The sequence below is a fragment of the Paenibacillus polymyxa genome, assembly GCF_018614975.1.
Lineage (GTDB): Bacteria > Bacillota > Bacilli > Paenibacillales > Paenibacillaceae > Paenibacillus > Paenibacillus polymyxa_E.
Map to the genome: position 1 here is coordinate 1 of NZ_JAGGNR010000051.1, position 57671 is coordinate 57671.

Genomic DNA, 57671 nt, shown 5'->3' on the forward strand with positions numbered 1-57671 from the left:
CTTGACAGGGAGCGGTTCAAAGACACCCTCCAGGTGTCTTTTTTTGTATTGACGTTCTGATCCTGACGTTTTAGACTATTGCTAATAAATTATACCATTATGAATAACAAAAATAACAAAATTCATTAGATAAAGTGATGAGATCCGTTGCGCTCTCTATTTGCTAGCCCATTCCGGTCCCCAAAGGAGAACCCATTCATGAAGATCATTGCCGACAAACCATATATCTTTCAGGAAGGTCAGCCTTTGCAAATTGCATTCCGGGAAGCTGGCCGTCGTCAAATAATGATGAAGAAGGGACCGTAGGAGCGCTGATGAAGCGTTCAGTCGGTCCTTTATGTCATGGAGCAGGCTGTGTGCAGTTCGAGTGATTTCGGAAGCTTATTACGCTGAAATAATCTAAGGATGAAGTGAAAGGAGCGACACTTATGGAAAGACAGCCTGTATTGGAAGTCATTGCTGTGGATGTGGAAGATGCCAAGGCAGCTGAGGAGGGAGGGGCCGATCGGATTGAGCTGGTGTCTGCGATGTCCGAAGGAGGACTTACCCCCAGTTATGGTGTCATGGAGCAAGTGATGTCCCAAGTCTCCATCCCGGTGTATGTCATGATCCGTCCACATAGCCGCTCGTTCCGCTATAGCGCAGATGACATCCACGCCATGACCCGGGATGTACGTGTGGCGAGGGAACTTGGAGCCGCTGGCATCGTAATCGGCGCCCTCACCGGAGAGGGTGAAGTGGATCTCTCATCCATGCAATCATGTATGGCCGAAGCTCAGGGTCTGGGCGTCACGTTTCATCGTGCAATTGATGTGAGCACAAGCCTGACTGAGGTGCTCAAATCAATTAACACATTGGGGAACGTGGAGCGTGTGCTTACATCGGGAGGGAAACAGACAGCACCTGAAGGGACGCTAGAACTGAAACAGCTTCAGGAACTGGGGCAAACCTTGAATATCGCTGTCATGGCAGGGTCGGGGGTCACCATAGAGGGAATTCAAACGCTAGTGAGGCAGACGGGTATCACAGAGATACATATGGGATCAGGCGTGAGGTACGAAGGTAGCTTCGAACATCCCATTGATCCACAAATGGTCGCAGAAGCCAAGCAGCAGTTATTGCTTGCATCACGGCCATTCATGGACAGTAGGCACTGAGTAGTGGTCCAAGCAAGGGTGGTCCAATGATATAGGGATGCGCTAAATAAAAGGAGTGATCCGCCATGAATTATGAACTGCAACCAGTCGAATGGATTAAGTCCGCAGCACAGATCAGCCCATCCGAACGCCAGCTGAGATGGCAGGAGATGGAGTTCTACGCGTTTATTCATTTTACGGTAAATACATTCACAGATCGGGAATGGGGCACTGGGGAGGAAGACCCGTCGATCTTTAATCCTTCTGAACTGAGCGCAGCGCAATGGGTGCAGGCGTGCAAGGCTGCGGGGATGAAGGGGCTGATTTTGACATGTAAACATCATGATGGTTTTTGTTTGTGGCCCAGTCAGTTTACAGCGCATACGGTCGCGGCTAGTCCGTGGAGGAATGGTACGGGAGATTTGGTTCGGGAAGTCGCCGATGCCTGCCGTGAGGGTGGATTGAAGTTTGGCGTGTACCTGTCTCCTTGGGATCGGCATGAAGCCACTTATGGAGATTCCGAGAGGTATAACGAGTTTTTCCTCCATCAGTTGCGCGAGCTGCTAACGAATTATGGCGACATCTTCTGTGTATGGTTCGACGGTGCGTGTGGGGAGGGTCCGAATGGCAAAAGGCAGGTCTATGACTGGGAAGCCTATTATGCGCTTATTCGTGAACTTCAGCCCGCAGCTGTCATCTCGGTATGTGGCCCAGATGTTCGCTGGTGCGGCAATGAGGCAGGGCATACGCGGGAATCGGAATGGAGCGTTGTGCCAGCGCATATGCAGGATAATGAGAAGATTCAGGAGCAATCGCAGCAGGTGGATGATGGTGAGTTTGCCAGAAGGATCAATACGCAGGACAGCGATTTGGGAAGCCGAGAGGTTATTCGTTCCCAAGGTGAGCAACTGATCTGGTACCCTGCCGAGGTGAATACCTCGATTCGCCCAGGATGGTTCTATCATGCCAGTGAAGATGATCAGGTCAAAACATTGGAAGAACTGCTCGCCGTCTATTACGGCGCAGTGGGGGGCAACGCCACCTTTTTACTCAATCTGCCACCGGATACGCGTGGTCTCATTCACAAACGGGATGTGGAGCGACTACAGGAATTGGGAGATGAGCTGCGTACCATTTTTCAGGAAAATTTCGCCTTGCAGGCGCTAGTAAAAGCATCGGAGACGATGGATGAACAACATGCCGTATCGGAAGTGCTGACGGAACGCCGGGATACGTATTGGTGTCCGCTTGAAGGAACGGAGCAGGCTTGGATCGAGCTGGATTTGCAGGAAGAACGATCGTTTGACCGGGTTGTGCTGATGGAACATATCCAGACAGGCCAACGGATTGAGCGTTTTACACTGGAGTTACAGAGGGCAGATGGTGGTTGGGAAGAGTTCTACATGGGGACGGTTGTGGGGTATAAACGAATTTGCTGTTTCCCACAGGTCACATCGAGAAAGGTGCGATTAAGCATTCATGAATCCAGATGGTGCCCAACGTTGTCCGGGGTTGGTATATATCTGAGCGAGCGGGGAGGGTTGTGAAATGGCGGTGCTGACGTATAAAGGTTCACAATTCATGTATGGTGGTGAGCCCATTCGGATTTTGTCGGGTGCCATCCATTATTTCAGAGTGGTCCCGACTATTGGAAGGATCGGTTACTCAAGCTGAAAGCCTGCGGTTTCAATACAGTGGAAACGTATGTGCCATAGAATGTCCATGAGCCGCAGCAGGGCAGTATTGTTTTTATATCGACAAAGGCGCAGATCTATTAATCCTTGTTGAAAATATGGGGCGAATCAACTATGGCCGGTACCTGAGAGATCCGAAGGGGATTACGGAGGGTGTGCGACATGGCTTTTAATTTTTATATGATTGGACGATTCATTGTCTGCCATTAACCGATCTGTCGGGTTTACAATTCAACGATGTGATTAACGAAGCACAGGGACCAGCTTTTTATAGGTGAAATATTCAGATCACGGATGTCAGAGATACTTTTCTGAGATTGGATAGCTGGACCAAGGGGGGGTATTTGCAAACGGATTCAATCTGGATACACCGGATTTGGGCTAGAAAAGGAAAATAGGTGAGCCAAACGATTATTGAGAATTGTCGTGTCCACTAGAAAAAGGTATACGTTGGGTATGGATATCGACTAGGGCGTGTCTGAAAACTCCGAAGGAAGCAGATTTTGCCGAATTCTCGTTCCAAGCAAGGAGATTTTCCGCAGGCGTGCCGGGGCACGTCAAGGGAAAGTGACGCAGCAGGGGGCGAAAAGGTGGTAAAAGATGCACTTCAGTGAGTTTTGAGACACGTCCTACAGGAGAGGATGAGGGAAAATGAAAGTTGGACTCAGCACCTACAGTCTGCAACAAGCACTGGATCGTAAAGAATTAACCGTGCCAGATGCTATTCGCTGGATTGCCAATCAGGGGGGGGAACATGTAGAGATTGTTCCAATGGGATTCAGTTTGATCGAACATCCGGAGTTGATTGATGAGATTAAAGCTGTGGCAAAAGAGGCAGGGATCGACATCTCCAATTATGCCATTGGTGCTAACTTTGCTGTGCTGGAGGACGCCGAAGCGTTGGAGCAAGAGATTCAGAATGTAATGCGACATGTGGATGTGGCCGCTGCATTGGGAGTAAAGCTGATGCGTCATGACGTGGCTTTTCGCCCTGCACCAGAAGGAACCGTAGCACAGTTCGAGATTGACCTGCCAGTAATGGTGAAAGCTTGTCAGCGGATAGCCGATTATGCAGCGGATTTTGGAATTACAACAAGCGTCGAGAACCATGGGTACTACGTGCAGTCGAGTGAGCGAATTCAGCGTTTGTTACACGAAACAGCGCGGAGCAACTTCAAAACCACACTGGATGTTGGCAATTTCCTCTGTGTGGACGAAGACCCGGTGAGTGCCGTAAAAAATAACATTCCGTACGCGTCGATCGTGCACGCCAAAGACTTCTACTGGAGACCTTCCTACCGGAATCCTGGTGAAGGATGGTTCCAAACCTCGCATGGGAATTACCTGCGCGGTGCCATTGTGGGCCATGGCGATATCGACATGCCGGAGGTGTTCCGTGTGTTGAAACAATCCGGGTATGACGGATATATCTCGGTTGAATTTGAAGGCATGGAGGATTGCAAAAACGCCTCACGCATTGCCATGGATAACGTCAGGCGCATATGGGAAAAGGCATAGGGCTGAGTGCTTGTTTTAAATGAATAAATTGAATCAAATTCTAAAGAAGGCGTGAGTAACAGAGGGGAAGCTTGGAACTGTAGGAGCGTTAGCGACCGCCTTTGTCTGCGGATTTCAACCGCTAGAGCGGTCAATAAAAGAAATTTGCAGACAACAGCGGCCGAAAGTCCGAGCATTCACCGTCGTTACGTTAAGCCGATTATTATAATTTCTTAAGTCAATTCATATGAAAACGATGGAGGAATCAGCACTATGTCCAAATTAAAAGTCGCCGTCATCGGTGCCGGATCCATATCCGATTGCCATTTGCAAGCCTACGCCAGTAACCCGGATGTTGAAATATACGCCATCTGTGACCTGAATGCAGACCGTGCCGCAGAAGTGGCGAAGCAATATGATGCACCTCATGTATTTACCGATTATAAGGAACTGCTCGCACTGCCCGAGATTCATTCCGTCAGTATCTGTACATGGAACGACTCCCATGCCGAGATTAGCATTGCTGCTCTGGACGCAGGCAAAAACGTGCTGTGTGAGAAACCGCTCTGCCAAACGGTGGAGGATGCACTCGAAGTAGAGAAGGCTGTTCATCGCAGCGGAAAGCTGCTGCAGGTCGGTTTTGTTCGCCGCTATAGCGACAATGCACAGATTCTGAAGAAGTTTATCGACGAGGGTGAGCTGGGCGAGATCTATTATGCCAAAGCCTCCAGTCTGCGTCGTCTGGGCAATCCCGGTGGCTGGTTCTCAGATATCAACCGCTCTGGAGGTGGCCCACTAATCGATATCGGGGTGCATGTGATCGACATTTGCTGGTATCTGATGGGCAGACCGAAGGTGAAATCCGTCTCCGCTAACGTATCCAATCGATTGGGGAACCGCTCGAACATTAACAATCTGTCGTTCTACAAAGCAGCGGACTATGACGCGGAGCAAAACACCGTTGAGGATATGGCAAATGCCCTGATTCGTTTCGAGAACGGCGCGAGCCTGCTCGTAGATGTCAGTTTCACGCTCCATGCCACAGCGGATGAGACTTCGGTCAAGCTATATGGCGATAAGGGCGGTGCCGAGTTGGAGCCAGAAATTTCGATCATTGGTGAGAAATTCAACACTATTTTGAACATGACCCCGCAGGTGGATTTCAAATCATTTGATTTTATGGGCTCATTCCGCAATGAGATCAATCATTTTATCGACAGTACGGAGGGCCGCAAAGAAACACTTAGCCCCGTCGAAGACGGCGTCGAAGTAATGAAAATGCTCTGCGCCATCTACGAATCAGCCCGCCAAGGCCGCGAAATCACGCTGTAAAAGGGGAGGGGCATTCCAATAAGGGGTCCATAGTAATTGGAGAGGGCAGAACCAATCTGAAGAAGCGAAGCGCTCGCCTTTATCATCGGATTTCCAACAATTATAAAGTGAAATGAAAGAAATCCAGGGATAACAGCGATCGAAAGATGGTACTGCACTCGGAGTGACCGGGCGTAACATGCAAGGTTTATCTTTTATGTAATCCAGAGGAGATGAAACAGGATGAGCGAAACCAAAGAAACCGTACTGGAGCAGGAAGAGCAGATTGTCGAAGCTGGCGTGCACAATTTTAGCAAAGAGGAAGAGTGGATCAAACCGGAAGATCCGATGCTGAATGAACGGCTGGAGTGGTTCAAGGATCAGAAGCTGGGGCTGATGATGCATTGGGGGCCGTATTCCCAGCTTGGTCTCGTGGAGTCCTGGGCGCTGAGCGACGAGGACGGCGATTGGTCGCGCGATGACATCGACTGGACGGATGACATGGAAGACTTCAAGCGGGAATATTTCGATCTGAACAAAACCTTCAATCCGATTCGCTTCCAGCCCGAGGAATGGGCACAGATGGCGGCAGATAACGGGTTCAAATACTTCCTGTTCACCACCAAGCACCATGACGGTTTCTGCATGTGGGATACTAAGACGACGGAGTACCGGATTACAGGCAAAGACACGCCTTTTCATACCCATAAGTATGCAGACATCTGTCGAGCACTATTTGACGCTTTTCGGGCCAAGGGACTGGGTATATCAGCGTATTTCTCCAAAGCGGACTGGCATACCCCTTATTACTGGGCACCGGGCATGGAGCGTGGACGTCATATGTGGCGCGGGCCCTCGTATGATCCCCATAAGTATCCGTGGCTGTGGGAGAAATTCGTAGAGTTTACGCATGAGCAGATCATGGAACTGCTGACGAATTACGGGCGAATCGAATGTCTGTGGCTGGATGCCGGTTGGGTGCGCGAAGGTCGTCACGGTCAGGATATCAGGCTTGGAGAAGTCGTGGAACGGGCGCGTCAGACCACACAACCTTGGCTCCTGTCCGCAGATCGCACCGTGGGTGGGCCGTATGAGAATATCGTTACCCCCGAGCAGACCATACCGGAACATCCGATGAACATTCCATGGGAGAGCTGTATTACCGTGGGGAACTCCTTTGCCTTCGGATTCGATGATCAGTATAAAACGGGAAGACAGCTGGCACACATTCTACTTGAAGTTGTGTCCAAGGGCGGTAACCTGGCGCTGAATGTAGGGCCACAACCCGATGGGCGTCTGCCAAAAGGGGCAATTCGAGCCATCAAGGGCCTCGGTGAATGGCTGGGTACGCATGGAGAAGGTGTCTATGGAACCCGAATCTGCGCGCCATATTTCACGAAAGATTGGGCTTTTACACAGAAAGAAGAGATCAACACCGTATATGCCTTCCGGATATACCGTAACGAGAATGAGATCGTACAACCACAGTTAATCATTCCTTATCTGGAAAAGGTAGAGCGGATCGAACTCATTGGTAGCGATGACGTACTTTCGTATCAACAGACCGAAGATGGGCTTCTTGTAAATCTGCCCCAATCCGTTGCAACCATTGGCACACCCATCACACATACGTTCAGGCTGGTCACAAGCGCATAGAATGCCATGTCAATTCCGGGGGAGATATCACTGCCTCCGGGATTTTTTTAATCATACATAAGGGACACAATTCCCAATAGAAATGGTCCAAAATCGCTTGCCACATAAGGGTTTGTGGAATAAAGAGAAGTCGGAGAAAATTGCAAATTGATAAAAGTTTACCGTGCAATGTACTATCAAATTAAGAAAGCGCTACCTGGTATGAATGTTTACATCATTTATGTTTAACAAGGAAACGAGAACAGAAAAAAGGATGTTTAAGGGATGTAAATGTAATGTATTATTACACTTGAGGTGTAGAAGGAGTGACGCAAATGAGTCGAGCTACGGAAAGCATACCCGCCAAGATGGAACTCCAGCAGAGGAAACATGTGGAGCCCAAGCGGCAGCATCCATTCATCAAAAGCCTCAAGAAGCACTGGGAGCTCTACTTGCTTGTGTTGCCCCCGGTGTTGTACCTGTTGATCTTCAAGTACATTCCTATGGTGGGTGTACAGATCGCCTTCAAGGACTTCAGTGTGGTCAAAGGAATCTGGGGAAGCCCGTGGGTCGGATTTAAACACTTTGAGGCCTTCTTCCAATCTCCAAACTTCTGGCTGTTAATCAAAAACACGATAGGCATCAGCTTCTATTCCTTAATTGCGGGTTTCCCTATTCCCATCTTGCTGGCGCTGGCGCTGAATGAGATTCGAACGGGTTACTTCAAGAAGACCGTGCAGATGGTCACCTACGCTCCGCATTTTATCTCCACCGTTGTCATGGTATCCATTATCATTCTGATGCTCTCCCCGCATGTGGGCGTGATAGACAAGCTGTTCACACTGCTCGGCTTTCCGATGACCAACTTCATGGGCATTCCCGAATACTTCAAATCGATATATGTCTGGTCAGGTGTGTGGCAGGGCATGGGATATTCATCAATTATATATATCGCAGCTCTTGCCGGTGTTGATCCATCTCTCTATGAAGCAGCAAAGATGGACGGCGCATCAAGGCTTCGGAAAATATGGCACATCGACCTCCCATCCCTCATTCCAGTCACTGTTATCATGCTGATTCTGAGTCTAGGCAGCATTATGGGCGTGGGCTTCGAGAAAATATACCTGATGCAGAATCCACTCAACACAAGCGCTTCGGAGGTCATCTCCACGTATGTGTACAAGGTGGGTCTGATCGGTGCGAATTTCAGCTTCTCCTCGGCAGTAGGGTTCTTCAACTCCATTATCAACCTGATCCTGCTGGTTATCGTCAACGGCATATCGCGCAAAGTATCCCAGAACAGCTTGTGGTAAAGGAGGAGCTTATCCATGTTCAACCTGATTAATCGTAACCGGATCAAGGACCCGCTCGGTGACCGCATTTTCATGACATTTAACTACATCTTTCTGTTCGCCATACTGCTAACGGTGTTTTACCCGCTCTTGTATATCATCAGTTCTTCGTTCAGCTCTTCACGAGCCGTGACATCCGGTCAGGTGTGGCTGTTCCCGGTAGACTTTAACATCAAGGCGTACATCTCCATTTTCAAAAGCCAACAGCTTATGCTCGGTTTTTATAACACGATCATCTACACCGTGGTGGGCACGTTCATTAACGTGGTGCTGACCGTCATGCTGGCGTATCCCTTGTCACGCAAGTCGTTCTACGGACGAGGAGCTATCATCATTTTCATGATGATCACGATGTTCTTTGATGGTGGTCTGATTCCCACCTATCTCTTGATGAAGGATTTGCATCTGCTGGATACACGTTGGGCGATGTGGCTGCCTGGGGCGCTCGCGGTATTCCAGGTCATCGTGGCGAGAACGTTCTTCCAATCTTCCATCCCGGAAGAGCTTGGCGAGGCCGCGGAAATGGACGGTTGCCGGGATATCCGGTATCTGATCAGTGTAGTTCTTCCTCTATCGAAGCCTATTCTGGCAGTCATGACACTCATGTATGCCGTAGGTCACTGGAATGCGTACTTTGATGCACTGATCTACCTGCGTTCCGAGAAATTGTTCCCTCTGCAATATGTGCTTCGCAATCTGCTCATCCTGAACGCAGCTGATCCGGCGATGCTTGCAGGTACCAGCCAACAGATGCGGGATCAAGGGTTTGAGCAGGTGTTGAAATATGCACTGATCGTTGTTGCGAGTATTCCCATTCTGATCATGTATCCATTTGTACAGAAGCATTTTGTTAAAGGGGTCATGGTTGGTTCCCTGAAAGGTTAATCCTTGTGAGTTAAGCCCGGTTGCCTCTTGAAAGGAGGTGGAGGGAACACGCCGGCTTCCGGGAGCGATTTTATACATTTGTACTACAAGTTAATAATTTGCCGTTATGAACAAAAAGGAGGAGTCAGATTGAGAAAATCTTGGATTTCGATGTTGTTTCTGGTCTTTGCTTCGCTGGCTTTGTTGTCCGCATGTAGTTCATCCGAGGAATCGGGTGGAAGTAGCGACGGTAGCGGGGAGGGCGGCGGTCCTGTAACCATGACCCTTTTTGCTCCGCAAGGCAAAGCGTCCATGGAAGAGAATGAATTTACCCAATTTATCGAAGACAAGTTCGACGTTACCCTAAAATGGGATCTGGCCCCAACGGACGCCTTGCAGGATCGCAGGCAACTGCTGCTGGCCAGTGGTGATTATCCGGAAGTGTTTCTTCACGGCAAGTTCACCACCTCAGACCTTCAAACCTATGGAAAACAAGGCGTGTTCCTTCCGCTACAAGATCTGATTAAGGAGTATGGTCCGAACCTGACCAAGATGATGGAAGAGAAGCCATACTTCACAGAAGCCATTACGGCACCGGATGGCAACATCTATGCTTTGCCAATCTTCAATGAATGTTATCACTGTACGTATGCACAGAAATACTGGATCAACACGGAGTGGCTCGATAATCTGGGTCTGAAAATGCCAACCACAACTGATGAACTGTATACCGTTCTGAAGGCGTTTAAGACACAAGATCCAAATGGTAACGGGAAAGCGGACGAGATTCCACTTACAGGAGCACCGAACAAGTATGTATGGAATGGCAATATTGATGCCTACCTGATGAATAGCTTTATATACAATGATAACGACAAGTACCTGATCGTGAACGATGGCAAGGTGAGTTTTGCCGCCAATCAGGAAGGCTGGAAGAAAGGGCTGGAGTACATGAACAAGCTCTATGCAGATGGCCTGATTGATCCGGCTTCCTTTACACAGAACGATCAGGCGATCGGACAACTGGGCAACAAGGAAGGCGATGAAGTGGTCGGCTCCATTACAACGGCGCTGGTCAGTTATCTCGTGAATACTTATGACAAAGACATCACCCGTCACCAACACTGGGAGATCGTTCCTCCATTGAAAGGACCGGATGGCGTGCAGACGACAGGCGCCACGCAGAGTGTAGGTGAGTTTGAGTTTGCCATCACGAACAAAGCGACAGAAGCACAGCAGATTGCCGCCATCAAAATCGTAGACTACATGTTCAGTGAAGAAGGGGCACTGTACGCGGAGTATGGACCAACTGAAGGAAAAGGCTGGAAGAAGGCAGATGCCGATGAGAAAAACATCAATGGCGAGCCTGCCAAATACAGCTACTACAACCTGCCTGAGCGTGATCCGAACGTTGTTGTGAACGAGAGTTGGTCACAGATCGGAGCGCATGACTTATCCAACTCATTCCGTAATCTGTTTGCGGAAGGACAGAATCCTTTAGAAGCAGAGGGTTATGGGACACGTCTGGCTCAAGCAACTAATGTGTATGAACCTTATGCACCCAAAGAAGTATACCCTGCGAACGTATTTATTCGTCCAGAGGATACGGAATCAGCTGCACAACTGACTACGGCCATCAAGGATTATGTGCAGACGAATATGGCACAATTCATTATTGGCAGCAAGAGCATTGATAAGGAATGGGATTCGTATGTCAAAGGCTTTGATGGTCTCGGACTGAGTAATTACCTTGAGATCTACCAGCGTGCCATTGAGAAGAATCAATAATTGAAGGATTCCATATAGAGGCTGTCCCGTCTGTCACCCGTGACCGGGACGGTCTTCTCCTATGACAACCCCACGTCATCCGATATAATGTACTGAATATTTATAGAAAATTAGCGATCAGCACAGATGTTTGTCGTCATTCAGCATGCACAGTAATAGCGGGGGGATCTCGGAGATGAACAACAATTGGTTTAGACGTTTGCTGTTATCATATCTGCCTGTTTTCTTTATTGTGACGACCATTCTATTCTTTATTTTCTTTCAAGTATTCAATGAACAGAACCGTAGAGAAGCGCTCAAGGCCAATGAATTTCTTGCCTCACAGGTTACGCAATATCTGGACAACTCCTTGCGTTCCATTGACTTCAAGGTACTGCGTGAGATTTTGACCAACCCTAACTTGAAGAATTATTTCTCGGTATCTGGCAGCGATGATGTGTATGCCGGCATTCAGGCGGTCCAGGTGGTTGATGAATTGAAAATAGAGTATCCGCTGATTGATTCAATTTATCTCGTTCGATATGGAGATGGCACCGTCTTCAGTAATGGGAAGGCTGTCCCGATTGAAGAGTTTCCGGATGCAGACTTTATTGCAGATAGCCGGTCAAGGGATGAACAGAAGTGGGCAGGAGCACGAGCGTTTAAGGCTTTTCCTTCACAAGCGACGGAGCAGGTGATTACGATTGTGCGAAGTGTAGGAAACGGCAAAGGACTTGTCGTGACAAACGTGGACCTGAGTACCCTGAGAAAATCCATTATGCAGATGTATGATCCGGAATTTACGTTTGTGAACATCTTCAACCGTTCGGGCGGCAATCTGTGGGATAGCAGCATGCCAGAGAGGGTTGCAGCTTCTACTAAAACCACGACGGGAGAAGTCTTCTCCGAATTTACGTCAAGTTATAGCGGTTGGAAGGTGCAGACAGGTCTCAACAATGGCAAAATCGTCAAATGGACTCTGCAATTTTATAATATCTGGTTTGCCTTTGCGGTAGTGGTTGTGTTGATCGGGGTGGTGTGGGTGATCTACGTGACCCGTAGAAATTATAAGCCGATTCAGCAGATTGTCACGTTAATTCAGACCGTCTCTTCGCAGAAGCAATCGGGGCTGAACTATGGCAAAGAGAATGAGTTCCGATTCATCCATACAACGCTGGAACGCATGATTGATCAGACGAGACAATATCAGGAGGAGCATGAAGAGAATCTGATTATGCAGAAAAGAATGTTCTTTCAGGAGTTGCTGGAGGGCACACGAGACTTTACAGGCACGGAGCTGACAGCGGAGATGAAGAAGTTCAAACTGCCTGAGCTGGAGCATCGCTGGGCCGTCATGGTAGTTGAGATGGATCGGTATGATGCATTTGTGACGGAGTATCATGATCAGGACCAATCCCTCCTGAAATTTGTGTTATCCAGTATTCTGCAGGAGAGTGCACGTCATGAAGGAACGGAATTATGGGCTGAATGGATCTCCGATCAGCGCCTGTACGCCATCCTCTGGATTCCGGACATGGAACAGGCTGAGGAGACGGAGCATCGATTGCTCGCTGGTTATCTGGACAGAATCGATCAGTATCTGAACTTCACCGTGACCATAGGTGTTGGTCGAGTTGCTGTCGATATTCGGGGGCTGAGGGTTTCATTAAAAGAAGCTGTGCACGCGCTGGAGTACAAAGCTGTACTGGGCATAAATCGCATCATTCCATGTAGTGATGTGCCGAATTCGACCAATGATGTGTATGAGTTCCTGAAGACCATCTCACTGCTGGTACAGGCGATGCGTTTATCGGACGAAGTGTGGGAAAAGCATTTTGAAAGACTGTTTGAACAAATCAGTGAGTCCGTTCTGTCTCGTCAGGAGATTATGAATACAATCCAATTGTTATTTCAACATTACAATCGGGAATTCGCCGAACTTCCACGGGAGTATCAGGATTCGTGGGCCGCTATATTCACCCCGCTTCTCCCAAGGCTTGAGGGCTGGGAGACGTTAGATGACCTGCGTGAGCTGTGCTGGGAAGGGTTCCGGGAACTGGCGCTACAGATGCAGACGCTGCATTGTTCCCGAAAACACAGATCACATATTCTGGAGATTCGCAAATACATCGAAGAGCATTACAACAATCCCGATCTGTCGCTGAACTATCTTAGTGATCTATTCGATATTAATCCGAAGTATCTGAGCAAGCTTTTCAAGGATGAGATTGGGGAGAAGTTTGTGGATTTGCTCATTAGTCATCGCATCGAAAAAGCCAAATTGCTCATGCAGGAGACGGATAAGGCCATTCAGCAAATCAGTGAGGAAGTGGGATACACGAACTATAATTCCTTCAACCGGGCTTTCAAGAACGTGGTGGGTGTAGCGCCAAGTGACTACCGTAAGGCCATGTGAGTGCACGCACCTAACTAATTCCGAACGCATAAGGAGAATGTGCATATGGACTATAAAGATGCTTCGCTTCCCATTCGGGAGCGTGTTCAGGATCTGATCGGACGGATGACAACGGCAGAGAAGATTGGGCAACTCATTCAGCCGATGGGATGGAAGACGTATGATAAAGCAGCTGATGGTACAGTACAGGTGACGGAAGAGTTCAAAGCGGACATGGAACAGGGCGGTGTCGGTTCTCTGTACGGTGTGCTTCGGGCCGATCCATGGACTGAAGTGACGCTGGAAACGGGGCTGACCCCACGGCAAGGAGCTGTTGCCACGAATGTCATTCAGCAGTATGCCATGGAGCATTCTCGGCTAGGCATTCCCATTTTGTTCGGGGAAGAATGTTCCCACGGGCATATGGCGATTGGAGCGACAGTATTTCCGGTACCGTTAACCGTGGGCAGCACATGGAATATGGAGTTGTACCGTAGGATGTGCGAAGCCATCGCTGTGGAGACCCGGAGCCAGGGGGGAGCAGCAACGTATTCCCCGGTGCTTGATGTCGTACGTGACCCGAGATGGGGACGGACGGAGGAATGTTTTGCCGAAGATCCTTATTTGATTGGTGAATTCGCAGTAGAAGCCATGAAGGGACTGCAGGGTGACCGCCTTGATTCCAACCAGACAATTGTAGCTACACTTAAGCATTTTGCGGCTTATGGCAGCTCGGAGGGTGGACGTAATGCTGCTCCGGTGCATATGGGCTTACGTGAATTGCATGAAATAGACCTGTTACCGTTCAAAAAGGCAGTGGAAGCTGGGGCTTGCTCCGTCATGACCGCTTATAACGAGATTGATGGTGTACCTTGTACGTCCAGTACGTACCTGTTGAATGATCTTCTGCGTGAGCAGTGGGGGTTTGATGGATTCGTCATTACTGATTTTGGCGCCATTCAGATGTTGGTCCATGGACATAACACCGCTGAGAATGGGGAGCAGGCCGTAGCACAGTCCCTTCGAGCAGGGGTAGACATGGAGATGTCCGGGTACATGTATCGCAAACATCTCAGTCAGGCGCTTGAGCAGGGATTGATCGAAGGGAAGGATCTGGACTTGGCTGTGTGGCGGGTGTTGGAGACGAAATTCAGACTCGGATTATTCGAACAGCCTTTCGTAGATCCTGACTTTGCAGAGCGGGTTATCGGATGTGGAGACCATATTCAGCTGGCGAGAGAAGTCGCACAAGAGGGGATTGTTTTACTGAAGAATGAGGGGAATACTCTTCCGCTTGCCAAAACAGGTACAAAGCTGGCTGTCATTGGTCCTAACGCGAACCATATCTACAACCAGCTTGGGGACTATACCTCGCCACAGCCGAGAGAACAGATTGTCACCGTACTGGATGGCATAACGCGCAAGCTTGGCGCGGATTCGGGTCAGGTGCTGTACGCACCTGGTTGCCGGATTAAAGGGGACTCCAGAGAGGGCTTTGCGCAAGCGCTGGCCTGTGCGGAACAGGCGGATGCCATTGTGATGGTGATGGGCGGGTCCAGCGCCCGCGATTTTGGCGAAGGTACGATAGACTTGCGGACAGGTGCATCTGTGGTGACCGATGATCCATGGAATGACATGGAGTGTGGCGAGGGCATTGACCGGGCTTCTCTGAATCTCATGGGTGTTCAATTGGAGCTGGTGCAGGAAGTACATAAGCTGGGAAAACCAGTTATCGTGGTGTATATTAACGGCCGCCCCATTGCTGAGCCTTGGATTGATGAGCATGTCCATGCCATTGTGGAAGCGTGGTATCCCGGACAGGAAGGTGGTAACGCCATTGCAGATATTCTTTTTGGCGATGTGAATCCATCGGGTCGCCTTACCGTCTCCATTCCCAAGCATGTTGGGCAACTTCCGGTCTACTATCATGCCAAACGCACGCGTGGCAAGCGGTATCTGGAGATCGATCTTGCGCCGCAATATCCGTTCGGATATGGACTGAGCTATACCGAATTCAAATACGAGAATGTAAGAGTATTGCCCGAAGTCATCGGCCCGGAAGATGAAGCTCAGGTGATGGTTGAGGTCACGAATACCGGAGCGGTTGCGGGAAGTGAGGTTGTGCAGTTGTACATCACGGATGTATCGGCTTCGGTCACCCGAGCTGAAATGTCACTGAAAGGTTTTCGTAAAATCCATCTGGAGCCAGGACAGACCCAAACCGTTACATTCCCTGTGCAAAAAGAACATCTCGCACTGATCGACTCTCGTCTCCAGTCTGTTGTAGAACCGGGCGAATTCAGGCTGATGGTTGGCCGCAATTCGGCTGACTGGACCGCTTGCAGTCTGCATATCCAGAAGCTGGGGGTGGAAGTATGATTCGAATTCAGCGATTCATCGAAGATCTGAAGCGGCAGCAATGGCTGAATACGATTGAGCTTCCAGCGTGGGAGATGCAGCGGGCCAGATACATTCGGCCAGGGGAATACGAGTACGAACAGGGATATGAAAATAAAGGTGAGCAGACAGACAAGGCCATGCAAAGCTTGAATCCGCTGAACAGCGTACATGGCACGACGTATTTTCTGAGCAAACGTGTGGAGATTCCTGCGGAATGGCAGGATCAGGCTGTTGGGCTGATCTTCGAGGCTGGAGGAGAAGGGCTGCTGAAGGTGAATGGTATGCCTTATCACGGGCTGGATCGGAATCACGGGTTCGTACCCCTTCCGAGGAGTCGTGTTGGCAATACGCCGCAGTTGGAGATTGAACTATATGATCCGATTCCAGAGCCGCATGATCCACTCAACCGACAAGCTGTTATTCAGCCGCCTATTCAGGGCATTCGGGCAGCGTTGGTTCATATTAATCAGCCCCTGCAGAGCCTGATGTACAGCGTGACGGTACTCGCCGAGTCGCTCCGGGCATATACCGAGAAGGAACCCAAGCGGATGGCACTTGTTCGGGCCATTCACCAGGTGATGGATGAGATGTACAATGATCCGGAACGTTGGAGTGATGCATCATGGGTACAGAACTTCGAACATGCACTGGCACAGTCGGTACAGCAGGAAGACCCGGAGGAATATCGAAGTGGCTTCATGCACCTGGTTGGACAATCCCACATTGATATTGCCTGGCTGTGGCCTGTACGTGAGACAGTTCGCAAGTCCAGTCGCACGTTCTCAACCATGTGTACATTGATGGACACATACCCGGATTTTGTGTATTCCCAGAGCCAACCGCAGTTGTACGCTTTCGTGAAGGATCATTACCCAGAGCTGTACGAGCGAGTTAAAGCCCGCATTGCCGAAGGCCGCTGGGAGCTGGTCGGAGGCATGTGGGTGGAGCCAGATCTGAATATTCCGAGTGGCGAGTCGCTGGTTCGGCAGATTCTGTATGGACAGAACTTCTACCAGGCGGAGTTTGGTAAACGCTCCAACATCGAGTGGCTGCCGGATACCTTTGGCTACTGTGCTTCCTTGCCGCAGATGCTGAAACTCGCGGATATTCCTTATTTTATGACCACCAAGTTGAATTGGAATGATACCAATGCGTTTCCGTATGACCTCTTCGACTGGGTAGGCATAGATGGCACTTCCGTGCTGGCGTATCTGAATCATGGGGTGAATGAGCACACGAGGCCCAAAGATGTGGATGAACATTGGCAATCGTACAAACAAAAGGATGTGCATCCCGAGCAGATGTTGCTTTATGGACATGGCGATGGTGGTGGCGGTGTAACAAATGAGATGGTTGAGTTTGCGGAGCGATCCCACTTGATGGTTGGACAGCCAATCAGCAAATTCAGCACAGCAGGCGCTTTTTTTGAAGACATATCAATAAATAAACCGACGTTGCCAAAGTGGCACGGGGACTTGTACCTGGAGCTGCATCGCGGAACGTACACAACTCATGCGAGGAACAAACGTAGCAACCGAAAGGCAGAGGTATTGTATCGGGAAGCGGAGATTTGGGGGCAGTTTGCCGGAGCTTGCGCCGCACACACGAAGAATCATCTGGATGAGGGCTGGAAGCTGATCATGCTCAACCAGTTCCATGACATTATTCCAGGAACGTCGATTCCTGAAGTATACGTAACGTCCACTGAGGAGTACACGAAGGTATTTACATTAGGTACATCTGCACTGCGGGAAACGCTGGATACCCTTGCGGAGAAGATTACGACAGATGAAGTCGATGGTCTCCCCTACATTATATTCAACAGCCTTGGCTGGGAACGTGGAGAAAATATCATCATTACTGGGGATGCCCGCCTCGCCGGGGTGGCTGCATTTGATCGTCAAGGGAACCGTCTGGTCTGTGATCTCGAACAAAAGGAAGACAAGTATACGCTGCTTGTGCATGTTCCTTCGATTCCTGCTTTTGGGTATACAACCATATGGCTGCGCGAGGCATTGGATGTTATCCTTCCAGTAAGGGAAGAAGAACGCTTCCCTTCCACATGGGAAACCGAATTCTATACCCTTGAGTTCAATGACTTGGGAGAGATCACCCGATGGTACGACAAAACGGCAGGACGTGACTGGCTGAAGCCCAGTGATCGGGCGAATGAGTGGCAGTTTTTCCACGACAAACCCACGTACTGGGATGCCTGGGATATCGATCCACGATTTGAATCCCAGCGGGCTGGTGTAGTGCAGTTGATCTCCAGAGAGGTTGTACAGCGTGGGGATACGCGAGATGTACTGCGTTTTGTCTGGAAGCTGAATCAATCGGAGATCAGCCAGGATATCATTTTGCATCGTTACCAGCGACGTGTTGATTTCCATACAAAAGTGAAGTGGAATGAAAGTCATAAGCTGCTCAAGGTGGCATTTCCGGTGGATCTGGTGGCAGCCAAAGCAGCCTATGAAATTCCGTTTGGAGCGTTGGAACGTCCGACCCATAACAACACCAGTTGGGAGCAGGCGCAGTTCGAGGTCTGCGGACATCGCTGGGCGGATATCTCGGAGGGCAATGGTGGTGTCAGTTTGCTTAATGATTGCAAGTACGGGTATGACATCAAGGATCGGACGATCCGCCTGTCCCTGCTTCGTGCTCCAAAATGGCCAGATGAACATGCTGATCAGGGCGATCATGAATTCACGTATTCGATCCTGCCCCATCAGGGCAATTGGCGACAAGCCGCAGTGGTTCGCCGGGCGATGGAGCTTAATCATCCGGTGGAGGTTGTTGCAGCGAGTCAGTCCTCTGGTCACTTGCCAGCTGAGCACGCTTGGGTTCAGTTCCACAGTGAGCATATCATTCTGGATGCAATTAAGGCTGCGGAAGATGGCACGGGAACGGTGCTGCGTTTCTATGAATCATCAGGAGGTCGGGAAACAGTACAAGTCGAGTGGGCTGAAAAGGAAATCAAAGCGTCCATCATTAATCTGTTAGAGGATGAGATCCATCCGTTGGCTTGTCCGAACGGAGCATTCGAACTGACATTCAAACCGTATGAGATTAAGTCGGTGAAGCTTGTTCCAGTGAATCCAATTACGTAATCCTCAGGAGGTATGACATGAAATTAACGAATAAGATCGGTGTCATCGTGGATAGCTTTGGCGTAGGTGTACGGGAAGGGTTGAACAAAGCCAAAGACGTAGGTGCAGAAGGTGTGCAGATTTACGCCGTCAAGGGAGAGATGGACCCTGATAATTTGTCACCTGCGGCGCGCAAGGAGTTAAAGAGTTACATCGATTCGCTGGGTCTCGAAATTTCAGCATTGGTCGGTGACCTGGGCGGACATGGGTTTCAGGTCAAGGAAGATAATCCGTGGAAAGTAGAGAAGTCGAAGCGGATCGTGGATCTGGCCCTCGATCTGGGTACCAACATTGTCACTACACATATCGGCATTGTTCCACATGACCCTTCATCGGATGTCTACGCTACGCTGCATGCTGCTTGTGAGGAACTGGGTCAATACGCCAAGAGTGTTGGGGCATACTTTGCCATTGAGACAGGGCCGGAAACGGCTGCTGACTTGAAAGGATTTCTGGATACGTTGTCCACCAATGGGGTATCGGTGAATTTTGACCCGGCGAATATGGTGATGGTGACCGGAGATGATCCGGCGCGGGGCGTCCACCTGCTCAAGGATTACATCGTACATACCCATGTGAAGGATGGTGTGCGGCTGAAGGAAGTGGACCCAAGAGATGTCTACGGTGCAGTCGGTTATGCGCCTATGGATCACGATAAGATTGCCGAGATGGTCTCTTCCGGAACGTTCTTCCGTGAGGTGCCGCTGGGCGAAGGTGGCGTTGATTTTGACGGATACTTTGCAGCGCTTCAGGAGATTGGTTACACCGGGTATCTGACGATTGAACGTGAGGTAGGCCATCAGCCGGAGCAGGATATTCGCAAGGCGGTTCGATTTATAGAGCGATATCGATAGGGAGTTGAGCAGATGAAAGTGGGCTTGAGCACGTATAGTTTGTTGAACGATTTGAATTCGGGTGAGATGACGGTGCTGGATGTGATCGACTGGATTGCGGCGAACGGCGGCGAGCATATGGAGATGGTGCCTTACGGTTATATCGTGGAGGATAATCACGATCTGGCGGATGCGATTCGCGAACGGGCAGCGACTGCGGGTATTGAACTGTCCAACTACTCGATGCCAGCGAATTTCGTGCAGGAGAGGGAAGAGGCGTTTGAAGAAGAGATGGCTCGGGTCAAAAGACATGTGGATGTCGTACACCGGATGGGTGTAAAACATATGCGGCATGACGTCACGGCATTTACCCTGCCAAAGGAGAAGATGACCATTGCCTGGTTCGAGAAACATCTGCCGCTGATGGTGAGGGGAAGCCAGATCATTGCGGACTATGCTGCGCAGTTTGGTATCACCACAACCATTGAGAATCACGGCTTTAGCGTGCAGGCGAGTGATCGGGTGCAGCGTGTCCTGCATGCTGTGGATCGTCCGAATTTCAAAACAACACTTGATATTGGCAACTTCATGTGTGTGGATGAGAACCCGATCATTGGTGTCATGAAAAATCTGCCTTACGCTTCTCTGGTCCACTTCAAAGATTTCTACTTCCGTCCTTATGATGAGCATCCGGGTGAGGGTGAATGGTTCACGACAGCCTACGGTAACTTCCTGCGTGGGGCCATCGTTGGGCAAGGGGATATTCCGATCCGCAAAATTGTAAAGCTGATCAAAGACTCCGGCTATGATGGCAACATTACGGTAGAGTTCGAAGGCATGGAGGAATGTAAATTGGCATCCAAAATCGCCATGGACAACCTGCGCCGCTTCTGGGAAGAAGCGTAACGAATATCATAGAGAGATAATGAAGGGCCACGTTCAAACGTGGCTCTTTTTCTCATATTAAAGCAAGCGAAAAAGCCTGTAAGAATATGGTTCTTCGCAAGGATTAAGTTACGAGCAGCACAAGTGTGGTATAATGGATATATTCAGCCTGATAATAACTGGCTATGGATAGGAGATGTTACTGATCTATGCAGATATTCGAGGACTGGAATCAGAAAGTAAAGAGGACGTTTAATGCTACGAACCCAGAGGTTGTCTTGACGGTATCGGAAGCAGGAAGTTTGCTCGGTTTGACCAAGGACCAGATGAAACTATATGTAGACAAGAACAAACTTACGAAGGTCCCGATCATGAGAAGTGTTCACCGATACCTCTTACTGAAAAGTGAATTAGATAACATCGTTCAAACGTGATAACTTCATAGGATTGAACACAACCATTTTACCGACAGGATTCGGGAGAGTGGTCTTTTTTTTTGATAAAAAGGACATGATCTTAAACCTTTTTATGCCGATACAAGAGACGTTCTGGAGTCCGGCCTACGGCTCGGTTATCGACAAGTTTGGCGTACAGTTTCAGATCAGTGCTACGCCGGTACAAGCTTAAGAGCGAACTCTTCACTAATATAAGCTTCAAATGGCAAAAACCTCCGCGGTCTGCTTTGAGCAGTTGTGGAGGTTTTTTTGCTTTTTTTGTAATGAATCGTGATTAACCTTCCTTCTGAATCTTGGAAGGATTGTTGATTTTATAGGGAACCGGGTTACGTGTCAGCTTCTTCTTGATGATTTTTGCTTCAAACGTGATGACATCTCCCACTTCCAGTTCCTGTTTCTTAACGGTGGCACTGTGGCTCGACCAGGCTTCCCCAACATCGATGACGTCTGGCTCCGTGATGGTAACTGCTTCATAGATGATGACTTCATCGTCATTGTCAGAGAAGTGATTCGGTACCGTGGTGAACTCTTTAACAACGGCACTCATCTTCACTTTGCCTTCTGGCAGATCAATCTTGACGGTCTTAGCCTTGCTCGCTGTTTTGGCTTTAGGTTTGGCTTCACTGGCTGCCCCAGACTGAGGTCCAACATACTCTTCTACTAACCCATCTGGATCACCCTTCAGCCCCGAGGAGAATTCATCTGTATCCGTGTCGTCCGAATCATCCGGATCCGTCGTAATATCTTCCGGGTTAACCAGGGCATCTGGAGTTGGCGTAACATCAGTAGGGGTACCTGGTGCGACTGTATCCGAAGTTGTCGATTCTGTGCGGCGATCTGATCCTGCTGTTCCTATGCTTCTAGCGCTGTAGCTGGACGCTTGCATTTCCTTCAGATACGACGGGTGGATACAATGCTTTTGTCCATTATCCAGTTGAATAACGGCTGCCATGTGATCGACATACCCAATGATGGTGCACGGCATGTTCAATCCGTTTCCTTTATAATAGAACGTTTTGAGTTTGGTGGCTTTACCGGAAAGCAAACCCCACTCCTGACATTTCTCAATCAGTTCGTCTTCGTTCTCCAGCGCAATAAAATCCTGCGGTTCGATCATAAATGCGTATGTCATATGGAATTTCCGCCCTTCCAATCCATTCTTCATGTTCATCGTTTCCAAATTACAACCAGTGTATCACAAATGAGCATTTTGCATAAATCGAAACGCTGAAATTCGTACCCGGAGATGAAGATTATCAACGCCTGCTCACAGAGGCCTATGCTATAATTTGATCAGAATATAAGGTGGGAAGATACAGCCCTGATATACATAGTCTAAGAAGGGAACATCCGCATGAAGAAAAAAGTGAATCATCAAGCCGTATGGCTGGCTATAGGTGTTGCCATGGGAGTCAGTATTGGTACGGCTACACAGCAGCTTGGACTCGGGATTGCTTTTGGCTTGGCGCTTGGCATTGTGATTGGTTCGGTGGTTAGCAAACGTACGGGTTCAGACTCGGAACATATGCTCAGCGAACATGTCCGTGAATTGCATAAACCAGATGACTGGGAAGACGCGCTTCATCGCTCGCAGGAGCATCCGGTGCTTGTTCTGAAACACAGCACGACTTGTCCGACCAGTGCGAGAGCGTACAGAGAATTTATGGCGTTTGTAGGTACGAATGCATCAGATCCCAAACAACCTATGGACTACCGCATCGTCAAAGTGATTGAAAATCGTTCGTTATCCCGCCACATTGCGGAAGAGACAGAGGTTTACCATGAGTCACCACAGGTACTTCTGCTCGATCAGGGACAAGTCATTAAACATACATCCCATGGCAAAATCACGAAAAAGAGATTAGTGCAGTGGGCACAGAATCCATTGGGATGAAGTGTATGAGATAGGTCTACTTTAAAAATATCAAAAAAAATCATATCTTTGCACACGAACTTCGATTAAAATATAACTTGTCTTCATATTTATGAATCGGAGTGATCTATATGGAACAATATAAGTTCAAGTCGGAACATAGTCAGATGCTTGTTGATGCTATTGTTGAAGGATACCGCGAATATATTGATCATCGTAAAGATCGCAAGAGAAACATGAAGATTAGTTCAGCCTTTGCCTGGACAAAGGGAAATTTTATTGAGAGCAAAATCGCAGATTATTGCGGTGAACAAGGATTCACTCACAAAAAATCCAAAGCAGGTTTAACATGGGATTATCTCCAGTTCACACATGAAGAATCAAAAGTTCTGTTTCTGATAAAGAACGCAGCCTACTTTAATGAGAATAGTTTTTCCAGTGCCAAGCTACCTACGGGCGTTGACAACAAAGGTGCTTTCCGTACCTATTTACACGATCTCTCCAAGATTAATAACGATCTGGAATTTTCTTTGATTCAACCACGCCGTAATGAACATGGTGAGTTGCAGAGGGTTGAGCAACTTTCTTTTCCAATCTCAGAGAGTCAGGTCAGCCGTGTGAAAGAAGAACTTGAACATCTTGCATGTACATATAATGAGTTTCATATACTCACTTATGCTATTGATGATGCATACCAAATTTCGAAGGTTCAGCATTATCTGCCTAATCCGCATGATAATATCGCTTATTTTATAGAAGATTTGTCGGATCTGATCTCAGGTGCTGAGTTAAATGAGAGTGACCGTGAGGTACTTGCACCAGATATGGAAGATATCGTTGATCCGGCAGCTTATGATATTGAAATTTTGGAAGGAGAACAGCGGGGGTGATTCCCTGTGTCGTTCAATAAGGAGGGAGCAGCATGTTCGTTGGTGAAAATTTGACCAATTTGCGGATCATGCATGGGTATTCGAGAAAACAGCTCTCCGAACAATTAGGTGTGACAGAACAAGCAGTCTGGCAATATGAAAATGCGTATACCTCTCCGAAGGTGCCAATTGTGAATGAGTTGAAACGCATTTTCAGTGTGAAAAGCAAGTATTTTTATACGAAAGATATGCTTACACAGCGTAATAACGCAGCCAACATTGATGTTATGAACATTGCCTATCGTTCGAAAGTGATGAATGTGATATCCAAGACACAGACAGAAGCAAAGCATGTAGAATATCTGGACACGTTCATTAATTATATTACCGCTCAGATCAGCCTTCCCACACTGAATATTATCCAATTGCGGGAAGAGGCAATTGAGTATATGAACCATACAGACGATGATCGTACGACTCAGATCCATTATGTTGCCTATCTTGCGAGACAACGGCTGAATATGGAGCCATCGACGAATGAGAACCTGATGTTCCGGATCGAAAAAAGTGGTGTGTACGTTTTTGAAAAAGCGATTGGTGAAGAAATTGATGCGTACAGCCTGTGGACACGAAATGATCGTCCGTTTATTATACTGGGCAACATCAAACGTTCTGCGGTTCGTAGGAATTTCGATATTGCACATGAGCTTGGTCATTTGTTGCTTCATTATCGTCTTGAATTTGTCAATCTGGATCGAAAAGAACACAAATTGATTGAAAATGAAGCTAATCTGTTTGCGGGTGCATTTTTATTGCCCGAAGAAGAGTTTTCATCGGACATGAATGATATCACTTATAAGACGAATCCCGATCAATATCTTGATTTGAAAAATAAATGGAAGACTTCCCTACAAATGCTGGGATATAGAGCAGCACATCTAGGAATGATGGAAAATAAGGATCATCGTAATTTCTATGCGGCGATGCACCGAAGAGGATATCTGGAAAAGGAGCCTTTCGACAGGGAGATTCCACTTCAAAAGCCGATGCGAATTAAAACCATTATTGACCTGCTCTCCAAGAAAGGTCTTGTAGATATCCGTTATATGATTGAGGAGGATTGGAAAGTGGAGACATCCTTCTTTCATCATATGACAGGAATAAACACGGACTTTTTTAACAAGTACATGACGAACAAGCCTGAAACTAGTATTCAAAATGTTAGGGAAATGCCCACACGTAGCTCTTGAAATCGACTATATCCGGTGAATCAGATAGAGTGGCGCGCTTGTTTTCAAAAGATCATCTGTAGTTGATGAGTCCTTAACCGAGTTTTGATACTCACATTATATAATGATTTGACGAATTAAGTACAAAGCACCGTCCCCTTTAGCAGTAAAGGAAACGGTGCTTTTATATTATGACGTATATTTTGGCAACCAGTCGCCGTGAGCCTCAATCAACTCATCACACATCGCTACGATGTCATCAATAGACAGTTCGGCAGCCGTGTGTGGATCAAGCAAGGCGGCATGATAGATATGTTCCTTCTTGCCAGTGATTGCCGCTTCAATCGTCAGCAGCTGAGTGTTGATGTTGGTCCGGTTCAATGCTGCGAGTTGTGGAGGCAGGTCACCAATGTACGTAGGGCTGATTCCTGATCCATCCACCAGACAAGGAACCTCGACACATGCCTCGCGCGGCAGGTTCGTAATTAGTCCGTTGTTCATGACGTTGCCGCCAATCTTGTACGGGTTATTCGTCTCCATCGCTTCGATAATATGGGATGCGTATTCACGGCTGCGGGTATGTTCAATATTTTCGCTGGCAAACAGCTTGGTACGCATCTCTTTCCAGCCTTCAATCTGGTTCACACACCGGCGTGGATACTCATCCAGCGGAATGTTGAAGCGTTCGATTAGCTCCGGGTAATTCCGCTTGATGAAGTAAGGGTGGTACTCGGCATTATGCTCGGAGGATTCCGTTACGTAATAGCCAAAACGCTGCATCAGCTCAAAACGAACCATGTCGTCATGCTGTTCTTTCTGTTTTTCCTTCGCCAGACGTTTAATCTCGGGGTACAGATCCTGCCCGTCTTTGGTAACTTCGAGCAGCCACGCCATGTGGTTGATCCCTGCAATCTTAGCCACGACACCTGTCTGATCGATTCCTAGTGCATCGAATAGATGCGGTACACAGACCTGCACACTATGACACAAACCTACGGTTTTGATCCCACCATGTACATTCATGACATTAGTAAGCACAGCCATTGGATTGGTGTAGTTCAGGAACCATGCATCTGGACATACTTCCTGCATATCTCGAGCAAAATCCAGCATGACTGGAATCGTCCGCAGATTACGGAAAATTCCGCCGATACCGAGTGTATCTGCAATCGTTTGACGCAGTCCGTATTTCTTCGGAATCTCGAAGTCTGTAATGGTACATGGATCATATCCACCGACCTGGATGGCGTTGATGACATATTTGGCCCCGCGCAGCGCTTCTTTGCGGTCATGATATACGTTCACGACGCAACGACTTCCGAGTGAGCGGGCCAGACTGGTTAGCAAACGCTCTGAATCGCTCAAGCGCTGCGCATCGATATCAAACAATGCCAGTTCAAAATCCTGCAGTGCTTCGGTCATCATGACATCACCCAATACATTTTTGACAAAGACGGTGCTACCTGCACCGAGAAATGTAATTTTATTCATTTAAGTTCAGCCTCCCTGAAAAATGTTGTACCCCAACTATAGGCCGATTCGGCACATATAACTATGGCTCAACCCCTTTCAAACATGTCATAATCCCATTTTTGTTCCCGCTTTCAACTAATATGGAAGTACTTTAGCTGTTATAATATAAATAAACTAAATGAAGAGATAAGCGAAATGAAGTCAGGATGGAGGGCGAAAAATGAGTCGCATTGAGATGAATGTGGTTCCCGCAGGCTGGACACAGATGGAGCTGATGTTGTTGTTTTTTGGGTGGGAGGCATGTGATCCTGCGCATTATTGGGGACCGGGTGTACGTGATTCTTACATTGTGCACTACATCCATGAAGGACGGGGCATCGTGTATATGGGGAATCAGGAATACAAGCTTAGCGAGGGACAGGGTTTTGTCATTCTCCCCGACACACTTATTCATTATGAGGCAGATTCGCAGGAGCCCTGGACGTATTCGTGGTTCGGTTTTAAAGGTGTACAAGCCAAAGCCTTCATGCAACGTGCCCGATTGAGCCCGGAGCGACCGGTATATGATGCCCGTGATACAAATACGATGGAACAGTTGTATACGGAGATGGTCCAAGCTTCCACGCGACCGGGAGGCGATGTGTTGAACCAGAGTCTCTTGTACCGCTTGATGGCAGAATTAATCTCTTCTTCGCCTGTGGAGGAAGAAATAGGGCAGCTCCTTTCAAACAAAGAGACGTACATCCGGCAGGCGGTGCAGTTTATGGAGAACAGGTATAGCCAGCGAACCTCTATTCTGGATATTGCCCAAGCTGTGGGGCTGGATCGAACGTATCTATCGGGATTGTTCAAAGAGCGATATGGCATGTCGCTACAGTCCTTTTTCCTGGAGTACCGTATGAATCGAGCTGCCGAACTTCTCCAGAACCCTGGACTTTCTGTTAGTGAAGTAGCCCACTCTGTGGGTTATACGGACCCGTTACTGTTTTCCAAGATGTTCAAGCGAGTGACCGGTGTATCTCCAAAGGGTTCGAGAAATCGAGATTAGAAGCATCTAGTGCTTCAAATTTAAAAGAAAGTTTTGATCATTAATCGTTGTCCCGCTATACTGATACAGAAGTGTAATTGAATATGTGGAACTTGGTGCTTTGCCCGTCAGGGTGGAAGCTTAATAGGGAAGTCCGGTGTAATACCGGCGCGGTCCCGCCACTGTAACAGAGGAGTCAGGTAGCGATAATCCACTGGTGTAAGCCGGGAAGGAGCTGCAAGTGACGATGATTCTGGAGCCAGGAGACCTGCCAGGTTTAACAAACACAGTAGTACCCTACGGGAGATAGGAAGGTGTTTAGAGAGCATGATTTTTTCTGAAAATCTGTTTATTTAAGGCGTCCTCATCCAGTAACACGGAGAGGGATGCTTTTTTTGTTATGGACGAAGAACATCACGGCACATACATAAAGTTTTGGGGAAGGACGTTAGAGCACTTGAGCAGATATATCGTTAAACGATTATTACAACTGGTAGTTGTATTGTTCGGCATCACGTTCCTGACGTTCCTGCTAACCTACCTGTCTCCTGGAGACCCAGCCAGACTTATGCTCATGTCTACAGGTGTAACTCCATCGGATGAACTGGTCAGGCAAGTGAGGTCGGAGCTTGGATTGGATGAGCCCTTTCTCTATCGATACGGGACATGGCTGGGACAGGTGGTGACTGGGGACTTCGGTACATCATATAAATACAAACGTCCAGTACTGGACGTGCTCATGGCAAGGCTCCCGGCAACGCTTTGGCTAACAGGAAGCGCCATGTTTCTGGTTATTCTGGTGTCCTTCCCACTAGGGATGCTGTCGTCTGTCTATCGTAACAAATGGCTTGATTACGTCATTCGTCTGTTTTCTTTTGCTGGATTATCGATGCCCAGCTTCTGGTTGGGTATGTTGCTCATGTTGGTCTTCGGTGTGCAGCTGAAGATGCTGCCGGTAATGGGCAAATCCGGATGGTACAGCCTGATTCTGCCTGCATGTACACTCGCGATTCCACTTGTTGCCCAGTACAGCAGACAGATTCGTACGGTCCTGCTTGAGGAGACAAGCCAGAACTATGTGATCGGAGCAAGATCCAGAGGTGTGAAGGAGTCGATCATTATTTTGCGTCATATTCTCCCTAATGCTCTGCTGCCGATCGTTACCCTTATGGGCATGACGACAGGTGCTTTGTTAGGTGGTGCAGCGATTGTGGAAAGTTTATTTGTGTGGCCGGGTGTTGGACAGATGGCCGTGGATGCTATTTTTACACGGGATTATCCGTTGATTCAGGGGTATGTCATCTGGATGGCGATCATATATGTCACGCTTAATCTGCTGGTTGATGTATGGACACATCTTCGTGATCCCCGAATCCGACTGGATGTGGATGTATAGATGAGAGCTTTCAGGCTTGTATTACTGCAGAATCGCTGGTTCACATTCCTGCTGTCTCTGACTGTTTTCTGGATTATTCTTGCCATGGTTGCACCGTTGCTTGCACCACACGATCCACTTGCAACGAACTTTGCCAAAGTGCTGCAGCCATCCAGCGCCGAATATCCTCTTGGAACCGATCAGCTAGGTCGCTGTGTACTGTCACGTCTTCTGTATGGGGCACGAACCTCGCTGCTGCTTACCTTTATGATGATTGGCATTGTATTCGTGTTAGGCGTAGCGGTTGGGGTTGTTGCCGGTTTCGCTCGGGGTGTGACGGATATGGTGCTCATGCGGCTGTCTGATACATTAATGGCCTTTCCGGGCCTTATTTTTGCGATCGCTGTGGTGGGCATGCTTGGGCCGGGCTTGTTCAATACAGTGCTGGCACTGTCGGTTGTCTGGTGGGCGAAGTATGCACGGATGGCCAGAAGTTTGGTGATCTCTCTTCAGCAAAAGGAATATGTCGCTGCCGCTGCTTTCAGCGGAGCACGTAAGATCCAGATCATCGGCAGGACGATCCTGCCCAATATGATCTCACCACTCATCGTCATGGCGATGATGGATGTGGGTGGTATGATGCTGTCCATCTCGGGGTTATCCTTTCTTGGGCTTGGCGCGCAGCCACCAAACCCCGAGTGGGGGGCCATGTTAAATGAAGGCAGAAGATATCTGCAGACTGCGCCGTGGCTGTTGATATATCCGGGCCTGGCGATATTTAGCACCGTCATTATTTTTAATTTACTGGGAGACAGCCTGCGAGATGTGCTTGATCCCAAGAATAATACAGCTTAACTGGGGGAACCGGAATGAAGAGCAATGTTCAAAAATCAATCCTGCTTACCATCGTATCCATGTTTGTTGTGTTCTTGCTTGCAGCTTGTGGCACTACCAATCATCCATCGACCTCGTCTGATGCGACGGAGAAGTCGGCAGCTACGGACAAGGATACTACAAGTGCACCAACGCATCTGAATGTAGCCCTGTTCTGGCTTGGCAGCAACCTCGACCCGGCAGAAGAATGGAACGGTTGGACGCTTACGCGTGCAGCGATTGGTGAGACACTGATTCAGTTTGATGAGAATATGAAGTTAGTCCCTAAAATTGCAGATACGTGGGAACGTGTTGATGACACAACTTGGCATTTTCATATTCGGGAGGGTGTAACCTTCCATAACGGAAACAAGGTAACTGCCGACGCGGTGAAAAAATCGATAGAACGCTCCATTGAGCTAAACGAGAGAGGACAAGCGACTGTACCAGTAGCCTCGATGACTGCTGAAGGACAAGATCTGACGATTAAGACGACAGAGCCTTATGCGTCCTTGCTTGGTAATATCGCCGAGCCACTGTTTATCATCGTGGATACGAGTGCTGATACATCCCAATTCAAGAGCGAGCCTATTGCAACCGGGCCATTTATGGTGACAGGTTATATGCCGGATCAAGAGATTCAGGTGAAAAAGTATGACGGGTATTGGGGTGGTGCGGCAGATGTCGACACATTGACGTTGAAATACATCAAGGATGACAGCACACGTGCTCTGGCCCTGCAGTCCGGAGAGATTGATGTAGCAAGTAACGTGGGACGCAGCAGTCTGGCATTATTCCAGGATAAGAGTCAATACACTATTGATGAAATTCCCAGCCTGCGTACCCAGTTTGTATGGTTTAACACCACCAATCCACTGCTGAGTGATCCAGAGGTTCGCCGGGCGATCTCTTATGGTATTGACCGGGAGATGTACGCAAATACGCTGGTGGGGGGACAGGCAGCCAAAGGACCATTCACCTCAGCTCTGCCTTTTGGTTATGACAAGATCAGAGGATATGATTACGAACCGGAGAAAGCCAAACAGTTGCTGGATGGGGCCGGCTTCAAGGATACAGATGGAGATGGTATTCGTGAAAAAGATGGAAAGAAGCTGTCGCTACAGCTGATTCTCAATTCCGCTTACGAGTCCGATTCAATTGTGGCTGCTGCGATGCAGTCCCAGCTTAAAGAGATTGGCGTCCAAGTGGAGATGACCTCTTATGAGGATCTAACCGATCATCAGAAGAGCGGGAATTACGATCTCGCTTTAACAAGTATTAATACAGGCATCACGGGTGACCCGCAGTATATTCTGGATTTCTACTTCATGACGGGTGCGGAATGGAATGTGGGCGGATATAGCAATCCGAAGCTGGATGAGGTGATAACTCGTCTTGACTCTGAGTTTGACGTAGAGAAAAGATATGCCCTTGCAACAGAGGCCCAGCAGATGATTCTGGATGATGCAGCCTATATGTTTTTGACCTATACCCCGATTAATATTGTGAGTAAAAGTACCGTGCAGGGCGCGACGATGTATCCCATCGACTTCTACCTGTTGGATCGAAATATTAAGGTTGGGCAGTAATGAAGCCCTTGCTTAGTGTCAATCATCTGTCTGTAACCTACAAGGGAGATTTTCTGGCTCTGCGGGAATTGTCCTTCTCCATGAATAAGGGAGAGATTATCGGGATTGTAGGTGAAAGTGGCAGTGGAAAGTCGACCCTTATTCGGGCTTTGCTTGGCCTGTTACCAGAAGGTGGTCAATACACCGGGGGAGTGATCTCCTTTCAGGAAAAAGTGCTATTACGTGAGTCGCAGTTGGATTGGTGTGGAGTGCGCGGGAAGCGGATCGCCATGGTGTTTCAGGACAGTGGATCGTATCTTAATCCGATTCGCAGCATCGGCAGTCAGTATATTGAAGCGATTCGCACTCATTTCACCGTGTCCAGAAAAGCAGCTCAGACCATGGCTGTGAATATGCTCACCGACATGGGACTGGATGAACCCGAACGAATTATGCGTTCCTATCCATCGCAGCTCAGTGGGGGGATGAAACAACGAACGGCTATAGCTATGGCGGTTACGATGGAACCTGAACTCTTACTTGCAGATGAGCCGACGAGTGCATTGGATGTGACGACACAGAATGAAGTGATGAACCGATTGAGCGAGCTTCGTTCCCGACAAGGGACAGGCATGATCATCGTAACACACAACATTGCCGTTGCAGCTCATATGGCAGACCGAATTGGTGTGATGCAGGATGGTACATTGGTTGAGATGGGAGATACTTTCCGCGTCATATCCGACCCTCAGCATGAGTACACTCGCAAGCTGCTGAGTGCTGTACCTGAATTGGAGGGAAATGTTCATGGCTCATGAGGGTTTACCGATTCTGGAACTGAGAAACCTGTGCAAAACCTACGAGTTAAAGGGACATAGGGCAGTTGATGCATTGAAAGCTGTTCATTTGAAGCTGTACCCGGGGGAGTGTCTGGGGATTGTAGGGGAAAGTGGTAGCGGGAAGAGCACACTGGCCAGATGTGTAACCCATCTGGAACGAGCGACCTCAGGGCAGATTCGTTATCGTCAGCAGGATATTACCCGATTGAACGGAAAGGCACTACGCCAGCAACGAAAGCAGATCCAGATGGTATTCCAAGAGCCTTCGGCTATCTTTAATCCACGAATGAAGATTGGAGCTTTTATCCGGGAGCCACTCATCATTTATAAAATAATGCAGGGCCAGCAAGCGGAGCAGGAAGTGCTCAGGCTGTTGGAACGGGTGGGGTTGCCGACTGCTGCTGCGGATAAATATCCTCATGAACTGAGCGGGGGAGAGCAGCAGAGAGCAGTCATTGCTCGTGCGATTGGAGTAGAGCCAGACATCATCCTGTTCGATGAAGCCACCTCCGCACTGGATGTTTCCATCCAGAAGCAGATCCTGGATCTGTTGGTGGAGTTGAGAAGGGAAACAGGTGTCTCATCTATTTTCATATCGCATGATCTTGCAGTGGTCCAGCAGGTGAGCGACCGAATTGCCGTGATGTACCAAGGTGAAGTCGTTGAGGTTGTGGAGAGTTCACAGCTGACCAGTTCTGCGAATCATCCCTATACTCGTAGCCTAATGGCCTCGGTGTTGTCCGTGAGGGAAATGAAGCATAAGATGCGGGTACAGAAGCAGGAAGAGGGACAAGAACAGGAACAAGGACAGATGGGGGTTCTTCAGGAAAGTCTGTCAGGATAACCTGATGCGCTGATTCATTGTAAGTTTAAGTCTGTTTATACAAAGAGAATGACACAAAAAGGGTTACCCCAGAAGTTAAAATGTACCCTATAAGATAGACACTTTAAAAAAGGTCATCTTGTAGGGTCTTTTTGTGTACAATAAATAAAAAAACGAGCGGTGGTCAAACGAATGTCAAAAAAACACTTTACAAATCAAGAGCAAGATCAGTTAAGAAGAAATCCCTATGTGAAAAAAGTTAGTACTAAAGCTATTACGTACACGGATACGTTCAAAGAACGATTTATTCAAGAATACAGTCAAGGTACGCTTCCTAGTGAGATTTTTCAGGAAGCGGGCTTTCCTGTGGACGTCTTGGGTGCAACTCGGATTCGAAAGGCTTCCAATCGATGGCGTACGGCTTTTCAAGAACAAGGACCTGCTGGGTTATCTGACGGTAGGAAACATGCTCCAGGCCGTCCTCTGACCCGTGAATTAAGTCTTGAAGAAAAATATGCCCGTTTGGAAGCGAAAATGAAATGGCTTGAAGCGGAGAATGAATTCTTAAAAAAGCTCGATCAACTCGAAAGGCAGATGAGAAAAAAGAAATCCAACTAAGTACGCGGCAAAAATTCGAACTAATTCAACAGATGATGCATACATACCCTTTCCAGCGCAAGGTGCATGTTCTTTGTGAAATTGCTGGAGTTTCACGCTCGGGCTATTACCAATATTGTAGCGAAGATGCGAGGTTACATCGTCAAAATCAGGAACAAGACGATCAGAAAGTAAAAGCAATCATTCTGAAAGCCTACCATTACCGAGGAAGAACGAAAGGTGCTCGTCAAATCAAAATGACGCTGGAGCTCCACTATGGAGTTACATATAATCTCAAGCGAATTCGTCGTGTCATGCAAAAGTACAACATCGTTTGTCCGATTCGAAAAGCGAATCCCGCACGTCGTATGGCCAAAGCTACCCACGAGCATCGAACCTGTCCTAACACGTTAAATCGAGCTTTTAAGCAAGGGATTGCAGGCAAGGTACTATTTAACAGACATCACGTATTTAACGTATGGGAAAAATAAGCGAGCCTATCTATCGACCATTAAAGACGCTGAAAGTAATGAGATTTTAGCTTATGAAGTCTCTGCTTCACTCGGTTTGGACATTGCGATGGAGACGTTGAAACAACTCAAAAAGCATCGTCATCTCACCCCGGATGCGTTGATTCATTCGGATCAAGGATTTCACTATACGAACCCAAAGTTTCAAAAGCTTGTGAAGAACATGGGGCTAAGTCAATCCATGTCGCGTCGAGGAAACTGTTGGGATAATGCTCCACAAGAGTCCTTCTTTGGGCATTTTAAAGATGAAACGAATCTCAAAACATGTATGACCTTGGAAGAGGTCAAGCAAGAAGTAAAAAGCTACATGATTTATTACAATCATTATCGAGGTCAATGGAACTTAAACAAGCTGCCGCCTGCACGATACAGATAGCAGCTTGAAGTTGCCTAACCTTTTTTAAATTGTCCTTTACAAGGGGTACATTTTAAGTCCATAGATGACTTTCAGGGGAACCCTTTTATTGTATAACAGGCATGTTGTGTGTAGTTGGGACGTGATACAGCAATAACTTGTTAATGTTAGATCGTATGTCGTTTAGAGCACCTATGTCATTCAGTACACCATAGTTTTGCGCAGGCTGTATAGTATTAGTCTGGCACTTCATGGCTATTTCATCATACATTATTGATTGCTTCATTGGGCGATTATCGCTCTACGGATATTCAATCTATTTTGGAGAGGTACTAGACATAAGACTCTTCTGTCCACATCATAGTTTTCTACATCTGCTTAGTCAGTTGTATTGGACTTGGGTGATTCAGAACTAGTGTGGTACCTGGGATTGAAAATCGTTCCGGCTGGACTGATCAGCTTGGTAAAAGACAATATCGCCATCCTTCAGCGGCCAGGTTCTGCCTTGACTGTCTGTTGGCGTTTTGTTGAAACCTTCCATCTGCCATTGATTCATCAGCGGCGCATGAATATATTGCAGATGGGGTGCATCTGTATTTCCATTCCGCAGGCTCTCCATGTTGAAGTTGACCACGATATAACCATTCTTTAGAAAAACATTCGATTTCTCATCCAGCTGATTTTGTCTGGCGATGGGTTCAAGATCCGTCCCTTTTGGTACGGCATATACATCGGCCGGCAAGCTGTACTCCCCGTACCAACGCTGGATTGCTGCATTGGCTCGGTCCACGTTGACCCCGGAAGGAATGTCCATTTTGGGTCCGATGAGTGTCCGAATTGGAGCAGACAGGATCATCCAGTCATAACGACCTACCCATGTTTTTTGATGAGACGTCTGATCGACCAGGCGAACCATATGTTCCGCCAACGTACGCTGGTTGCGTTCTTCCCCTGACAGTTCATAAGTATACTGATAACGCGCTGTATCACCTAACTCTGTGCCGGGTACATTTCGAAGACGTGAGTTAAGGACAACAAAGCGTTTCTCCAGATCCTGAGCGGATCCGATACGGATCAGGCGTTCCTGGCCTCGATGGTAGTACAGATCCACTTCTTGCCGGGAGGACCCGCCTTTACTTACAAATGCAAAAGTGGGTGTGATTCGAATACCATCCTGTTTGCCAAACATATTGCCCTTGGTCTTCAGATCAAACTTGAAATGGTACCCTGTCTTCACGGTTGCGTTAGCAAATCCCTGCACCGGATGGCTTCCTGGTCGAATGGGTAATACAAATGGAGCCAGGTTACCTCGTGGATCACCATCAATGCTATTCATCCCGGTCCAATAGCTATAGCCCGTTGGTTCGGGACTACCCAGTCGCTTGCGAAATACATTTTCCCAGTTGTAATCGGAGATATCAGTGACGTGAAAATCATATAACCTCCCGATGACATCTACCGGAACGGTGTCCGCTGCAACATGATGTGCCAGATTGGTATTGGCATCCTGCTGCTCTGTAAAGTTTGCAGGTGCATTCTCTGCAATATTGCGGAATGTAATGTGATATTTGCCTTCGTCTACCCATACAGGGAGATAAAATGTGGTATCCAGTTGATTGACCGGAATATCAACCCATGTCTTGGTGGGGATAAACTGACTCCGGTCTGCGTTGTAGACATCAAACGGGAATTGCACCTGTTTGATTCGAAAATATTTGGCATAGTCCCGATTCCCATACCCGGGATAACTTGCTGCGTCCAAGTGTTGTCCCGATGTAGGGATTCGCACAATGAACGGACGTTCCAGAATGAGTGCAGCGCTGGTTGGGTCCGGTCCGGTTTTCTGATTATGCGGCTGATCATCCGATACCCAGGCGTAGTTGACGACAGGGGTGTGCACTGTGACGGTGTTGATGCCGGTAATCGGTAATATTTTATTGGAGCCACCATTTACGTTACCCGGTAGCAAATCATAATAGATTTCACCAGAGCTTGTGGTGTTTGCTTTATTCAGCAGGGAATTGCTGATCATATTACCCGGTTTGTACAGCACATCACGCCCAATTGTCGTTGGATTAGGAATGTTGGATGGTGTTGGGCCCTCTTTGGTTGCTTCCACATCATTCATAATGGTTGTGCTGTTGAATTTAACTAAATCATTGTTCACTTTACTTTGAGGTGTATTGGATTCAGCCATCCCTTTTAACCGTGATGTATCATCAGGCACACTGGGAGGTTGGTTCAAACCACCTGTTAATTTGGGTGGAGTATATGAGATTGAAGTGGTTTGCCCGGGTCGTACATGGCTTTCTACGGATTCATCATTTGTAGACTCCAGTGTTGGTGGTGTGTATCCTGTTGGATTCATCGTAACGGTCTCACCGGGCAAAGCGTAATTATTCATGGTTGCTTTAGAGATCTTGTATACTTCCAGATTGTTAATTTTCCAGTAGGAGTAGTCTCTTGTGATCTGGAAGGTGTATGGCTTGGGTACCGTGTCGTTCGCGGGTACAGGTGGCCCTGGTGTACAACCATCATCATCACATATTTCTGGTCCAGGTACTGTCCATTCTCTATCGTAAGAGATTGTGACATTACAGTTGTATGTAACTTTACCACTCATTTTCGCCCAGGCTTGTTTAAACAGGTAATTGTCAGCAAAGGCATTTGTGTAGAGTGACTCGGAAGTAGGGATTCCTCTTAACACATTGAATGTCTCATTATCTCTGTTATCTGACTTAATAACACCGTTGGCATTTGGATCGAGATCATTCATGCTCATAATGGTTCCAGCAGAAGGTGGTCCAATCGTTGGTGTGCAACCTCCACCGCCTCCGTTACCGTCCTCACCACCAGGACCCGGATTTTCTTCAACGCCAATGTTTGTTGTGGTAGTTAGCTCAAAATCATCCTTTTCCCACAGTACTTTGATGGTTGTGGTTCCTCTGCTGACGGCTTGAACTACTCCGGAGTTACTAACGGTAGCGACACCAGGATTGGAAGATTCCCATGTCGTTGTACCACCGCTGCCGGTGTTTACATTGGTCTCTACTCCAAAGTTTCCATCTCCATTTTTGGTTTTGACCGTTGCATTCAATTGTTTGGACTGGTTCAAGCTAAGTTGCCCGCCAGCGGTGAGGTTGATCTCTTTGGTTATTTCTGCAAAGGCTCGCCAATATAAATCTGTGTTGAATTGATAGTCAGCATTCCATTTGGAAGGGGAATATTCTTCCGTTTTGATAGGTGGAATAGCACCACCAATTTGAGTGGTGAATTTTGTGTTACGACCTGTAAATGATTCAACAGAAACCAAAATGGGCAGCCCTGGCTCATAGTAAGCTGTATTATCCATGTAGTGAGGTTCTTTAGATTTATCAGTTATTTCCGTAGAAGAATGTGATTCACCTACTTTATCAAAGTACTCAGTCGGAATATAAACATCTTTATCCAAATCAAGGTCGACACAGATTGTAGAAGATACCGGAAGATTTTTCGTGGGATCGTTTTCTAGCTCGATGTTATTGCACTGGCCATCAACCTTCCATTTTAGATTGTTAATTTGGTAAATATATACACCTATATTGGTTTTCTTTTTCCCTTCAACAGGGATAACCTTTTTTTGTGACTTCGCAGGTGTAGAAGGCTCCATATGGAATGTGTTTATTTCAGGTTTAATTCCCGGTCCTCCACCTGCAGAGGCCTGAGTTACTGATGATACAAGTAATACGAGTGATAACACGAACAACAACATTTTTTTAACAGCTTTTTTTCCCCTCAAATTTAATCCCTCTAATCTGTGGCTATTACGCTGTAAGCAGCGCCTTCTTTGGTTACAAGACTGACAGCAAAAATCAGCTCTTTATCAAAATGTAAAAGTCCTCTACTCCAGTAGACTGGATTATTAACAGCGAATACCCCTCTACTTTTTGTGAAATCATTAATTACAGGCCCAGCATAGGTAGCAAAGGTTTTCGAAGTTGGAGAATTCATAGGATTAATTGTTGCTGAATTAAGTAAACTTCCGGCTTGTAGTGCATTCATGGTAGTACTTTTCACGTTCAATTCAAGTTCCGCAAAAGAATAATAAGCTCCTCGTACCAGGGTGTATCCTTCATCTACAAAAACAGGATAATAAATACTTCTTTCAGCACCCTTCGCAAAGGTATTAACAATAATCCAATTTTTTATCTTGAGATCGGCATATTTAGTATCTGTAATAATATTTTTATTACGAACTTTTGAGAAGTCGTCTGTAACCTCACTGTAGTCAACGTTGGGTCCAACCTTTTTCTCAGGTGTTTTTTCGTACGATGGCGCAATAATATTCAAATTCGTCCCCGTCAAACCCACCGCCCGCAGCTCATTCAGACCCTGGAAATCGGCAGGCTTAGTATTGGCAACGGCTGAATAACGGGCAATCAATACAGCTACTTCCGCCCGAGTGGTGGTACGATCAACGCCAAATGTTTTATCGTTTGCCACACTCATCAGTCCCGTTCCCAGGGCAACGGCTACTGCATTTTTTTGAGAACTTGCGAGTTTACCTGTGAAGTATTCCTTTGCAGGAACAACGGTGTTTGTCACATCAGAGAGTGCTTGCTTGTACTCGGGATCAACCACGGTTAGCCCTTGCGTCAGCCAAGTAGCCATCTCGCCTCGTTGAAGAGCGCCTTGTGCATCCAGTTTACCCTTGTAATTAGAAGGGCTGATAAAACCTTTTGCTATAGCAGTAGAGACACCGCTCTTTGCCCATTCGGGTATGTCCGTGAAATTGTTTGGTTCTTGTGTCGTTGCAGTAGGTTGGTCGGATAGACGTCCCAGGATACTTGCCATTTCAGCTTTGGTGACCGGTGAGCTTGGTTTAAATGTCCCGTCGGCATACCCCTTGAAATAACCTTGTTCCACGGCCGAATTAATTGCTGAAGATGCCCAGTGTGTAGAAGGAACGTCCTTGAATTTTATTGTAGCTTGTGCGGCTTCTACAGAACTCCCAACACCTCCAAAACCTACGATACCCCCTGTTAATAAAGCTAATGCCGTTACGCCGGAAATCATCATTTTTTTCATGAATCTTACTCCTCTCAATTGTGAATTTTTTTCCTTGATATGTACTATTCAGACTACTAGATACTAAATTTGTAATAATAATCAATATTCTACCATGTATAACTAGGCTGTTGGTATGATTTATCAACAAAATCCCTCCTCTGCATAGAACTTTTACTAATGCTCCAGACCTATATTTCCTCAAAAACACAAAAAAAGGCCACGAATCTGCAGATTCATAGCCTTATGCTTTAAGGTCTCCAACATATGTAGTTCCATCAATAATCAATAAATCAAGGATACTCGATTTCCAAACATTTGAAAAGCCCTATTCTTCTTACTCAAAAATAAAATCAGGCTATCGGTGTTCCATTAGGTAATGGGCTATCCGGTGAGAGCAAGACAACATCGCCTTCACCATGCACGCCGCCCAGTACGAGTACTTCAGAGACAAAACCGGCAATCCGCCGAGGTGGAAAATTAACTACAGCAACAACCTGTTTGCCGATCATCATGTCAGGCGTGTATCGCTGGGTGATCTGAGCACTGGAACGTTTCAGGCCAAGTGGTCCGAAATCGATCGTCATTTTAATAGCGGGTATGCGAGCCTTGGGGAAGGGTTCGGCTTCCACCACGGTACCGACTCGGATGTCATGCTGCATGAACTCTTCAAAAGTAGCCATAAGGTAGATCTCCTTTCAACTATTGGGGATTATTATAAATGAAAAATCAACAAAAAATCCAGATTACGCTGTATCGTAACCTGGATTTCTGTGTTGTGGTGCTTTGCAGCCATTTATGCGCCGTTCCAATTCTCTCCGGTGAGGTATTTCTCGGTGAGGATGGATAACATCTGAATACCTACTTCATTATGTCCGCCTTCTGGAATAATGATATCAGCATACTTTTTGGATGGCTCGATAAAAGCATCATGCATCGGTTTTACCGTTTCGAGATATTGTTTGTACACGGATTGGATCGTGCGTCCGCGTTCCTCAATGTCCCGCAGTACTCTCCGCAGAATCCGCACATCGGAATCAGTATCAACAAATACTTTGATGTCCATCAGACTGCGAAGATGTTCGTCAATCAGCACATGCAATCCTTCTACAATGACAATATGGTTAGGTGCCAGTTCAACCGTCTCACCTGCAGCACGGTTATCCATGGTGAAGTCATATACGGGAGCATACGCCGCTTGGCCTTTTTTCAACAGGGTGAGATGCTCAATCAACAGATCATTATCGAATGCAAACGGGTGATCGTAATTGGTGAGTCGGCGTTGCTCAGGTGTGAGCTGCGACTGGTCTTTGTAATAATTATCTTGGGATATAAACGTGACTTTACCTGATCCCAGACGGTCTATGACGGAGCGAGCTACCGTCGTTTTACCGGAGCCGGTTCCTCCGGCGATACCAATAATGAGCATGGTTGTTCCATAAGCCTCCCTAGAATGGCAGCATAATCATGAATAAAGAGTACTGATCCACAATCGATTCAGTACCTTTATCCACATGTCTGACTCTGAATACACAATTCTTTCATTGTACCATAGCAGACGGCTTTTTTCATCTTGGTGTATGGACCATGTTTTGCCTTCAGGGGTGTTATGCTTGCTAATATTCATTTTACTGCATATCTTTGGATGATACTCCCCGTGGTGACTCCCATAGGGCCATTAGGCGCTGTCCGATGGAACTTTTGGTGAACATATTCAGGATGATAAAGCCAAGTACACTTCCCGTTGTATTGGCTATTATATCGTTCAGATCGGTGCTGCGACCGTTGCCTAAGGTTACTCGGAGCAGCAACTGTGTAATTTCAATGAGGAAACTTAGGGCCAATCCTACTAATGTTGCTGTTCGTATCGAGTGAATCCAAGGCTTTATGAAAGGAAGCATGAACCCCAGTGGCATAAACAGTACGATGTTGAGGAGAAAGCTTGGTGCATCCGCGGTCAGAAGTGGAATCCATTGAATGCTTTGATACCATGGTGTCAGGTTAGCATAGATCCCGATGTTCACGTCGATAGGGAAAAATACAAAGTGCATAACGCCCAACATATATATGGCAAATGCGAGCATCGACACATACTGTCTGACCGTATACCTGGTTTTGCTCACCCTGACATGGAGCATCAGGGCGAGCAGGACCAGAACGAATAACGGACCAAGTACGATGGGAGATGAGATTGAATATTGGATGGACATGGAATGGCTCCTTCATAAGGAAATGAGATCAGGCTATTGAAGCTGAATCTTCATTTCCATTCCCTTGATGAATTGTGTGTCTTTAACCTCTTCAGCGAAGTCATCCTTGATCTCAAAAGGTTTCACTATCAGATATTTTATATCCTTGGCAGTTGTGGCATATATGCGTTCGGATGTTAATTGGGTTCCCTTATAGGTGCCCTCGCCGCTAAGTGAGGTCAGTTGCCGCCCTTGATCATCATAGACGGCAAATCCGATGTGACTCAGTTGTTCCTGCTCTTTTGCCGTAAGAGTATTCTTATCATTCAAACTGATAACAGTAGTTAGGCGAGTAGTGACAGGGGTAACCTCCGCTTCCGTAACAGCCGCCGTATACAAATCGTTGGTCATGGCTGTCTTAGGCAGAACCTGCTGAATGTTATCTGTTGATTTGGTAAATGGAACCGTCAGCTCGAACTCATGATCAATACCCTGCAACGTCAATTGAACTTTGGCGTCAAACTGATCCGGCCAATGTGTAGTTCCCTGATCGGAGGAAATGACCTGCTCAAAGAGCAGTGTATTTGGCTGTGTTTCTCCTACCGAACTATAGAATAGTCCGCTATTCGGGAGGGACCCGTCGACTTTGAAAAAAACATTCTCAATTCCGCTGCTCAGTTTCACGATGTCCCTGCCATTGTCATATTCGCCTTGATTCAGATTAGGCGCAGTGAAATGAACCAGAAACGCAGCACGGGTACCATCATAGAACGCTTCAAGCACTTCCAACTTCACATCTTGGTAAGCGACCTTGCTGTTAACAGGGGTAGTCAAGCCTTCGTTGCCCGCTGTTCGCAGACCCATATCGGCTTCTATTGAGCTGAAGAGGCTGCCCACGAGTGGGATATTGCGCAAGGAGGCAGCCATGGCTGGTGATACAAAGCCGGATGCAAATACGGTCACGCCCAATACTCCGGCTGCGATCGTCGCAGCTGCAGCCTTGTGCCATCGCTTGTTCTGGCGACTGGAGCGCAAAGTCTGTTTGGTTTTCAATGTGTTTGATGATGCTGGCAGAGATTCCAGTGTGGCATCAATCCGGTTACGCACGAGTTCAGACATCAGGGGACGCTCCTTTGCTTGGTTCTTTAATTCCTGATCGATATTAAACGGGTTTGACATGTAAGTTTACCTCCCGAAAATTTTTGAATTTCTGATATAACTCCTGCCTTGCCCGAGTAAGCCTCATTTTTACTGCACTTTCGGAAATATTCAGGGCATCGGCGACTTGACGGAGGGACAGGTCTTCAAAATAATGCAAAACGACAACAATTCGTTTCGATTCCTCAAGACGGTCTACCGCTTCTCGCATATCGACCTCATCGTAGGGACTGGATTGCTCCCGCTTTTCTGAAGGTACTTCCGCATAGGCGGTGGAGAGAGAGCGGCGGGACAGCATCGTGTTACATTCATTGATGAGGATGCGAAACAGCCAGGTTTTAAAATACCGGGGTTCCCGGAGTGTATGCACCGATTTGTATGCGTTCAGAATGGTCTCCTGAATGGCATCGGCCACGTCCTCCTCTTTTCTCAGCATGGATTTTGCCGTATTATACAAAGAGTTTTCAATGTCTCGAATAAGCCGGATAAAGGCTTCACGATCTCCTTGGATGGCCTGGTTAACGAGATCGGTTGAACCCATGGATAACAGCTCCTTTCATATTTGAGGGGTGAACTCAGCACTTGGCTGGTTTTTATATGAATTAGACTGGCGGGTAGGGCGTATGGTCACATTTTCTTTTTATAGTTTTAAAAAAGGGCGTTGTTATATATGACGTATCGGGTCTCTACGTTCCCTTCAACGATAAGAGAGGCTGATTTTTCCCTAAGATTGGATGATTGGCCTTTTCAAAAACAGCACTATGACAAACTTATATTCATAATATGGACTGTTACTGGGGAAACCAGGCATGACCGAATTCGATTGCTTTACTGTAATCGCTCTCGGTCTTTTTTTATTTTTGTTGGGGGGTGAGAATATTGAAGGGTTATTAAGAAAGTGAATAACAATGTGGCGATTGCCATTAATGAACATAACGAGGTATTTGTGGTAGGCAAGGGTGGATTCCTGAAAACGCCTCACGAGCTGACAGAGACGGACTTGGTGGAGAAAATTTTCGTAGCAACAAAAATATCCGAATGTATGATCTGCTGAACAGTTTTCCTATTGAGGATATTTATCTCGCGGAGGAAGTCATCAAGCTGGGTAGTCAGATCCTGTCCGTGATCAAATATGCGTTTTGTATTGAAGGATGCTGGCAAGGCCGATCTGAATGCACTCAATCAGCTCGAGGGTGTGCTTAAGGCGCAGAATTCCGTGGGACAGGTTCAGGTTGTTATCGGTGCCAAAGTAGACGCGGTATACAGTGAAGTGAAGAATCTAACTTCTGATCATATTGGCGAGCTTACGGAGTCTACAGACAGTGGACCGAAAAAGAGACGTAACCCCGTCAACGTAGTGCTTGAAACCATCGCAGCTATATTCACGCCTGTTCTGCCAGTACGGGATGATCAAGTGTTTGGCTACCGTTATAACGGCATTGGGTTACCTGGAAGGCTCCGGCTTCCTGACGATCATTAACATGATCGGGGACTGCATTTTCTATTTCATGCCGTTCTTCCTGGCTGTCAGTGCAGCAAACCGGTTCAAAACCAATCCCTATTTGGCGGTAGCTCTTGCTGCGGGATTAATGCATCCAACTATTTTGAACGCTGCGGCTCAGATTGCTGAGACAGGTGTAAACAGTATTGATTTTCTCGGTATGCCGATTCTGTTAATGAAATATTCCTCTTCCGTCATTCCAATCATTCTGAATTCCCAGCAGTGATACGGAGCAGCTCGAACTAAAGGCAGGTAATGTACACAGTGTATATAAAAACCCGCATCTGCCCGCTAATGAGTGGGGTTGGCAGATTGATCCGATTGGCCTGCGGTATACACTTAATCTCGTCTACGATCGGTATCAAAAACCAGTCTTCATTCTGGAGAACAGCTCAGGCTTCTACGACAAGCTGAATGGGGACGGAACAATCAACGATCCCTACCGGTGTACTCGCTACGCTATTGCATTTGCTGTGATCCTGACGTCGGTGACCGTACCTTATATCGTGAAGCGTCTGGCTGGAGGAACAGCGACGGAAGCTTCTGCATCAACAAATCACTAGAAAAAACAGCATGTGTTCTGTCAGGTTATGACGGATCACGTGCTGTTTTGCTTTGTACATCTATATGATCTCCTGGGGGAGGAGAGGGATCGATCGGTTTATTTTACAGACCCAGCAGTTGTTTAACACTTTCAGCTACAGCTTTGCTGGATTGCGGATTCTGTCCTGTGACCACGCGGCCATCTGTTGTGACATATGAGCTGAAGGCAGCCGCTTTATCGTATTGTGCAGCACGTTCTCTCAAAGCATCTTCCAGCAGGAAAGGAACATACTCGGTTTGTTGAGCCAATGCTTCTTCTTCATTCGTGAAGCCGGAAACCGTTTTGTCGTTGATCAAAAGCAGGCCGTTGGACAGCTTCACATTCAGCAGGGCTGTAACCCCATGGCACACACCGGATACAACGCCACCTTTTTCATAGATATCACGAGAAAGCTCTTGAAGTTCGGCATTGTCCGGGAAATCCCACATCGTACCGTGGCCCCCTGTGAAGTAGATGGCATCATAGTCACTTGCATTTACTTCGCTAGGTTTCAACGTGTTCTTCAGTTGGTTCATGAATGTTTCGTTCTCGAAATAGGCTTTGGTGCTCTCATCCAGAGAGTCGCCCAGACTTTTCGGATCAAGAGGTACGTTACCGCCTTTAGGGCTAACCAGATCGATCTGAACATTGTCATTATGCTCAAACTCTTCAATAAAGTGAGTCGCTTCGCTCAGCCACAAGCCAGTAGGCTCGTCCTTCGTTGCATACTTATCTACATTTGTTAGAACAACCAGTATCTTTTTCATATAAAAACCTCCCGTAAAGTATATAACATTCATTTATATTAAATGTCACAAAATTAAATTGTGTAAAATGTATTAGTAAATATAACATAACCATGTTCTAAAGTAAAATCATGACCGTATCTTTGATCGCCAATTTGATAGTAATTTGATTGAACAACGAGTTTTTGTGAATTAGAATGGCGGAAGATCTCAACCCAAAAACGGGGATGAATGATCAATTTTATCAAAAAATGCAGGAATCAAGATCATCCATCATCGGTAACATGCGTCAAGAACGGATGATTAACTGCAACAATACAAAAAAGAGCGAAGCCGGAATTCAAATTCCGAAACTTCGCTCTTTTTGTGTTTCTTTTCAATCCAAGTTAGCCGGACCAATCACGACGCCGAGTGAACAGATCCTTCAGCTCGTCCGTCGACAATTCCGTGATCCAGTTCTCGGAGCTTGTTATGATGTTATCGCTGAGCTGCTGTTTGCTCTCCAACATCTCGTCGATCCGCTCCTCCAATGTACCAAGAGAGATGAACTTATGCACCTGTACATCCTTGGTCTGCCCCATCCGGTAAGCCCGGTCGGTGGCCTGATTCTCAACAGCCGGGTTCCACCAGCGGTCAAAGTGGAAGACATGATTGGCTGCGGTCAGATTCAATCCCACGCCGCCTGCTTTGATAGACAGAATGAAGACGGACGGTTGCTTGTCCTCAGGAAGTGTACGGGATTGGAATTCCTCAATCATGCGATCCCGCGCTGTTTTGGACGTACCCCCGTGCAGGTACAATACAGGTTCCTGTAACTCCTGACGCAGTACCTGCTGCAGCATCTGACCCATACCGATGTATTGGGTGAAAATCAGGCATCGCTCGCCCTCGTCCCGCAATTCGCGGACAAGCTCCATCAGTCGCTCCAACTTCGCGGAGCGGCTGATCAGCATCGCCATATCTTGTGGGCTGTACACGTCATAAGCAGATGTCAGTGCACTGTCTTCGGGAAGTTCCTCCGGCAAAGCTTCTTTCGTTAGCAGCAGAGGGTGATCACATAACTGTTTAAGCTGGGTTAACGCTGATAGAATCGCACCTTTGCGCTTGATGCCTTCCAGCTCTTTCATTTTATCCATCAAGGCCTGCACGGATTGGTCATACAATGCACTTTGTTCGCCCGTAAGGTGAATGTAAGTCTTCATCTCGTTTTTGTCCGGCAGATCAAGCTGGATATTCGGATCTTTTTTCTTCCGGCGCAGCATGAACGGTTTCACGAGCTGTTGAAGATCCTGCATCCGTTGCTCATCCTTATCCTTCTCTATGGCACTAATGAAGCGAGTCTGAAATGCTCGGGCACTGCCCAGATATCCTGGATTGGTAAAATCATAGATCGACCACAGTTCAGACAACCGATTCTCGATTGGCGTACCTGTCATGGCAATACGGTGTTTCGCCGGGAAACTGCGAACAGCCAGGGACTGTTTGGTCTGAGCATTCTTAATATTCTGCGCTTCATCAAGGCAGATGCATGACCACGTATAAGTCTGCAACATTTCCTGATCCAGTGTAGCGGTAGCAAAAGATGTGATGATAATGTCCACTTGCTCCGTCTGCTCCCGGAATTCTTCCCCGCTTAATCGGCGTGCCCCGTAATGCAGACTGACATGAATGGAGGGTGCGAAGCGGCTAATCTCCTTTTGCCAGTTGCCGAGTACAGAAGTTGGACAGATCAGAAGTGCCGGAGCCTGTCCCGGCTTACGTGGTTCATGTTCTTTGATGTGTAATAGATACGTAATGAACTGAATGGTTTTACCGAGACCCATATCATCGGCAAGACATGCCCCAAGTCCAAATCTGCGCAGGAAACCAAGCCATGCAAAACCTTCCTTCTGGTACGATCGCAGCTCGGCATGAAGCCCTGTAGGAATGGGCAGTGAAGGCGCACCGCCTTGTCCGCCCCCCAGTTGTGCGATAATCCGATTCAGGTGTTCGTTAAGTTCAACCTCCAGCCGAATGTTCTCATTAGCCTGCGGTTGTTCTTCCTCCTCGGTTTGTTGTCCTTCCTTCCATTTCTGGTTGCGATATTCCCGTTGCTCATTATGCAGCAGATGCAGGTGCAGAATATCCTGGAATGAGAGTCCCTGTTCCCGATCTACACCGCCCATGGCACGACGTATCTGTTCCAGCAGGTCCGGGTCGAGTGGAACCCATTCTCCGCGGAAGCGTACCAATCGTTCATTACGGGCAACAAGGTCGGCGAATTCATCTTCGCTGAGATCCATGTCACCAATCGCTATGCGCCAGTCAAAATGAATAATCGAGTCCAGTCCGAAGAACGACTGTCCCCGCTCACTGCCTTCCTCCGGCTGCACCTTGGCACGCAGCTTCGGCTTCTTCTTACGGGCTGCTTCCCACCAACCAGGCAGTAGAACTTGCCAGCCCGCTGCGAGCAACCTGCCGCTATCCTGCGTCAGGAACTGCCAGGCTTCCTGATCTCCCAAAGGGTCACTCAGCACATCCCGTCTGCCACTAATGGAGCTTCCGAGACGCGGCAGATGTGCACGCAGTTGATCCAGCCATCCGGCGGAGCGATCCAGAATGAACGGTGTCCATACCTCTGGCCATTCCCCTTCAAGCCGGCCCCGTGAATCCAGCATGACGGGCACCAATACGGCTGCATCCAGCTTATTCTGCAATACCAGTCGCAGCCGCCAAGATGGCTCATCCTCGTCTGGCTCCTGCAATTGCAGCATGGGTCTGAAAGGTGCTGCATCTGCCTTCCAACCAATGGATACGAGCCAGGACTGGGCATCCATTCCGGCTGTCTTAGGGAGAGTGCCACGCTCTGGGAACAACTGCGGGAATTCACGCCGCAGATCGGTCGCCGCTTCTTCCGAACTGTACCATCGCTGGAATACAAAGGCGGAGTAGGCCGCCCCAAGTCCTTCGGCATAACTCTCGTCCGTCTGCTGAATCGCCTTGGTAAGCGATGCTCGATCCTGCTTTTTCAAGCTATCCGGGTCCCAGGTCCACTGAAGCTGTCCTGCACGGTAGGCCTCGAAGCTAGGTACGTATTTGCGTTTCTCTATGGATGCTGCGAGTGCCGGAGCCAGTCGAATCAGATGTTCCGCTTGCTCGTCCCACTTCCATTCAATATGAAGCAGGGTATACATCTCGGCAAAGAAGGGAATCACTTCTTCCGCAGGCAGAACAACCAGCTCAATCTCCTCAATCTGCCGAACTTCCAGTTCGGTACCGTAGAAGGAAGGCGCATGCCAGGCGAACAATCGCTGCTTAAGCGACTGTCCTGATACAAAGTGGTGTGTGTTGAGTGCTCCGTAAAACAAAGCATCGCCATATTCGGTTAAAGCTACGTGAACCTCAATCGTTTCAGTGTAAGGATGAATTAAGCTCATGAGATCAGTTTACCTTTCCGAAGCTCTTCCTGCAGGGCGCGCAGCCGACTGTTACGAACGGCAAGTGTGGTGATGAATTGCTCCCAGTGCGCTTCTTGCTTCAACTTTTTATAGATTTTGGACAGACGTTTCAGCAGCTTCACCGCTGCCTTGTATCCGTCCCTGTTTTTGTGTCCGATATAACGCTCTACCGCCTGATGATAGAAGGGGAGCAGCAGTTCAGGTGCATCTTTTTCAATCGGTTGCAGCACCGCTACGCGGAATTCGAGAGGTTCCGTCCCTGTACTTAGCTGAAAATCAATCCATCTGCGCCACTGTCCACGCGAATGCATAGCATCCTCGTAGGCGGGGCGGGAGTGGGGAAGCATACTGACAAGCGTGTCCCACATACGGTTCTCTGCATCGGGCAGATGTTGAATGGCCGTGTCCCACAGATGCATGTAATCATTCAAAGGTGTGTTGCGCCGATTTGCCAGAAGGGGGCCAAGTTGTACCAACCAATCCCCAAGCCGCTTCCATTCAGCCGAATCTGCGAGTACATGGAGAAAATGCAACAGATGTTCTGGCGGGAAACCGTAGGCCGAACTTCCATGGACGAGTCGTTGCCACGCCTGATCATCCTGCACCAGTTGGAAGTGCATCCAGCTCTGCGCGAGTACTAGCGGCAGTGGCAGTGTTACGGCTTTGCTTGATCTATCACTACTACTTCCATTACTTTGAGCGCTATCCAAGACACTTCCACCTGACTGGTGAGGTGTCGAAGCAGCGGTTATATTGCGCTCGATATCATTTAAGATAGCCTGTTCCGACACTAACATGTCCCGCGACCCTTGAAGCTCAGGTACGATCCAGTTCAACCACAGTTGTCGATAGATCGGAGTGAAGAACATCATGCTGGCTGTCTCAGGCATCATCTGTTTGCGTAAATAAGCTGAGGTTTCAGCCAGTCTGCTCCAGAGTTGTTCAAGCTTGTTTCCCTTTAGACCCGAAAGGTCTAGTGGATGGTTAAAGATCCGTTCAATGTCTTTCAGAAGTGCATCCACCGCGAGCTGGGCAGGGTAGCTCAAGTACACGGGGGTATGCGTGATGGAGTTTCGAGCAGGCGGCACGCAGAATCGGATGAGGTGCAGCTGCACATGTAGTTCAAAAAGTTGGTCCATCGCAGCGTTCAGCCTTGGTTTAATGGCATACAGCTCGTCCGTTGCTTCCTGTACGTAGGATGTGCTTGCTGTGCCGGTACCCAGCCGTCTCAGACAGGAGTGGAATAGTTCGTGCCATTCCGAGATTTCGAGATCAGCAAGCTCTGTTGCACGTTCCTTGATCTGGCTGTATTGGTTATCCGGAATGTCCATATCCTGCTGTTCATCGGCATCTGCGTAGCTGGAACGTCCTGCAGTCATGGCACCGACGGGTTTGGTCGTTTGTTTGAGCGCAGTACTGGAGTGCGCATTCACAATCGCATGCACAGGTCGCTCCAGTTGCTCGGCATAACTCATCAAGACAGCCGTCATATGTTTGCATACGGAACTCACCGGGCAGGTACAATGACTTGTAGACAGGGATTGCATGCTCAGGGTGACCTCATATTCTTCCGATCCTTGTACAACGGCCGAAATCCCTTGTTGTTCGGAATAGGTTAATGCTCCGACACGTTTCTGTTTATAATATTGGAATCCACGCATGATCGTCAGGTTATTAAAATGCTCCGCAACCTGTCTGATCAACTGTTGCCACTGCGCATCATCCATCCTCATGTTATTGGGTATGTTCATCATTCCATCTCCTGGGGTAAACATAGGTTCAGTAATCACCACGTCTGTGACGTGATGTTGCAAATTTGTTGTATCCATCATATCAGTTATGAGCCAATCCGTGCATGGGTTATGAAGAATTTGAAGTTATTTAGACCAACTGGAATCAGGATGAACATGTCGATTATGCTGGTGGATGACATGCAAGAATGCACCATATTGTGTATGCTTATCGTATGTATTCTTATCAGGAACGATGCAGGCCGGGGAAACGGTCATATTACACACAACAGGAGAGAGCATATGAAAATACTTACGTTAAATACACACGCTTGGGCGGAAGAGGATCAACTGAACAAGATCAGTCAGCTGGCTGATTTTATTAATACACATCAATTCGATGTGATCTCCATGCAGGAGGTCAACCAATCCATGCAGGAAGCGGCGCTTTCTGAAGAAGAACTGAAGATGTATTATGCTACTGAATCCGATGCTGTGATTAAAAAAGACAACTATGCCTACGTCCTGCTTCAGCAGCTGACAGAGCAATATTACTGGACGTGGATTCCCGCGCATGTCGGGTTTCAAAAATACGATGAAGGACTGGCGATCCTTAGCCGGACGCCAATTAAGCAGGCTTTTGGGGAATACGTGTCCCACATGCGGGATTATAACAACTATCGTACACGCAAGATTGTGGGAATCCAGACGGTCGTCCAAGGTGAAGCAACCTGGTTTGTGAACGGACACTATAACTGGTGGGATGATGCGCAGGAACCTTTCAAGGGACAGTGGGAGTTGACGGAGAGCAAGCTTGCCCCCTACATGGATCAGCCCTTATATATAATGGGTGATTTCAATAATGTCGCGGAAGTGCGTGATGAGGGCTATGATTATATGATGAGCAAAGGATGGAATGACCTGTACACCACAGCATTGCAAAAGGATGAAGGAGCAACCGTGGTGAAGGCCATTGCCGGCTGGGCCGATAACAAACGCGATCTGCGGATCGACTATATTTTCTCCAATCGTCCGATTCAGGCTAAATCTTCTACCGTGGTCTTGAACGGTAAAAACGGACCGGTTGTGTCCGACCATTTTGGCGTCGCAGTAGAGATATAACAGCCGTGTGACCATAAACCATAAAGGTGATATCACCGCAAATACGAAACAAAGCCTCCGCTGACTTCCTGCAAAGGGAATTGGCCGGAGGATTTTCACATTCTAAATCATTTGTTATGTACATGTCATATCGTTCGTTCTTTCTGTTGTGGAACTGTATTGTTATTCGAGCGTCAGCATCTGATGTACAAACTTTTTCAGATTCGCGCTTGTCTCACTAAGCTGTTCGATACTTTCCATGAATTCGGTAACAAGCTTGGCCTGATCCACTGTTGCGGTTGTAATCTGACCGATCTCCTGCTCCATATGTTTCATGGAATCTTGCACGCTACCTAAGGATGATTCGATATCAGCTGCTGCTTGTTTCGTATGATCCGACAGCTTGCGTACTTCACTGGCAACTACACCAAAGCCGGCTCCCTGATCACCCACTCGAGCTGCCTCTATCATGGCGTTGAGTCCAAGCAGATTGGTTTGTTCCGATACTTCACGAATGACGTTTGTTACTTTAGACACACTGACGGAGTTCTCTGAAGCTTTTTTGGAGTTGCGCAGAATTTCTTCCGAGGTTGCAGAGAGTTCTTCGGAATGTGCCGCAATCTGCTGAATGCCACCGACGAGCGCATGAATGGTTGTTTCATTTTCACGGATCAGATTTTCGAGGGTCATATGGCTATCCAGCGCGTAGTTTACACCTAATATACCAACGACCTGATCGTTCTCTTTAATAGGAATCAAGATGGCATCAAAAGGTCTGCCTTGCAGATCACCAGGCATACGTGCCACGGTACGTGTATCCTTGTTGGTGAGCATTTTGAAGTTTTTATAATCGTCATGCAGCTCATCTCCAACCTTCACGCCAATCTCCAGACTTTTTGCTTCGGAAAAATACAATACTTTCTCATGATCATTAATGGATATGGATATGTCGTCACGGAACATTTGGCTAACAAAAGGCGTAGCATTTACCAGAGATTCAAGAGTATTCAATGTGCATCTTTCCTTCCCGATACAAAAAGTGGAATTTTTCGTCCTAGTATTTATATCGGTAACGTTTTCTCGTTTTTAAACCATTGTTTAAATTTAAGTTAACTTGGAGACACAAGGTGACTGAATCTGATATAATTGTAAGCGTAATCAAAAATCTGTAGCCACCACCGAACATGTCAGTTATACTGGGATTATTATTCGGCTATTCAGAAGATAACCAAGGGACATACCTACTTCCCGGTAAGGGGATTACTCACCTAGGTTAAGCGCTATACCTCATTACTGCATATTAGTTTGGTGCTCCAGTGTGGATGGTATGAATGCAATGATATAAGACTTTATTTCAGGCGAGAGAAGGATGTGTGCCATCGATGACGACCTATTTCAGTGAACCGCAGAGCATGTATTACCGATTTGGAGAAGATCAGGATCAGGTGCTGAAGGTACTGGCCGAGAGGTATATTGGAGCCAATGCGCAGGCTGATTTTGTATATCGGGTATTCCAGAAGTCTGGTATTTTGCAAAATGAAAAAGGGCTTTATGATCTGAATTTAGGTAAACGCTTTCCTGACACACCCAAAGACCATATGTCCTATGCAGCTGCGCTGGTCTGGGGGGATGAGGACCGGAATCTGGATGTGTTGGTCCGCTGTTATGGACCTGTTCGCTTCTATTTCAATGAGCAGATGGTCTATCGCTCAACCGTAATGGATGAGATTAGTCCAGACGCAACGGTGAAGCTCAGCATCGACATCAAGCCTGGTTGGAACACCATATGGCTGGAAATGAAAAATACTCCTGCCGGATTTGGCTGCCAATTTGGGTCAGATGAAGGAAAAGTGCGCATTTTGAACGTATTTGCTCCATTCCAGGAGAGACAGGGGCAAGCGGGGTGGGTGTTCTCCCAACCGAACCCAGCCACGAGTAAACAACCGGACCTGCTTGGAAAAGAATCAGACTTCAGCTTGAATTGGCTGCCTGAGACAGACTGGTCTGATGAAGATAGCACCAAGCCAGCTCTCGAGAGAATATACGGGCATCTTCCTGGTCGGCATGCTTATGCTTGGACCCATCTGAACAATAACGATTCAACCGGAAATGCGGTACGATTGTCAGGTCAATCCTCCGGTTCTTTAAGTATATGGATTAGCGGCAAGCCCGTGGCGCAAGTGAAGGAAGCGGGTCCGTTCGAGGTAGATGTACCAGCCTCTTTTGGACGGAGTGACCTGCTTGTCCGAAGTGAATGCACCGAAACGGCAAAACCATGGCATTTTAATTTGAGCGCAACCGTTTCGGGTAAGCCACTTCTACTTGAACTTCCTCAGCGTGTTCACGGTGCTTCCGGAGAGTCTTGGTTATATGTCGGCCCTTTTGAATCGGGGGTTGAACCGGATTTGCAGGATCTGACCCGAACGGATCGAGTGTACCAAACAGGATTAGAACAGACATATTGGCGCTTGGATCGACCGGATGCCTGGATCAGACCCTATTATGAAAATGCCATGTTAAGCAACAAATGGACAGTGGGCAGTGTGACTAATTATGGTCGCTGGGACTATCCATTGGGTGTCACTGTATATGGTCTATTACGGACGGGGCGTTATTTGCAGAGACCGGACATTACACGTTATGCGGCTGAGCATGTACAGGCATGTACCCAGATGTATGAATACTCCTTATGGGATCGGGAGCAGTATGGTTTCCCAGCAGTTAATCAACAATTGGTCATGCTGAAAATGCTGGATAACTGTGGTTCTTTTGGTTCAGCCATGCTGGAAGCGTACTCCGAGTGTCATGAACCAACGTTTCTTCCGATTGCTGAACGGATCGCCGATTTCATGCTTTCCCGTTTGGAACGACAGGAGGATGGGGCATTTTATCGCACATGCGTAGGGGAGTATGCAGAGAATACCATGTGGGCAGATGACCTCTATATGAGCACGCCGTTTCTCGTTCGTTATGCCCGGGTGACAGGCAACTCAACCGCATTGGATGAAGCCGCCAGACAATTTTCACTGTATCGGAAGTATCTGTTTATGCCTGAGTTCAAGATTATGTCCCATGTGTATGATTTCAAATATGGACAGGCAACGCAGATTCCATGGGGACGGGGGAATGGCTGGACACTGTTTTCCTTGACGGAAGTACTGGAAGCTTTGCCAACAGAGCATCCTGAGCGCCCGACTCTAATTCATTTCTTCAATGAGCTGTGTGAAGGGTACGCGGCACTCCAAGGGGAAAGCGGGTTGTGGCATCAGGTGTTGAATGTTCCGCAGACGTATGAAGAAGCCTCCTGCACGGCGATGTTTGCCTATGGTTTTGCGAGAGGTGTACGCTTTGGCTGGTTTAAAGACCCTGAAGTTTACGTCACGGCTGCCGAGCGGGCTTGGAAGGGACTCATCTGCAAAGCGATTGACCGTCAAGGGAATGTCCATGGCGTGTGCAGTGGATCACGATATGCGTTTACGGCAGAGTATTATGATCAGGACTTGCGTACCGTCACCAATGACAATCACGGAATAGGCATTATGATGCTGGCAGGAACTGAAGTAGCCAAAATGAAGAAACATCTGGCTGAACACAGGGTGTCTTCACCTGCGGTCTCACATTCCTGACAGACCACATTTGAGACGGGAACATCACCGCCGGGAATGGTATTCCCGGTGGTTTTTGATTCCTGTAACTCCTTACTTTTTTGACAGGAAAGCTTACTTTTGTTTATGTCATGTGCAGCAATGGACCGATACAATAGGTTTTGTAAGCGATTCCACATATGCAAGAAGGGGAGGAAATTCATTTATGATGATTACAAAAAAGTGGGTAACCCTGTTCTGCCTGTCCCTGTTATTGTTCGCTACAGCCTGTTCTGGAGGGGCCACCGATACACCAACTTCTCCTGGTGAAGCAAGTGGAAGTGAAGGAGATTCATCAGGCAAGATTGAACTGCGCATGACCTGGTGGGGATCACAGACCAGACATGAACTGACGACCAAAGTGATCCAATTGTTTGAAGAGAAACATCCGGGAATCACCATTAAGCCTGAATATTCCGGTTGGGACGGTTACTTTGACAAGTTGACTACACAGGTAGCCGGTTCGAATGCACCGGATATCATCCAGATGGATTACGCCTTTCTGACTGACTTTGCCCGGCGGGGTGCCTTGCTTGATCTGACTCCGTTTGCAGAGAGCAAAGAGCTGCGGACAGAGGATCATGATCAGAGCATGATTACAGCCGGTTCGATTGACGATAAATTATATGCGATTACCCTCGGAGTTAACGCACCAGGTGTCATATATGACGCCACCGTATTTCAGGAATTAGGTATCGAAGAACCACAAGAGAGCTGGACATGGAAGGATTTTGGGGATATTGCGACCCAGATTGCCGCAGCCAAAGGTGAGGGGTTCTATGGATCTGCAGACATTTCCGGTACAACGAACATGTTTGAAGTGTTTATCCGCCAATCCGGGAAAGGATTGTTCGACGGTGGCACAATGACTGCTACCAGCGAGGAGCTTCAGCAATGGTTCGATATGTGGAGCGCACTACGCGAGAATGGTGGAGTGACCACAGCGGAGATAACGGCATCCACAACCAATGCGCTGGAGACACGCCCGATCTCACTGGGCACAGCTGCCATGGACTTTGCATGGTCCAATCAATTGCTGACATTCCAGCAGGTGAACAAAAACCAGGATCATAAGCTTGGCATACAAGTGCTTCCGCATGGTGTAGGTGAAAAGCAAATCGGTGAATATCTGAAACCAGGCCAATTCCTCTCCGGTTATGGCAAAACCAAACATCCGAAGGAAGTTGCCATGTTCATTGATTTCATGGTCAATGATCCAGAAGCAACCGCTATTCTTGGTTCTGAGCGTGGTGTGCCGGTTAACTCAAGCATTCGTGAGCAGATGCAGCCAACGCTGCCGGAAGCGGAGCAAGTCATTTTCCAATTTATCGATACCGTATCGAAGCATTCCAGTGAGATTGATCCACCATACCCGCAAGGATTCGCTGAAGTGGACACAAGTTTCAAGAGCGCAAGCGAGCAGATCGCCTTCGGTCAAGGCAATACTCCAGATGTCATTGCCCAGTTTATTGAAGGAGCCAAGGCTACGCTTGGATCGAGTCAATAATGATTGAAACTGTCTCAGACTTCTAATTCTGCGGGGAGGTTGCGAAGATGACGACATCACAGGTCACTCAAGCCCGAATCGAGCGTGTAGCTACCCGGCGGGTCAAACGAAGATATGCGCATAATGGAGCAGCGCTTCTGTTCCTTGCCCCATGGCTTGTCGGATTGTTATTTCTCACCTTGGGTCCAATGTTGGTATCGTTATACATCTCGTTCACCGATTACAGTA

The 57671-nt window shown here is 47.7% G+C and carries 49 protein-coding genes, 1 pseudogene and 1 riboswitch (1 of these 51 running past the window's edge); of the genes and pseudogenes, 37 read left to right on the forward strand and 13 right to left on the reverse strand.

Going from position 1 to position 57671, the window contains the following annotated elements:
- Positions 1-428 precede the first annotated feature (428 nt).
- The 17 genes and pseudogenes from J7E78_RS26905 (at position 429) to J7E78_RS26980 (ending at position 21542) form a co-directional block, all read left to right on the forward strand.
- Positions 429-1157 (forward strand): copper homeostasis protein CutC, encoded by a 729-nt coding sequence (locus J7E78_RS26905; protein ID WP_215079641.1) that lies wholly within the window; start codon positions 429-431, stop codon positions 1155-1157.
- A 65-nt stretch (positions 1158-1222) separates the two neighbouring features.
- A complete protein-coding gene (locus J7E78_RS26910) occupies positions 1223-2683 on the forward strand; it encodes an alpha-L-fucosidase (RefSeq protein WP_215079643.1) in 1461 nt (486 codons plus the stop codon).
- A 1-nt stretch (position 2684) separates the two neighbouring features.
- Positions 2685-2848 (forward strand): annotated as a pseudogene (locus J7E78_RS26915) (beta-galactosidase); the annotation flags it as partial.
- Positions 2849-2928: 80 nt separating this feature from the next.
- On the forward strand, positions 2929-3003 hold the full coding sequence (locus tag J7E78_RS30140; protein ID WP_397330621.1) for a hypothetical protein: 75 nt from the start codon (positions 2929-2931) through the stop codon (positions 3001-3003).
- A gap of 478 nt (positions 3004-3481) precedes the next feature.
- Positions 3482-4348, forward strand: a complete 867-nt coding sequence (locus J7E78_RS26920) for a sugar phosphate isomerase/epimerase family protein (RefSeq protein WP_215079645.1) — start codon at positions 3482-3484, stop codon at positions 4346-4348.
- A 252-nt stretch (positions 4349-4600) separates the two neighbouring features.
- Positions 4601-5659 carry a Gfo/Idh/MocA family protein gene (locus J7E78_RS26925; RefSeq protein ID WP_215079647.1) on the forward strand — a complete coding sequence of 353 codons (1059 nt, stop codon included), beginning with the start codon at positions 4601-4603 and terminating at the stop codon, positions 5657-5659.
- Positions 5660-5881: 222 nt separating this feature from the next.
- The gene (locus J7E78_RS26930) at positions 5882-7294 is read left to right on the forward strand and encodes an alpha-L-fucosidase (RefSeq protein ID WP_215079649.1); all 1413 of its coding nucleotides are present in this window, start codon (positions 5882-5884) and stop codon (positions 7292-7294) included.
- 314 nt (positions 7295-7608) lie between these two features.
- Positions 7609-8586 carry an ABC transporter permease gene (locus J7E78_RS26935; RefSeq protein ID WP_215079651.1) on the forward strand — a complete coding sequence of 326 codons (978 nt, stop codon included), beginning with the start codon at positions 7609-7611 and terminating at the stop codon, positions 8584-8586.
- Positions 8587-8601: 15 nt separating this feature from the next.
- A complete protein-coding gene (locus J7E78_RS26940; RefSeq protein WP_215079653.1) occupies positions 8602-9510 on the forward strand; it encodes a carbohydrate ABC transporter permease in 909 nt (302 codons plus the stop codon).
- A gap of 129 nt (positions 9511-9639) precedes the next feature.
- The gene (locus J7E78_RS26945) at positions 9640-11277 is read left to right on the forward strand and encodes a type 2 periplasmic-binding domain-containing protein (protein WP_215079656.1); all 1638 of its coding nucleotides are present in this window, start codon (positions 9640-9642) and stop codon (positions 11275-11277) included.
- Between the two features lie 175 nt (positions 11278-11452).
- Positions 11453-13672: a helix-turn-helix domain-containing protein gene (locus tag J7E78_RS26950; protein ID WP_215079659.1), complete on the forward strand. Its 2220-nt coding sequence runs from the start codon at positions 11453-11455 to the stop codon at positions 13670-13672.
- Positions 13673-13717: 45 nt separating this feature from the next.
- Positions 13718-16030: a glycoside hydrolase family 3 N-terminal domain-containing protein gene (locus tag J7E78_RS26955; protein WP_215079661.1), complete on the forward strand. Its 2313-nt coding sequence runs from the start codon at positions 13718-13720 to the stop codon at positions 16028-16030.
- The gene (locus J7E78_RS26960) at positions 16027-19158 is read left to right on the forward strand and encodes an alpha-mannosidase (protein ID WP_215079663.1); all 3132 of its coding nucleotides are present in this window, start codon (positions 16027-16029) and stop codon (positions 19156-19158) included. Before J7E78_RS26955 ends, J7E78_RS26960 begins: the two co-directional genes overlap by 4 nt.
- A gap of 17 nt (positions 19159-19175) precedes the next feature.
- A complete protein-coding gene (locus tag J7E78_RS26965; RefSeq protein ID WP_215079665.1) occupies positions 19176-20051 on the forward strand; it encodes a sugar phosphate isomerase/epimerase family protein in 876 nt (291 codons plus the stop codon).
- A gap of 12 nt (positions 20052-20063) precedes the next feature.
- Positions 20064-20936: a sugar phosphate isomerase/epimerase family protein gene (locus J7E78_RS26970; protein WP_215079668.1), complete on the forward strand. Its 873-nt coding sequence runs from the start codon at positions 20064-20066 to the stop codon at positions 20934-20936.
- 188 nt (positions 20937-21124) lie between these two features.
- Positions 21125-21349 carry a DNA-binding protein gene (locus tag J7E78_RS26975; RefSeq protein WP_215079670.1) on the forward strand — a complete coding sequence of 75 codons (225 nt, stop codon included), beginning with the start codon at positions 21125-21127 and terminating at the stop codon, positions 21347-21349.
- Between the two features lie 49 nt (positions 21350-21398).
- The gene (locus tag J7E78_RS26980; protein ID WP_251035289.1) at positions 21399-21542 is read left to right on the forward strand and encodes a VOC family protein; all 144 of its coding nucleotides are present in this window, start codon (positions 21399-21401) and stop codon (positions 21540-21542) included.
- Positions 21543-21644: 102 nt separating this feature from the next.
- Here J7E78_RS26980 and J7E78_RS26985 read toward each other — a convergent pair whose 3' ends face one another.
- Positions 21645-22502 (reverse strand): hypothetical protein, encoded by an 858-nt coding sequence (locus J7E78_RS26985; RefSeq protein WP_215079672.1) that lies wholly within the window; start codon positions 22500-22502, stop codon positions 21645-21647.
- A 222-nt stretch (positions 22503-22724) separates the two neighbouring features.
- Between J7E78_RS26985 and ytxJ the strand changes: the two genes are divergently transcribed.
- The 3 genes from ytxJ to J7E78_RS27000 all read left to right on the forward strand — a co-directional run bounded on the left by ytxJ (position 22725) and on the right by J7E78_RS27000 (position 25362).
- Entirely contained in the window at positions 22725-23264 is a 540-nt protein-coding gene (ytxJ, locus tag J7E78_RS26990; protein ID WP_251035290.1) for a bacillithiol system redox-active protein YtxJ, read from the forward strand.
- A gap of 110 nt (positions 23265-23374) precedes the next feature.
- Positions 23375-24133, forward strand: coding sequence for a spr1630 family ClpXP-sensitive toxin (locus J7E78_RS26995; RefSeq protein ID WP_215079724.1), 759 nt, complete (start codon positions 23375-23377; stop codon positions 24131-24133).
- A gap of 32 nt (positions 24134-24165) precedes the next feature.
- Complete coding sequence (locus J7E78_RS27000) at positions 24166-25362, forward strand: spr1629 family repressor/antitoxin (RefSeq protein WP_215079675.1); 1197 nt, start codon at positions 24166-24168, stop codon at positions 25360-25362.
- A gap of 168 nt (positions 25363-25530) precedes the next feature.
- Here the strand turns inward: J7E78_RS27000 and melA are convergent, their stop codons facing one another.
- Positions 25531-26832 (reverse strand): alpha-glucosidase/alpha-galactosidase, encoded by a 1302-nt coding sequence (gene melA / locus J7E78_RS27005; protein WP_215079677.1) that lies wholly within the window; start codon positions 26830-26832, stop codon positions 25531-25533.
- 202 nt (positions 26833-27034) lie between these two features.
- Here melA and J7E78_RS27010 point away from each other — a divergent pair, with 202 nt between their 5' ends.
- The 9 genes from J7E78_RS27010 to J7E78_RS29885 all read left to right on the forward strand — a co-directional run bounded on the left by J7E78_RS27010 (position 27035) and on the right by J7E78_RS29885 (position 34822).
- Entirely contained in the window at positions 27035-27862 is an 828-nt protein-coding gene (locus J7E78_RS27010; protein ID WP_215079679.1) for an AraC family transcriptional regulator, read from the forward strand.
- Between the two features lie 76 nt (positions 27863-27938).
- Positions 27939-28131, forward strand: a riboswitch (cobalamin riboswitch).
- Positions 28132-28298: 167 nt separating this feature from the next.
- Positions 28299-29237 (forward strand): nickel ABC transporter permease, encoded by a 939-nt coding sequence (gene nikB / locus J7E78_RS27015; RefSeq protein ID WP_215079681.1) that lies wholly within the window; start codon positions 28299-28301, stop codon positions 29235-29237.
- Positions 29238-30071 (forward strand): nickel transporter permease, encoded by an 834-nt coding sequence (gene nikC, locus J7E78_RS27020; RefSeq protein WP_215079683.1) that lies wholly within the window; start codon positions 29238-29240, stop codon positions 30069-30071.
- 14 nt (positions 30072-30085) lie between these two features.
- Positions 30086-31678, forward strand: a complete 1593-nt coding sequence (locus tag J7E78_RS27025) for an ABC transporter substrate-binding protein (RefSeq protein ID WP_215079685.1) — start codon at positions 30086-30088, stop codon at positions 31676-31678.
- Positions 31678-32475: an ABC transporter ATP-binding protein gene (locus tag J7E78_RS27030; protein ID WP_215079687.1), complete on the forward strand. Its 798-nt coding sequence runs from the start codon at positions 31678-31680 to the stop codon at positions 32473-32475. Before J7E78_RS27025 ends, J7E78_RS27030 begins: the two co-directional genes overlap by 1 nt.
- On the forward strand, positions 32465-33340 hold the full coding sequence (locus J7E78_RS27035) for an ABC transporter ATP-binding protein (protein WP_215079688.1): 876 nt from the start codon (positions 32465-32467) through the stop codon (positions 33338-33340). Before J7E78_RS27030 ends, J7E78_RS27035 begins: the two co-directional genes overlap by 11 nt.
- A 171-nt stretch (positions 33341-33511) precedes the next feature.
- A complete protein-coding gene (locus tag J7E78_RS29875; protein ID WP_311518115.1) occupies positions 33512-33937 on the forward strand; it encodes an HTH domain-containing protein in 426 nt (141 codons plus the stop codon).
- 32 nt (positions 33938-33969) lie between these two features.
- On the forward strand, positions 33970-34407 hold the full coding sequence (locus J7E78_RS29880; RefSeq protein WP_311518116.1) for an IS3 family transposase: 438 nt from the start codon (positions 33970-33972) through the stop codon (positions 34405-34407).
- The gene (locus J7E78_RS29885; RefSeq protein WP_311518118.1) at positions 34352-34822 is read left to right on the forward strand and encodes an IS3 family transposase; all 471 of its coding nucleotides are present in this window, start codon (positions 34352-34354) and stop codon (positions 34820-34822) included. The genes J7E78_RS29880 and J7E78_RS29885 overlap by 56 nt, the downstream gene beginning before the upstream one ends.
- Positions 34823-35213: 391 nt before the next feature.
- Here the strand turns inward: J7E78_RS29885 and J7E78_RS27045 are convergent, their stop codons facing one another.
- From J7E78_RS27045 to J7E78_RS27075, 7 genes are all read right to left on the reverse strand, one after another.
- A complete protein-coding gene (locus tag J7E78_RS27045; RefSeq protein ID WP_251035291.1) occupies positions 35214-38153 on the reverse strand; it encodes a DUF5704 domain-containing protein in 2940 nt (979 codons plus the stop codon).
- Positions 38154-38590: 437 nt separating this feature from the next.
- Positions 38591-39868 (reverse strand): S-layer homology domain-containing protein, encoded by a 1278-nt coding sequence (locus J7E78_RS27050; protein WP_215079690.1) that lies wholly within the window; start codon positions 39866-39868, stop codon positions 38591-38593.
- Between the two features lie 332 nt (positions 39869-40200).
- Entirely contained in the window at positions 40201-40530 is a 330-nt protein-coding gene (gene csaA / locus J7E78_RS27055; protein ID WP_215079692.1) for a chaperone CsaA, read from the reverse strand.
- Positions 40531-40643: 113 nt separating this feature from the next.
- Complete coding sequence (gene udk, locus J7E78_RS27060; protein ID WP_215079694.1) at positions 40644-41276, reverse strand: uridine kinase; 633 nt, start codon at positions 41274-41276, stop codon at positions 40644-40646.
- Between the two features lie 199 nt (positions 41277-41475).
- Positions 41476-42057, reverse strand: coding sequence for a VanZ family protein (locus tag J7E78_RS27065; RefSeq protein ID WP_215079696.1), 582 nt, complete (start codon positions 42055-42057; stop codon positions 41476-41478).
- A 33-nt stretch (positions 42058-42090) separates the two neighbouring features.
- Complete coding sequence (locus tag J7E78_RS27070; protein ID WP_215079698.1) at positions 42091-43215, reverse strand: DUF4179 domain-containing protein; 1125 nt, start codon at positions 43213-43215, stop codon at positions 42091-42093.
- A complete protein-coding gene (locus J7E78_RS27075) occupies positions 43199-43735 on the reverse strand; it encodes a sigma-70 family RNA polymerase sigma factor (RefSeq protein WP_215079700.1) in 537 nt (178 codons plus the stop codon). The genes J7E78_RS27070 and J7E78_RS27075 overlap by 17 nt, the downstream gene beginning before the upstream one ends.
- Positions 43736-44092: 357 nt before the next feature.
- On the opposite strand from J7E78_RS27075, the gene J7E78_RS29585 reads away from it, so the two are divergent.
- The 4 genes from J7E78_RS29585 to J7E78_RS29770 all read left to right on the forward strand — a co-directional run bounded on the left by J7E78_RS29585 (position 44093) and on the right by J7E78_RS29770 (position 45258).
- Entirely contained in the window at positions 44093-44248 is a 156-nt protein-coding gene (locus J7E78_RS29585) for a CAT RNA binding domain-containing protein (RefSeq protein WP_311518121.1), read from the forward strand.
- 78 nt (positions 44249-44326) lie between these two features.
- Complete coding sequence (locus J7E78_RS29590) at positions 44327-44674, forward strand: hypothetical protein (RefSeq protein WP_251035292.1); 348 nt, start codon at positions 44327-44329, stop codon at positions 44672-44674.
- The gene (locus J7E78_RS29595) at positions 44613-44921 is read left to right on the forward strand and encodes a PTS transporter subunit EIIC (RefSeq protein ID WP_251035293.1); all 309 of its coding nucleotides are present in this window, start codon (positions 44613-44615) and stop codon (positions 44919-44921) included. The genes J7E78_RS29590 and J7E78_RS29595 overlap by 62 nt, the downstream gene beginning before the upstream one ends.
- Positions 44908-45258: a family 1 glycosylhydrolase gene (locus J7E78_RS29770; RefSeq protein WP_311518124.1), complete on the forward strand. Its 351-nt coding sequence runs from the start codon at positions 44908-44910 to the stop codon at positions 45256-45258. The genes J7E78_RS29595 and J7E78_RS29770 overlap by 14 nt, the downstream gene beginning before the upstream one ends.
- A gap of 103 nt (positions 45259-45361) precedes the next feature.
- Here the strand turns inward: J7E78_RS29770 and J7E78_RS27095 are convergent, their stop codons facing one another.
- From J7E78_RS27095 to J7E78_RS27105, 3 genes are all read right to left on the reverse strand, one after another.
- Positions 45362-46045: a type 1 glutamine amidotransferase domain-containing protein gene (locus J7E78_RS27095; protein WP_215079702.1), complete on the reverse strand. Its 684-nt coding sequence runs from the start codon at positions 46043-46045 to the stop codon at positions 45362-45364.
- 365 nt (positions 46046-46410) lie between these two features.
- Positions 46411-49431 (reverse strand): DEAD/DEAH box helicase, encoded by a 3021-nt coding sequence (locus J7E78_RS27100; protein ID WP_215079728.1) that lies wholly within the window; start codon positions 49429-49431, stop codon positions 46411-46413.
- Positions 49432-49436: 5 nt separating this feature from the next.
- Entirely contained in the window at positions 49437-51215 is a 1779-nt protein-coding gene (locus tag J7E78_RS27105) for an SWIM zinc finger family protein (protein ID WP_215079704.1), read from the reverse strand.
- Between the two features lie 279 nt (positions 51216-51494).
- On the opposite strand from J7E78_RS27105, the gene J7E78_RS27110 reads away from it, so the two are divergent.
- The gene (locus J7E78_RS27110; protein WP_215079706.1) at positions 51495-52313 is read left to right on the forward strand and encodes an endonuclease/exonuclease/phosphatase family protein; all 819 of its coding nucleotides are present in this window, start codon (positions 51495-51497) and stop codon (positions 52311-52313) included.
- 162 nt (positions 52314-52475) lie between these two features.
- Here the strand turns inward: J7E78_RS27110 and J7E78_RS27115 are convergent, their stop codons facing one another.
- The gene (locus J7E78_RS27115) at positions 52476-53303 is read right to left on the reverse strand and encodes a methyl-accepting chemotaxis protein (RefSeq protein WP_215079708.1); all 828 of its coding nucleotides are present in this window, start codon (positions 53301-53303) and stop codon (positions 52476-52478) included.
- 371 nt (positions 53304-53674) lie between these two features.
- On the opposite strand from J7E78_RS27115, the gene J7E78_RS27120 reads away from it, so the two are divergent.
- The 3 genes from J7E78_RS27120 to J7E78_RS27130 form a co-directional block, all read left to right on the forward strand.
- Entirely contained in the window at positions 53675-55918 is a 2244-nt protein-coding gene (locus J7E78_RS27120; RefSeq protein ID WP_215079710.1) for a glycoside hydrolase family 88/105 protein, read from the forward strand.
- A gap of 184 nt (positions 55919-56102) precedes the next feature.
- Positions 56103-57443, forward strand: coding sequence for an ABC transporter substrate-binding protein (locus J7E78_RS27125; RefSeq protein ID WP_215079712.1), 1341 nt, complete (start codon positions 56103-56105; stop codon positions 57441-57443).
- Positions 57444-57490: 47 nt separating this feature from the next.
- Positions 57491-57671 carry the beginning of a carbohydrate ABC transporter permease gene (locus J7E78_RS27130; RefSeq protein WP_251035295.1) on the forward strand. Its footprint extends 770 nt past the window's final position, so 181 of the gene's 951 nt are visible here — the first part of the coding sequence; its start codon is at positions 57491-57493; its stop codon lies beyond the right edge, outside the window.

Bases quoted from the DNA above. Each gene is read 5' to 3' on its own strand.
- J7E78_RS26905 (WP_215079641.1), top strand. From the start codon at position 429: ATGGAAAGACAGCCTGTATTGGAAGTCATTGCTGTGGATGTGGAAGAT.
- J7E78_RS26910 (WP_215079643.1), top strand. From the start codon at position 1,223: ATGAATTATGAACTGCAACCAGTCGAATGGATTAAGTCCGCAGCACAG.
- J7E78_RS26920 (WP_215079645.1), top strand. From the start codon at position 3,482: ATGAAAGTTGGACTCAGCACCTACAGTCTGCAACAAGCACTGGATCGT.
- J7E78_RS26925 (WP_215079647.1), top strand. From the start codon at position 4,601: ATGTCCAAATTAAAAGTCGCCGTCATCGGTGCCGGATCCATATCCGAT.
- J7E78_RS26930 (WP_215079649.1), top strand. From the start codon at position 5,882: ATGAGCGAAACCAAAGAAACCGTACTGGAGCAGGAAGAGCAGATTGTC.
- J7E78_RS26935 (WP_215079651.1), top strand. From the start codon at position 7,609: ATGAGTCGAGCTACGGAAAGCATACCCGCCAAGATGGAACTCCAGCAG.
- J7E78_RS26940 (WP_215079653.1), top strand. From the start codon at position 8,602: ATGTTCAACCTGATTAATCGTAACCGGATCAAGGACCCGCTCGGTGAC.
- J7E78_RS26950 (WP_215079659.1), top strand. From the start codon at position 11,453: ATGAACAACAATTGGTTTAGACGTTTGCTGTTATCATATCTGCCTGTT.
- J7E78_RS26955 (WP_215079661.1), top strand. From the start codon at position 13,718: ATGGACTATAAAGATGCTTCGCTTCCCATTCGGGAGCGTGTTCAGGAT.
- J7E78_RS26960 (WP_215079663.1), top strand. From the start codon at position 16,027: ATGATTCGAATTCAGCGATTCATCGAAGATCTGAAGCGGCAGCAATGG.
- J7E78_RS26965 (WP_215079665.1), top strand. From the start codon at position 19,176: ATGAAATTAACGAATAAGATCGGTGTCATCGTGGATAGCTTTGGCGTA.
- J7E78_RS26970 (WP_215079668.1), top strand. From the start codon at position 20,064: ATGAAAGTGGGCTTGAGCACGTATAGTTTGTTGAACGATTTGAATTCG.
- J7E78_RS26975 (WP_215079670.1), top strand. From the start codon at position 21,125: ATGCAGATATTCGAGGACTGGAATCAGAAAGTAAAGAGGACGTTTAAT.
- J7E78_RS26985 (WP_215079672.1), bottom strand. From the start codon at position 22,502: ATGACATACGCATTTATGATCGAACCGCAGGATTTTATTGCGCTGGAG.
- ytxJ (WP_251035290.1), top strand. From the start codon at position 22,725: ATGAAGAAAAAAGTGAATCATCAAGCCGTATGGCTGGCTATAGGTGTT.
- J7E78_RS26995 (WP_215079724.1), top strand. From the start codon at position 23,375: ATGGAACAATATAAGTTCAAGTCGGAACATAGTCAGATGCTTGTTGAT.
- J7E78_RS27000 (WP_215079675.1), top strand. From the start codon at position 24,166: ATGTTCGTTGGTGAAAATTTGACCAATTTGCGGATCATGCATGGGTAT.
- melA (WP_215079677.1), bottom strand. From the start codon at position 26,832: ATGAATAAAATTACATTTCTCGGTGCAGGTAGCACCGTCTTTGTCAAA.
- J7E78_RS27010 (WP_215079679.1), top strand. From the start codon at position 27,035: ATGAGTCGCATTGAGATGAATGTGGTTCCCGCAGGCTGGACACAGATG.
- nikC (WP_215079683.1), top strand. From the start codon at position 29,238: ATGAGAGCTTTCAGGCTTGTATTACTGCAGAATCGCTGGTTCACATTC.
- J7E78_RS27025 (WP_215079685.1), top strand. From the start codon at position 30,086: ATGAAGAGCAATGTTCAAAAATCAATCCTGCTTACCATCGTATCCATG.
- J7E78_RS27030 (WP_215079687.1), top strand. From the start codon at position 31,678: ATGAAGCCCTTGCTTAGTGTCAATCATCTGTCTGTAACCTACAAGGGA.
- J7E78_RS27035 (WP_215079688.1), top strand. From the start codon at position 32,465: ATGGCTCATGAGGGTTTACCGATTCTGGAACTGAGAAACCTGTGCAAA.
- J7E78_RS29875 (WP_311518115.1), top strand. From the start codon at position 33,512: ATGTCAAAAAAACACTTTACAAATCAAGAGCAAGATCAGTTAAGAAGA.
- J7E78_RS29880 (WP_311518116.1), top strand. From the start codon at position 33,970: ATGATGCATACATACCCTTTCCAGCGCAAGGTGCATGTTCTTTGTGAA.
- J7E78_RS27045 (WP_251035291.1), bottom strand. From the start codon at position 38,153: ATGGATAATACAGCTTACTATGAGCCAGGGCTGCCCATTTTGGTTTCT.
- J7E78_RS27050 (WP_215079690.1), bottom strand. From the start codon at position 39,868: ATGAAAAAAATGATGATTTCCGGCGTAACGGCATTAGCTTTATTAACA.
- csaA (WP_215079692.1), bottom strand. From the start codon at position 40,530: ATGGCTACTTTTGAAGAGTTCATGCAGCATGACATCCGAGTCGGTACC.
- udk (WP_215079694.1), bottom strand. From the start codon at position 41,276: ATGCTCATTATTGGTATCGCCGGAGGAACCGGCTCCGGTAAAACGACG.
- J7E78_RS27065 (WP_215079696.1), bottom strand. From the start codon at position 42,057: ATGTCCATCCAATATTCAATCTCATCTCCCATCGTACTTGGTCCGTTA.
- J7E78_RS27070 (WP_215079698.1), bottom strand. From the start codon at position 43,215: ATGTCAAACCCGTTTAATATCGATCAGGAATTAAAGAACCAAGCAAAG.
- J7E78_RS27075 (WP_215079700.1), bottom strand. From the start codon at position 43,735: ATGGGTTCAACCGATCTCGTTAACCAGGCCATCCAAGGAGATCGTGAA.
- J7E78_RS29590 (WP_251035292.1), top strand. From the start codon at position 44,327: ATGCGTTTTGTATTGAAGGATGCTGGCAAGGCCGATCTGAATGCACTC.
- J7E78_RS27095 (WP_215079702.1), bottom strand. From the start codon at position 46,045: ATGAAAAAGATACTGGTTGTTCTAACAAATGTAGATAAGTATGCAACG.
- J7E78_RS27105 (WP_215079704.1), bottom strand. From the start codon at position 51,215: ATGATGAACATACCCAATAACATGAGGATGGATGATGCGCAGTGGCAA.
- J7E78_RS27110 (WP_215079706.1), top strand. From the start codon at position 51,495: ATGAAAATACTTACGTTAAATACACACGCTTGGGCGGAAGAGGATCAA.
- J7E78_RS27120 (WP_215079710.1), top strand. From the start codon at position 53,675: ATGACGACCTATTTCAGTGAACCGCAGAGCATGTATTACCGATTTGGA.
- J7E78_RS27125 (WP_215079712.1), top strand. From the start codon at position 56,103: ATGATGATTACAAAAAAGTGGGTAACCCTGTTCTGCCTGTCCCTGTTA.